Here is a 55,329-nt window from a genome sequence, read left to right on the forward strand (position 1 = left end):
ACTTCTGATGTTTGATACTATTGTTCATAAGGTGGTAGCATTCTACAGAAACCGTTGGCTCGGCCTCGACTACCTTCTCATTCAATCTTCGCTACATAAAATACCCAGCCGCTTGGCTGAATAAGCTCGTCAGCACACCAACAAACCTGAGCGCATGACAGGCAAAATTGACCATGCAGCATGGTAGCTTAGGCGCTTAGCTGTCAGCATCGCCGCCTTGTTCGTTCAGCCCCGTTCAGCCCCGTTCGCCTTGGTGCTTTCTCTCGTGTTGAACCAGCTCAGAAACCCGCGCCCAATGATTTCGAATCATCCACCACTGCAGCAGCGGAAGCCGGAACTTCGGTCGCTTGTTCAGGCGCGGCTCAATCGCTTCCCTAAGCCAAACAGGATCGAATCCAGCCCACTCTCCAGCTACACACCGAAGGTTCCATATCAGAACGGGATACAGCTCATACCTGAGGAACTTTTCGGTTTCTTGAACCGAATACGGAGATGAAGCCACGACTCGAGCAATCCGTTGATAGTCGGCCTCGTCCAAATCAGTATCGAGAAAGAATTCGGAAAGCGCCTCCCACACTGGCAATCGCTCCTCCACCACTGATGCAGGCCTAGAGATGTTCAACTTTTTTTTGCCGAGCGTCCAAAGCCAGCCCAGTGCTGACCGACAGCGCGCCTTCGATTTGGGTCTAATGGTTATAAAATCTTTAAATTTACGACTCGGAGCGGGTCAGGAGTCAGCGTCGCCGCCTTGTTCGCTGCGTGTTATGTTAGGGGAACGACCTCGGGAATCAACTTCCGAAGTAGGTCGTAGTCTTCTCTACTTACACATCCAACGATGCAGTCTTGGCCACCGAGATCGAAATAGAAAAATATCTTCGCAGAATCCGTCTGAGCCAACAGATTAACGAAGTGGCCAAAAACCTTCGAATCCACCCAATCGTTGTCGACCTCGCAATCAAATCGGATGGGTTTACCATCTAGCTTGAACGAAAGCCACGCCTTCTTCTCCTCGATGTCTACGTAGTCCTCAATATCTGTGAGAGGGAGAGAGCCATCAGCCATCTCAACCATGCGCTTGGCGATATCGACGTAAGAGCCGTGATCCTCAATACATTCAGTATCGAAATGCCAGAGATTCTTCGATCTCGGTGTCCAGGGCGGCTCCTCTTGAGTCATTCCAACGCCGACTAGCGTCATGCTGAATCCGGGTTCTTCGTATTCGGCGCGCCCCCAACTACTCAGCAAATCATCTACCGAGAACTCGGGGCGAAGCTTGATCCCGCAAGATGCCAATGCCTCAAGCTTTTCCTCGAGCGTCTTTGGTGATGGGGAGGAATCACCCCCGGTGTTGTTGGATGGCTTGTTGCAGCCGAAGAGTGATGAGAAGAAGCCCATGGCGAGAATTGGCAGGATGCGATGCATTATTCTTCAGCGAACGTAAAATTCCATGGCCGCGTGTAGAACGCCCGCCAACCATTCATGAGTTGAACTGTAAAATGTCCTCGGACTGCGAACGGTTAATGGTCGATGGCAATGACTTGTTAGACGAAATTCTCAGGTATCAAGAGAAATATCTTCCCAGTCTAGATTAGCGTCACATACCCATTCAAGGGCCTTCCGTCGCTCCATAATAATACTCAAATTCACGCGTTCATCGGTTATGCCCGATAAGCTGTTGTTCCGCGCATACCAATGCACTCTATAGAACTTGTCTAACTCGATGAATATGGCCCTCTTAGAGAACAGCTTAAAATGGTTGATGCAATCATCCGCAGGCTCGTTTGTCTCGAAAGCAGGCAACATCGAAGCAAGTGAATCTTCAACACACGTGTTAAAGCTTAAATTGCTGTGTTTACCACCACACCACATTAATGCCCATATCGCATCCATAGACCAATCTAGATTAATCTTATCTTGTTGAGGCCATTCATCATAGCTGCGCGAAAGCCGTTCTCTCTCACAATCTGTTAAACCACCCAACAAGCTATTAGATTGAAGATAGTTCTCAATATATTCATTCGGAGCACCAAAATGTAATTGAAGTAATGCCGCAAGAATTACAGAGCGAGTAGCAACGTCTTTTGGCTCTCTGAAACGTGGTTTATCCAAATGAGGTAATGATTCCATTACTGGTATTTCCATTTCATTCAGTAATCGGGTGTTCTCCCCTTTGATTTTATGTGGATTCAGCAGCATATAATCATTGTCTAACTCATAATTAACCTCACACTTGAAAATACCCGCTAGGGATTATTTTCCGTGGTGAGATGAATCTCTTTATCTTCCCTACTCGGAAACCCCTGGGCCCATGGTGCCTTTGGTGGTTTCTGATTGGGGTTTGGAAGGTTCTGCTTTGGCGGTCGATTCGATTTCGATGCCTTCGGCGGCGGCGAAGTCGGCGAGGGCCATTTCGGCGAGGGCTTCTTCCTCGGCGGCTTTCATGTTGATGTCGCCCATGTCGAGGGAGTCCTTGGCGACGCGGGCGCGGCCTGCGGCTTTGGTGCGTTCTTCTTCGACCATGCCCTCGAGACGGTTCAAGGTATCGCCGGAGCCACCGATGGAGGTGACCATACCGGAGGCCATTTCGTTGAGTTCGGCCATGGCGGTTTTCACCTTCATATCGTCGATATCGCGTGAGAGTTCCTCGATCTTTTTCTTGGCGGTGCTGACGCTGACGTCGCGGGCTTTGACCAGCTCCTTGTAACGGACTTCAGCTTCTTCGAGCTGCACGGCCATTTCATCGTGCTCTTTATCGACGGCTTGCAGCTTCACAGCATACTGCCCGGCGAGCTCGCGGTTACCGGCTTTCAGGTTGGCGGCGGTTTTGGCGCGGAGTTCTGTTTCTTCCTTATCGAGCTTTTTCGTCTGCGACATCAACTTCTCGACCAGCCCTGCGTGGGTGGCGAGCCCCTTGTTAAACTCAGCGATCTGCTTGCGCAGGTTTTCCTTTTCGACATCCAGAAGAGCTTCCGGATTACGTTTTTCAAGGCCGCCGATGAACAGGCCCATAAAGCCTTTGATGAGGTTTCCGATTCGTTTAAACATGATAAGTTAGGTTGATTGCGTGGGATATTGCAGGAAAGCACTGCAGCACGCAAGTATAAGAGAGGGGAGGATTTGTAATCCGGCGCAGGATCAATCGCGGGTTACCAGGGCGCGGAGGTAAACGTCATCCCCAATTTTCTGATACTCGTGACCATGCAGGGGGACTTCGCGTGGCAAGCCAGCAAATCCAGCATCCGCACCACCGGTGACCATCGGCGCGTAGAACACCGCCACTTCGTCCACCAAACCGGCGTCGAGGAAGGCACCTAACAAAACACCGCCAGCTTCCACCATCACTTGGTTGCAACCACGGTCGGCGAGTTGTTTCAAGGCAGCTAACAGATCTCCATCCTCCTGCACCAGAGTGCGTTCGGCATAGGCATCGGTGAAGACCTTGGCGTGGGCCGGCAGGTTCGCCTGATAGCCACGGGTGATCACCATGCGCCAGGGTTGGGGCTTGGCTGGAAAATGGGGCGAGCGAATAGTCAGTGCGGGGTCATCGATACGCAGAGTGTTGCCACCGGTGATGATGGCATCGGATTCGAAGCGCAGCGCCTGGACCTGCTCGCGTGATGCCGCACTGGTGAGCCATTGACCCTCGCCGGGTGGTCGGGTGATCCGACCGTCCAAGCTGATGGCGGACTTTACCAGCACCCAGGGGAGGCCGGTGACCTGTTTCTTGGCAAAGGCACGGAGCAAGTGCTCGCAAGCCGCCAGCTCAACACCAGTGCAGACATCGACTCCGGCAGCGGTGAGCAGCTCACGAGCGCGGCCACGGTGCGCTGGGTTCGGGTCCTCAGCGCCGTAGACCACGCGGGTGATGCCAGCCTCCATGATGCCATCGGTGCAGGGTGGGGTGCGGCCGTGGCTGGAGCAGGGCTCGAGGGTGACATAAATCGTAGCGCCGCTGAGCTCGTGGTTCTGGCTTCGGGCATCGGCCAGCGCCTCGCGTTCGGCATGCGGCTGGCCGGCACGCTGGTGCCATCCTTTTCCAAGCAGCACCCCATCTTTCACGATGGCGGCACCGACAGCGGGGTTCGGTGAAGTCAGGCCGATACCGCGGCGGGCTTCGCGAAGTGCCAGCTGCATCCATTTGCAATCGTAGGCCGTGGGAATCATGGCGGATTTCTATCGGTCTCAGAGGCAAAACGCAAGCTGTGAACAAGCGGGATCAGAATGTGGATAACTTGTGGAATCATTGAGCCCAAATCGATCGACCCCATTCCAAGCACCCGCTGGCGAGTACCCACCCAGAGTTTTTCACCATGTTATTGATCCCGTGGAACACCAGTATCTATCGCATGGAACGGCCCAAATCTGAAGTTATTCACATGTAGAAGAAGAAGAAATGATTTAGGTTTAAAATAATCTCTTAATAGAAACGTGAATAAATAACTTTGGGGAACAAGTCTGGGAAAGAGAAATGGAGAGAAGGATTTCATGACTTGACCGAGATCGGGGAAAAGGGGAGCATCACACGTGGAAAGAAAGCAAAGTAAGATGAAGAGAGACGATTTATTACATACGGAGAAAATCCTGGCCGACCGGAAGACCTTCTACCTGGACCTGAAACAGAACGCACGCGGTAAGGTGGTCAAGATCACCGAGGAGTGCTCAGGCAACCGTGACACCATCATGCTGCCCACAGAGGTGCTCGGAGACTTCATAGACGCTCTGACGGACATTAAAAGCACTGCTGACAGCTCGGACTAAGCGCACAGGCATTTTCAATGCCTATTGCTTGACCACAGGTGCTGTGGCATTGAGCCGCTTCACGACGTTGAAACCGTCGCCGAGGTGATAGAAATCGAGCACCAGGAAGTTGGGCTTCCGCTGGAATGTCTTCACTGCGAGATCGACTCGCTGCTGGAGGAAAGGAGCGGCATTGGCCACCTTGGCGTGCTCGATCTTGGGTAACCCGGTGGTGATGAAGTGGTTCAAGATGAATAAGCGGTTGCTGCGTTTACCTCGTCGGGCTTTGGCCGCTAACAAATCCGCGGTATTTTTTGCCTGCCAGTTGGTTTCCCATGCGTGATCCCAGACAGGCATGTACCATTTCGGCACGGCCTTGCCTCTGGCCACGCGGTCTGAGAACACCACCAGGCGTTTTCCAGAGGCTCGCATCGCTGTGAGGGTGGGCCATGGCTTGGTGGGGTCTTGGAAGTGGCAGAAGCGTGCCAGACCGGCCTGACTGATCTCACGCGCTACCTCAGCGGCTGGCACCTTGGATTCGAGAATCAGGGTGATGACGCTGTCTGGATGTTTGGTGAGGAAATCGTGCAGCGTTTTGAGCTCGATGCTGAATTTCTTGGAGCCGAGAAAGCGTGCCATCTCCGGTCCGTGGCGCAGCACCAATTGACCGTCCTGTTTCCAGATATCAAGCATCAGAGCATGGACACCGTTGTCCAGCTGCGCGGCGATGGTGTGTTTCTGATTGGCAAACCGCCAACCGTCATCACTGGAGTTCATCGCATTGTGGCTACACAGCCAAGTGATCTGATCATAGCGGGGCTCTGCTGAGACCGCGGAGCTGAGCATCAAGATGGCAATGAAAGCTTTGATCATGGTCTAGGACTTCCACTGGTTCTGCCACTCGGCCGGGAGACGCTGGGGCCGACCAGCTGGCATCTGGACCATGGCGAGTGCTTGGCGACAGGTGATCAGGTTTTCACTTTCGCCTTTGCGTCTGACAGTGAACTCGCACCAGAATTTCGCACGGTTGAACTCGGCGAGCCAGCCGTGGATTTCCAACTCATCGCCTAACTTGGCGGGGCGGCGGTAGTCGATCTCGGTGCGGACCACCACGGGAAACAATCCGGTTTCGGCCATGTCCTTGAGGCGCATGCCCATGGAGGTGGCCAGCTTGGTGCGGCAGGTTTCGATCATCCGCAGGTAGGCGATGTTGTGCACCACGCCGCCGACATCGGTATCAAAGAACATGACCTCCTCCTCGGTGGTGAATTCTGGTTTCTTGGCCGGCGCGTCAGACATGCCATCATCATTCTCTGGATTTTCTAACAATCAAGGGTTCTCTTGCCGGTCTAGCAGATGACCATGGTTTGACTTGCGATGAGTCGCCGGATGCGCCATGCTGCGCGCATGTTGAAAAAACCGGCCATGCGATCTGTGAACACCGCCCGACTGGTGTATCTGCTTGTGTGTGAGCTGGCGGGCGCAGGTATCGCGAACTTTGCGGGTGGCCCGGATATGATCTGGGTAGGCATCGTCATCGGCCTGGTGGTGGCTGCCTTTTTCATCCTGGTGGAATCGCTGATGAAGCAGTTCACCCTGCGCGGATTTTCTAACGCAACAGTCGGCCTGCTGATTGGTCTGTTCTGCGCCTGGCTGCTCTCGCGAGTGGGGGTGCTGGATTTGTTAGAGACAATGATGTCGGTCAATGAAAAAGGCCGAACGACCGCACTGAAGCCGGAGCATATCGATGCCATCATCCTTGGAATGAATGTCACCCTTTTTTCCAGCCTCGGCTTCCTCGGAGCGGTGCTGGCGCTGCGCAGTGGCGGTGATGACTTCTCCCTGTTGATCCCCTACGTCCGCTTCCATCGCGAATCGACTCCTGGGCCGCCCTTGCTGCTGGATGCCCACGTGATCGCCGACAGCCGCCTCTACGGTGTGCTCAATGCCGGCTTTCTGGAAGGCAACCTGATCATCCCGCGCTTCATTCTGGAGGAGCTGCACATCATGGCGAACTCGCCCTCATCGAGTCGGCGCGCGCGCGGGTTGCGTGGGCTGGAAACGCTGGAGCGACTGCAGAAAAACGACCATTTCCGGATCAATATCCACGATTCCGAGGCCGGTTCCAACTCGGACACCCACGATGCCCGGCTGATGCACACCTGCCGCCTGCTCACGGCACGCCTGCTCACCACCGATGAAAACCTCACCAAAGCCGCGCGCCTGCAAGGTGTCACGGTGCTCAACATCAACGACCTGAACCAGGCGCTGAAACCGAAGATTGCCGTTGGCGAGCGCATCCGTCTGCCCCTGGTCCGTGCTGGAAAAGACGAACACCAGGCCGTGGGCTACCTGCCGGATGGCTCGATGATTGTGGTCAACAATGCGGTCAACAAAATCAACACCACTCAGGACGTGACGGTGATCAGCACGCTGGAAACGGAGGCCGGGCTGATGGTCTTTGCCGAGCTGTTTGAGCTCGATAACTAGCTAAGTCGCTCACTGGAGCGAGGGGCCTCAGAGGCTTTTCTTGGTCGGTAGCACCGCATTGGCGAACAACAGGCCGATCACCAGCGAGATGAAAATCAGAAAGGCTTGGGTGCCATTGGTGTAGTGGTCCGCGATTTGTTCGCCGGTGATCCACGAGTTCAGCAGCAGGTAAGTTTTACTACCCGGCACCAGCACCACCAGTCCGCCCGAGAGGATGATCGAGCTGGGGATGCGGCTGAGGTTGGCGTAGAAATTGGCGAAAATTCCTACGCAAAAGGCGCCGAGAAACATCCCCGAGGCGACGCCGAAGTGCTGCTCACCGCTGCGCGCCACGTAGAACCCGATCAGAGCCGCAACCGCGCACCAGAGCATGCGCTGGGGGCGGATATTGAAACAGACCGTCAGGGAAATCGACAACAGCGCGATGGCGGGCAGCGTTTTCCACTGGGGCATGTTGTGGATCCCGTGGAGATCATCACCGGCTCCCGCGCCCCAGAGCAGCACCCCGATACCGACACCGAGGATGGAGCCGAAGTAGAGCTTGAACAGGGTCATCACCGCATGCACCAGCTTCGAGGTGCCGGAGATCAAAATCCGACACGCAATCTCACTAAGTGAGGTGGTTAGCGCCAGTCCGGGAATGAAGATAACGATGGTGGATAGGATCACGAAGGGCACGTTGATCTTCACCCCGATGGCGGCAATGCCGGTGGCCATGATGCCCGCTAGCATGGCTGAGACGATCTCGATGGTGTCCGAGAGTCGATCGACCTTTCCCCCTAACTTATTGAGGTAGAAAATCACGATCGTAGCGAGCGCGGCGACGATGACGTTGTTGTAGTTGAACGACATCAGCGCGGCAAAACTCGCGCTCAGCACCACTGCGCCAATCAGGCTGGTGAAGTGGCCGTAACTGGGGCCCATGCGGAAAATCTGCTGCAGCTCGTCCCTGGCCTGGCTGAAATTGCACTCGCCGCTTTCCACCTGGTCGACCAAGGCATCGATGAGTTCCAGTTTTCCCAGATCACCATCGGCTGGGTGCACCCGTTCGATGTGGATGTGCTGATCGGTCTTATCGTGTAGCCAGAAACAGGACGTGATGCTGGTGGCATTGATCAAAAAGCTACCATTGATGCCCAGCACCCCACAGAGGTTGGTGAGGTGCTTCTCGATGCGATGACTGGTGGCACCACACTCGTGCAGAGCCAGCCCCAGCTCGGAAACAAAGGCGGCTTTCTTGAGATATTCTTCCTCGGTCATGACAGGTTGTTGTTAGATCGAGGCAAAAAAATTCCCCGCGCCCCCGCGAGTGCATTCGCGGGCATTCGCGGGGATGGGAAAATTAGCCTCCGGTTTTAGGATTGCGCTTTTTCTTTTTGGTTTCTGGGGTGGCATCGCGCATCGGTTTCTTGGCATCGCCTTGACCCATTTTTTGAGCGCGCTGCTGTTCTTCCATGCGTTCGGCCATGCGTTCCATGAAGGTTTTCTTGCCGTTTTTCTTCGGTGTGCGTTTCACCAGCTCAGCTTCCGGCATGCGGTTGGTGAGCCAGGTCTGGCCGATGGAGAAGATGTTCTGCGTGGTCCAGTAGAGCGCCAGTGCGGAGGCGAAGTTGTAACAGAAGAAGAAGAACATCAGAGGCATCAGCATGAAGATCCGCTGCTGCATTTTGTCGCCAGTTTTCGGCGTCATTTTCATCTGCAGGACCATGGTCACCGCCATCAGAATGGGCAGCAGGTTGATCGGTAAGGCATCGCCGAGGAAGGGCAGGCTGAAGGGGAGCTCGAGGGTGGTGAGGGTATCGGGCATCGACAGATCGTCCACCCAGAGGAAGCTTTCGCCGCGGAGTTCCACCGCGAACTGGAGCATCTTGTAGTAGCCGAAGAAGATAGGAATCTGCAGGAACATCGGCAGGCAGCCGCCCATCGGGTTGATCTGATACTCCTTGTAGAGCTTCATCGTTTCCTGATTCAGCTTGGTCGGGTTATCGGCGTATTTCTCACGCAGGTCCTTCATGATCGGCTGCAGCTTGCTCATGCGCTTCATGGTGCGCGTGGACTTGTTGTGCAGCGGCCAGATGGCACAGCGGATGAGAATGGTCAGGGCGATGATGGAAAGCCCCCAGGCCCAGGTGTCGGCAGTCTTGGAAAAGGCAACGTCGTGCAGCCAGTTCAGAACGCTGTAGAGGAAGACCGAGATGGGAGTGAACCATCCGTAGTTCATGACTTCCTTGGCATCGCCATCGAGCTTCTTCAGCACGCTGTAGCTCTTGGGGCCGAGGTAGACCGAGTAGCTCAGGGTTTCCGCTTCTTCGGAGGCGAGCTTGGTGACCGGCAGGGAGAAGCCGGAGCGGACGGAATACTTCGGCTTTTCAGGATCGGCACCGGGCAGATCGATCTTGGACGCCTTGGCCCAGTAAGTGGAAGGTTGTTTGACCTTCGGCTGAATCATGGAGGTGAAGAACTGGTTGGAAACACCGGCATACTCGAGCTCTTCCACGCTTTCCTGGAACAGCGGGCGGGCATCGCGCCAGAAGCCTTTTTTGAACCAGTTGCTGTCCTTGATGGTGAAGCTGCCGTCATCGAGGAAGTAGGCACCTCCTTGGTTTTCCCACTCGCGCGGGTGCAGCGGGGAGACGCTACCGCAGAACATGGAGTAGTTGCCGATGTTGATTGAGTTCTTGCCGGTGTTGGTCAGGGTGACTTTGAGGTTCAGACGCCAGGCTGCGCCGGGAGCATCGGCATCTTCCTCCAGCGACCAGCGCTTGGTGATCTTCAGGCCGCCGGGTGTGGTGGCTTCGCAGAAGATAACGCCGTCTTTTTCCACCAGCTGGTAGTGCAGCGCGAGGTAGTCATCGACTCCTTCGGTGAAGGCGCCGATGGGGGCTGGGGAGTGCTCGTTGATGGTGACGAACTCGCTCTCCGCGTGGATTTTCTTCTGGTCGAGCAGGCGGGCGAAGGCGATGCCGCCTCCGTTTGAAGTAAAGTGGAATTCCACCTGGGGCCCACCCTCTTTTCCGGAGGTGAGCACGGCGGTTTTCTCACCGACCTTGGGGATATTCGGCTCGCGCACCATCTCGCCAACCTCAGGCTTGGCCTCACTTTCAGGGACCTCGGTGAGATCGGTCTCTTCGAGAGTTGGTTTGTTTTCCTCCGGTGCCTGCTTGGGCATGAAGTAGTAGTTCGCTGCGAGCAGAATGCCGCAGATGGTAAGTATGATCCAGCCTTTGCGATCCATGATGTTTGTTGGTTATTAGGAAATTGGGATTAGGAAATGAGAGATGGGTTGGCTCAGGCGAGCCGAGAGAGATTACTTTTTGGGTGGCACCGGGTCCTCGCCGCAGCCGCCCCACGGATGGCAGCGGAAAATACGACAAATGCCAAGCCATGATCCGCGATACGGGCCATGAATTTTGACCGCTTGGAGGAAATAGTTCGAGCAGGTCGGGTGAAAGCGGCAGCCACTGTTCGGCCCACCGATGACTTTGAGCACCGGATTGAGGAATTTCTGGTAAAATCGAATGCCAAAATAAATGAAGCGGCTGATGCAGTGAGTGATGAGTTTCACGGCGTGGTGTCGAGGATTCCGAGACGATTCGCCTGCTTCAACCAATCGGCCTCGAGCTGGTCGAAGCTGGCCTCCGGTGCGCGCCAGCGGATCACGGTGACGATGTAGCGGCGGCCTTGGATGCGGTGCAGGTGCTTGGCCAGGATCGCTTGCACCCGGCGGCGTAGATGATTACGGGTGACGGCATTGCCGACTTTCTTGGTAATGATGACACCCGCCTTGTGGTGCGGCAGTTGCTCATCGGCCAATGTGCTGAGCACGAGGTAGGCGCCGCCTTTGGCCTGTCCTTTCTGGCGCGTCAGCGAGAACTCCGCGTGGCGCGTCATGCTGTATTTCCTACGCAGACGCATGCTGAGTGAGGGGAAAGGGGGCGGCTTGGCCGTTGAGCCACTGGGCTAAACGCAGAAACGGCCACCGAGGGGTGGCCGTCTCAAATTATACGTTAATGTCTGTGGCGAGACGCAAGTGTGCACCGTCAACCACAGCCAGACACGCCTAATTAAGCAGCCTTGGTGTGCTGCTTGACGTGGCGCTTGAAGTGGATCTCGGCACCTTTTGGAAGGAGACGCTTACGTCCCTTTTGGCGGCGACGGCGGAGGCAGTCACGGCCTGCTTTGGTGCTCATGCGGGCGCGGAACCCGTGTTGACGTTTGCGGGTGCGCTTGGAAGGCTGGAAGGTGCGTTTCATGATGAAAGACGGTTGGGACGGTTAGGTCTGGTTAGTGATGGTTCGTTGCTCGGAGTCTGTGTAGGACGTTGCCCATCAGACGTTCGCCGGTTGGCGGAATTACCCTAGCCAGCGATTCTGCCAGCGGACGGGGCGGGCAACCTAGGGAAATTTTGACCGTTGTCAACCCGGCATTGTCCGGAAAGGCAAAATTCTTAAAAAAAACTACCCAGAGGGGCAAATCCTGATAATTTGTCGCCATCCATGGCCGCCAACAACATCCCAGCCAGCGATTTAGCTGAAATGTCCGCCGATCTCTCCGATCGGGCCGAACGCACAATGGACAGCAATCCCAGCGTGCGCGTGGAACCTGCTACCATCGAGGACCTGCCGGAGCTGGTGGAGCTGCTGACCGATCTGATGGAACTGCAGGGCGACTTCATCCCGGACCGCAACGCCCACGAACGTGGCCTGGCGCTGATTCTCGAGCAGCCGAACCGCGGCCGCATCTTTGTCCTGCGCAACGACGAGCAGATTTTCGGCATGGTCAACCTGCTGTTCACCATCTCCACCGCGCTCGGTGGCTTGGTGATTCTGATGGAGGACTTTATCATCCACCCCAACCACCGTGGCCAGGGCTACGGCGAGGTGCTGCTGGATTACGTGTTCGAGTTCGCCGATAAAAAGGACTTCAAGCGGATCACCCTGCTGACCGATAAAATTGGCTCCGAAGCGCAGAATTTCTTCAGTAAGGTCGGCTTTGAATACTCGAGTATGATTCCCATGCGCCGATTGACCAAGCCGGGGCAAGAAGATCAAGCAATCTAAACTAATAGATTAAAAACTTTTACTCGTCCGGCACGAAAAAGGCATCAAACAGCGAGGGAGTGATGTATTTTTCCTCCGCAGGCGCGCTTGAGCTTTTTGGCTGAGGTTGCGGCGGCGATGCCGGCTCGGGCACTGATTTGACTTCGGGTGCTGGCTCGGTGATGGCTTCGATCTCCGGCTCGCTGACGACTTCGGGCGCAAATTCCACCCAGGCGGTGGGTTCGTGCTGTTCGGCGCAGTGGACTTGCACCTTGGCGAGTCCGGCCGACTGCAAACCGCGCGTGATCGTGCGGGTGGCGATGTTCGGACAATTGCAGTCGGAGCTCAGGTGACAGAGCATCACGGTGCTGAGTTTCTCGCAGGCGACATCGCGCAGCAGGCTGGCGGTTTGATCGTTGGAAAGGTGGCCGTGACGGGAGGCGATGCGTTGTTTGGTGGCCCAGGGGCGTTTGGTATCGAGCTCCAGCAAGTTTTCATCGTAGTTCGCCTCCACATAGATCGCGTGGCTGCCTTTGAGCTGCTCGCGCATCAGGTGGGTGACGTGACCGACATCACTGACCATGCCGAGTCGGGTGCCTTGGCCGTTGAGAACGAAACCGACCGGTTCGGCGGCGTCGTGCGGAATGCGGAAGGCGCGCACCGAGAGCTCGCCTAGTTCGAAATCCTGATCGCTGTGGAACACCCGCCAGGGGATCTGGCTCTTCATCTTGTAGCTGAGGGCCTCGCGTGTGAGGGCATTGGCATAGACCGAGATCTCGCGTTGGCGCAGCAGCACATCCACCCCGCGGGCGTGATCGCTGTGCTCGTGAGTCAGTAGAATGGCGTCCAGCTGGTCAGGTTCCACCCCCAGGCGTTGCATGCGCAGCACCAGTTGTTTGGCGCTCAGCCCGGCATCGACCAAGACGGTGGTGGATCCGCACTGGACCAAGGTGGCATTTCCACCACTTCCACTCCCGAGAACCGCCATGCGCATCATGGCCGTGAGTGTGCCCTCGTCGATGCGTAGAATCAAGTGTGGAGTCGTGCCACGCCGTGGCAGCTGGGATAAATACTTGTTAATGCCGAATTTCTCAGACAGATTCCCGCCATGAACATCACCCAGATCTTACTCGGCTCTACCGCCGCGATGTTACTCGCCGCCTTGATTCTTTCCTACAGCGCCATGCGCGATGGCGAGGTGGAAGATGGATATCGCCAGACCGCCAAAGAATTGATGGACGAAAACTCACGGCTGCAGGCCGAGCTCGAGCGCCTTCGTGGTGCCGCCCCGACCGCAGCCCCCACACCGGCCGAAAAACCTGACTCCATGACCGCCGCTGAACTCGACGCGCTGAAGAAGGAGAACAAACGCCTCCAGGAAGAAAAAATCGCCGCCGAGGAAAAACGCAAACAAGCCGAGGCCGAAACTCTGGCGATGAATGAACGCAGCGTCGGCCAGCGCGACAAGGAAGCTCGCCGCGCCCGCCTGATCGCCAATGCCATGGTGATGGCCCAGGTCACTGAGGTGCCGGAGGACAACGGCGTCATTCCTTTCGTGGTCATTAATGTGAAACACACGAACGTCCGCGTGGGAACTCGACTTGCGATCAGAAGAAACACCGGTATCGTCGGCGAAGTCATTGTCACTCGCATCGATGACGAAGCCCAGATCGCCGATCCACTGCCGAACCCAGTGGGCAAGATTGACATCAAAGTGGGTGACGAACTCATCGTCGCTCCTTTATAGACTATAGTAGACTACCGCCGAGCGCTCACAGGTCGCTACGTCGATTCAAACCTCCACTTTTCCCCAGTATGAAGCTACGTCCCATGATCCAGCCCGCCGCCGCGGGAGTTCTCGCCTTGCTCAGCCAACCACTGCTCGCGCAGAGTGAATCGGTATCGACCACCACTGGTGAGATCATCGAGCCGGTGTCGGCGGATTTGATCGGCGGCATCGACCCGCATTTTCAGCTGGAAGGACCCATTGCGACGGCTGATGCCGGCTACCTGACGTTTTTCCTGGATAACGATTTGTTTGGCGGCACGGATGAGAACTACACCAACGGCGCCCGACTATCATGGATCACCGAGGGCAAGCCGGCGATCGATATTCCCTTCGTTCAGGACAACCTGCACCGCTTCAGTGGTGGCAGTGAGAGCTTGAACTGGATGCGCAAGATTTGGGGTTTCCGCCACCCGGCGCAGATCGAATACAGCTACGGCTTCGCGCTCAGTCAGCTGATGTTCACCCCGGCCACGCGCGAAGCGCTGGTGCCTCCCGAGGGCGAGCGTCCCTATGCCGGCTGGGCGGGTCTCGGGTTTTCCCTGCACGCCCGCGATGCCCACGCACAGAACTCGGTGGAAATTGCCATCGGTGTGGTCGGTCCGGCGTCCTACGCGCAGGAAACGCAGGATTTCATTCACGACCTGCGGGATTTTGACAAGTTCCAAGGCTGGGACAGCCAGATCCCCAACGAGATCACGCTGAACCTCTACTTTAACCAACGCCGCCGGATCGAAAGCCTGCACAAGATTCAGCTGCCAATGGATCTGAAAGTGGACGGTTTTACCGAAACCGGATACGCGCTCGGCAACTTCCGCACCGATGCCCGGATTGGCTTTCTCGTGCGTGCCGGGTGGAACTTGCCGGTGGAGTTTGCCGATCCCCGCTTATCTGCCACCGCTCACACCCAGCGCCTCTACAGTGGCGCGGGCAATAGCAACAAGTGGTCGCTCTACGGCTTGCTCGGTGCCCAGGCCACCGGCGTGCTGCATGACATCACCTTGGACGGCCCCTTGTTCCGCAACTACGATACCAATGTCGACCGCGAACCTTTTGTCGCCGAGCTCTATGCCGGCTTTGGCGTGCGCTACTCGGATCTCGAGTTCAGCTACGTGCACACCTACCGCACCAAGACCTTCGAAACGCAGGATAAAAACCAATCGTTTGGCTCGCTGGCCATCCGTCTTCGTTTCTAAGTGAGGCCGATGACTGGACTAGTCCGATGGCGTGCATGGGCAGGTGTGGTTCTGCTGGGACTGACGTTCGGCCAGAGTGCCGTGGCTGATCCCACCAGCTACCTTGAAAATGGCAAAACCTACTACCGTCCGGCAACCCTGCAGACCTCCCAACTGCGCGGCTGGGAACAGCTTAGCGATGAGCGGAAGGCGCTGATCCGTCACGCGCTCACGATCCCCAAGCAGCACGGGTGGTTGAAATACCGCTTTGGCGGTGCTACGCCCCAGGCGGGTGGTTTTGATTGCTCCGGCGCGATGTATTTTGTCCTGCGCGGACTCGGGTTCAAGATTCCGCGAAGCTCGGCGCAGCAGTATCTCTGGTTGAAGGATGCCGGGAACATCCACCCGATCCCAGCCGGTGTCAGTCGCCTGGATCACAGCTCCTTTTCCCTACTCACCCCCGGCGATCTGCTGTTCTGGAGCGGCACCTACCGCCCCACCGACGGCCGCAAGGTGAACATCAGCCATGTCTCGATCTACCTCGGTCAGGAAAAAGACGGCCGTCACGTGATGATCGGCGCCACCAAAGGCCGCAGCTACCGAGGAAAGCGCGGCGATGGCTACGGGGTATACGATTTTAAACTGCCGGCGAAAACGAGTCGGGCGAAATTCATCGGCTACGGGCCACCGGTCGGGCTGAAGAAATGACGAAATTAGACGATAGATAAAAATCTCCTCACCAGTAAACTAAGCAGCCTATGAAACGGATTTACCAACTAGCCGCCGCCGTGGTCGCCTCGACCGCGCTGGCCCAAGCCGCCGAAAAACCCAACGTCGTGATTATCTACGGAGATGACATCGGCTGGGGAGATGTCGGTGCCTACGGGGCGAAACTCATCCCCACACCGAACCTTGACAAGATGGCCGGACAGTCGCTGCGCTTCACCGATGGCCACTGCTCCGCAGCCACCTGCACCCCATCACGATTTTCCATGCTCACCGGAATCCACGGATTCCGCCACAACGTCCGGATTCTGGCACCCAATGCGCCGATGAAGATTCAGCCGGACATGCTGACCCTGCCTCAGCTGTTCAAGAAAGCGGGCTACAAAACCGCGGTGATCGGCAAGTGGCACCTTGGCATTGGCGATGGCAAGAATGAGGTCGATTGGAATGGCGCGGTGAAGCCGGGCCCCTTGGAGATCGGTTTCGACTACTCCTTCCTGCTGCCGTCCACCAACGATCGCGTGCCCTGCGTCTATTTGGAAAACCACCACGTTGTGGGACTCGATCCCGCCGACCCTCTCTATGTCGGAAAACGTCCACCGGAAGGGTTCACCGGCACCGTTTACCCGGACGCCCGCAAGAGCCCGGAGGCGATGACCTACTACAAAAGCACCCACGGGCACAATAACAGCGTGATCAACGGCATCGGCCGGATCGGCAAAATGTGGGGTGGCAAGTCGGCGCTCTGGGACGATGAAACCATCGCAGACGAGTTCGTGAAACAGGCCCGCAAATACATCTCGGCGCAGAAAAAAGGGGAGCCGTTTTTCCTCTACTGGGCCGCGGCTGACATCCACGTGCCACGCGCACCGAATCCTCGCTTCAAAGGCAAATCCGGACTGTCCTACCGCGGCGATGCCATGGTGCAGTTCGATTGGTGCGCCGGCGAAATCATGAAGGTGCTGGAAGAACAAGGACTGGCGGAGAACACCATCGTGATCTTCTCCAGCGACAACGGACCGGTCTACGACGACGGTTACGACGATGGCACCACGGTGAAAACCTCCAGCAAAGAAGTCGACCGCGGTCACGACGGCTCCGGCCCCTACCGCGGTGGCAAATACCAGATTTACGAAGGTGGCACCCGCGTGCCGCTGATGGTGCGCTGGCCGGCAAAAATCAAACCCGGCGTGTCCAAGGCGATGATTAACCAGATCGACTTCATGGCGAGCTTTGCCGAGCTGCTGGACATCGAGCTGGCTGCTGACGAAGCGATTGATAGTCGGAACGTCCTGCCGGCCTTGTTAGGCGAAGATCAGGTGGGCACCCGCCTGCTGATCGAAGAAGCCCGCGGCAAGGCGCTGCGCGATGGCGATTGGAAATACATCGCCCCCAGCGGGAAAAAAGGGAAAGGCGAACTCTACAACCTGGCCACTGATGTCGGTGAGAGACGCAACCTGATCGGCAAGGAGAAAGAACGCGCCGCCGAGATGAGCGCGACCTTGCAGAAGCTGGTGCAGTCGAAACAAGGCGTCCGTGCCGAGCTGGCCCAATAAGCCAGAGCGACCACCACAAAACCATCATCCAAACGCCGGGGCAGATCGCTCCGGCGTTTTTTTGTGACCCTCATCACGGCGACCTGTGTCCACTATAACAGATTTATTGTTTTGATCAGCAGGCGCAGATCGTCTAATGATCAGGATAACGGATCCTGTTCTACAAGATTCAATCTAGCAATACACACAACCCAACCAACCCAAATACAATGTTAAAAGACTTTAAAAATTTCATCATCAAAGGCAACGCCTTCGATATGGCTGTAGGTATCATTCTCGGCGGCGCTTTCGGCCTCGTAGTCAAGTCACTGGTCGATAACGTCATGATGCCCATCATCGGTGGTGCCTTCAAATTGCCTGATTTCAGCCAGATGTACTATGCGATGGATGGTGGCAGCTACGAAAACCTCAAGGCAGCCCAAGAAGCCGGCCCAACCGTGGCATACGGCCTATTCATCAATAACACAATCAACCTGTTGATCGTTGGTTTTGCCCTCTTCGTGATGGTGAAATACATCGAGAAGGCCACTAAGAAGAAGGAGGAAGAAAAGCCAGCCCCAGCGCCACCAAAACAAGAGGTGCTGCTGGAAGAAATCCGCGACCTGCTGAAGAAGTAAGCGAGTTCTATCACCCAATCTCCCAACGGCTCACCCTCACGGTGGGCCGTTTTTTTGTGACCTCAGACGGAGGAAGGTCTTTTCATGCGCTTCGCGAGACATTAGTTTGCAGCCATGCCTGTGAGACCTTGGTATTGGCCCGAGCGCGGCCAACCTGAACGCACCGAACCCTTCACCTGGATTGTGGAGGATGTCATCGCCGCCTCGTGGTGGCCAGACCCCTACGTGTTTGATCTTTTCGATGAGAAAGGGATCAAGGCGGTGGTCAATGTCTGCGAGTTCGATAATCGCAACGATGTGCCCAAGCACCTCGATTACCACTTCTTCAATGTGCCCGATTTCGGCGTGCCCACGGAAAAGCAAATCGAGGATTTCATTGCGGTGATGGATCGGCACCACGCCGCCAAGGAACCGGCGGTGATCCACTGCGTGGCAGGCTGCGGCCGCACCGGTCAGTTCATCATCGCTTGGTGCGCCAAGGCCGGCTTCATCCCGAAGGGGACCGATCCGGTGCAGTGGATCCGCCAACGCCGCAAGTGCTGCCTGGAAACCGGCCAGCAGATCGAGTGCGCCAAACGGCTGACCAAAAAATACCGCACCTAACGGGTCCGATCTCATGTCCGCCGATCTCATTCTATCCGCCCTGCGCAGCAGCCCGGTGCTGGTGGGTGATTGTCCGGAGGCGGCTGTCTTCGATCGATCGGGGCTAGCGCTGCCGGACGAGGCGGGTGCGATCTCGCTGGATCAAAAGCTCGGCCACATTTATGAAGATGGCTTGGCAGCGCTGCTGGAGAAGTCGGAGTGCTACGATTTGTTAGAAAAAAGCCTGCAGATTCAGAGCGACAAACATCGCACCCTTGGCGAGCTGGATTTCCTGCTGCGCGATCGGACGAGCGGAGCCATCATCCACCTCGAGCTGGCGGTGAAGTTCTACCTCGCGGTGGAATCGGCCGATGGTCATCAGCTTCCCGGGCCGGACGCCCGAGACAATTACGACAAAAAACTCAAGCGTCTCCGCAGCCACCAGCTCACTCTGGTGCAGCAGTTCCGCGAGCATTTGCCAGTCGCCTACCGTGACCAGCCGATCACTACCCGTCAGCTGGTCATCGGCTGCCTGTTCGATCACATCAGCGCCGCCCAGCCGGCCCAGGCAGCCTACCTCAGCCCCAACGCCCGCCGCGGCAAGTGGCTGCACCAACACGAGCTGATCCAACATTTCCCCGCTCAAAGCCCACGCATCATCCCCAAGCACCTCTGGCCGGTGGAGGTCAACAAGCTCCCCTCCAGCAGCCTCGAGCCGCTCGATACCACCGAGCTCTTGGACCGCTGCGTCATGGTCCACCTGGAAAGCGAGCCCATGCCCCTCTTCATCGCCCCCGATGCTTACCCTGGGGTTTAGCGAGGAATGAAATCCGATGGCAGGCGCTGGCGGTTGCGGCGGTAGTTGAGCACGATCAAGGCGAGGAAGGCGATCAGGATCAGGGAAACCGAGATCAGGCCGCCTTCGATGAGGGTGACGAAGTAGGTGGAGATGCCATCGAGCTCTTCGATGCCTTGGCGCAGCGGCATGATGCCGAGTAGCTGTGAGATCAGGGAGAACAGTAGAAGCGCGACGAGGCCGAACCACATGTCGGGCACAAACATGAGCTCCTCCGCGGGATCCGATCGGCCGACGGTGGTGAGTAGCAGGGGCAGGGAGAGGATGGAGATCCACATGCGGATGCGAGCACCCATTTTGATCGCTTTACCAATCAGTCCGACGTGGACTTTACCGTAAAAACTGGCCGAGGTGAGCCAGGCGTAGCCGATGATGAAGGTGAGAATCCCGCCGAGCATGCCGGCGATGGCCGAGGGGCTGTTAAAGCGAGTTAGTGCGATGCAGAAGCTGGGGATGGCCGTGACGCCGCAGTGCAACGACCAGAAACCAAGCTGCCGGGCAAAGCTGTTGGGAGGGGGGCTGGGGCTTCCGCTGTCCATCGCTTAGGGTTGGTTCGGGTTGCCGATCTGGCGTAGCAGCTGGATCGATGGCTGGTGGTTGCGATCGGCTCCGAGGGCGCTTCGGCAGGCTTCAAAGGCGGCGGCTTTGTCGCCCTTGCGCATATGCAGGGTGGCCCGTGCGTAGGGGTAGTCCGGCACGCTCGGGTTGATTCTTTCCGCCATGCGGATGCTGGCGATGGCTTCATCCAGCTTGTTCTGACCGGCGAGCAGCAGCCCGAGGTTGTAGTGGGCGCGGTCGTATCCGGGGTTGATCTGGATCGCTTTCTTGAGCAGCTCCTCGGTCTTGTCCTTGCGGCCTAACTCGGAGTAGGTCAGCGCCATGAGGTAGGCGTAGCGGGGGTTTCCGGGGGCTAATTGGTCGGCTGTTTGCAGCTGCTTCAGTGCCTCGTTGGGTTTGCCCATGCGGCCTAGCAGCACGGCATAGGATTCGTGCGCGGCGGCGGATGTTTCATCGAGGGTGACCGCCCGCTGCATCCATCGCTCGGCTTTTTCCAGCTGGTTGGCATCGATGGCTAACTGCGCGGTGCGCATCGCTCCGGCTGGCTGGTCGGCGGTGAAGGCGAGCGAGTGCTCGAGCTCGTTTCTGACCTCGGAGCGGAGTGACAGGCGGGTGCGCATCGCCCAGGCGGCAGCCATGCGGACTTCTTTGACCGGGTCGTTGAGCATCGGTTCCAGCCATGGTCCGTTATCGGTGCTGAACTCGAGCACCATGCAGGCGGAGGCACGCAGCAGGGAGTCCTTACTGTGCACACCTTCGCGACCGAGCTGCTGCACCCGGGGGTCGGTGGCCCAGGATTGCATGATCTGTAAAAGCGTGGCTTTCCAGGCGGTGTTCTCCTCCTTGGCGTAGGCGGCGAGCAGGGCGTCGATGCTTTCTTGCTGACCGTTGAAGGCGGCGCCGATGGCGCGGGTGCGGGCGCGCTGGCGCTGGCGCTCAGGGGAGTTCATCTTGTCGCCAAACCAGGTGTTGGTCCACTTGATGGCCCAGTCGGTGTCCTGGTCCTCGTGGCACTTGTTGCAGGCGTTGGGGATGCCGAGTTCCTTGGTCATCTGCGGATCAGGGACGTGGAACCCGTGGTCGCGGCGGGGGTCGCGACCCATGTAGGTGGTGTGAGTCATGTGGCAATCGACGCAGGAGTGGCCAGAGCCAACACCGTTGTGTTTTCCTACCCCAAAGTGCTTGGTGTGGGTGGAGGGATCGATGACGATGGCTCCTTCGATGCGACCGTTGCTGCCCCCGGCGTGGCAGGACATGCAGAGGGTGTTGTTGGCCACCGGCATCTTGAGTTTGGTGGTGTGGGGATCGTGGCAGTCCATGCAGTTGACGCCTTTGTGACCCATGTTCGAGAGCTTCAGCGAGGTCCAGACGTAGTCCTCGTCCTTGATCTGGCCGTCCGGGTAGTAGAGGTGCGGCTGGGTGGGGAGCTGCAGCTGATAGTGATCGCCAAATTTCTCACCGTGCTTGAATTTACCATCGAGCTCGCCGCGGCGCGAGTGGCAGGACGCGCAGTTGTCCATGGTGAGAGCTGGGTGGTTTTTCTTGATGCTGTGGTGTTTCGCCAGGTCGATCAGGCAGCCCGTTTTGGCATCGGCCTTCTCCGCCATGTCGCCGTGGCACTGGGTGCAGCCGATCCCCATTTCCTTCCACTTCGAGTCGTAGCTATCGGTGGCGATATCGTAGTTTTTATCAAAATCGGTCATGTGGCAGAAGGCACACTGGGTGTTCCAGGTCATGCCGCGGCCACTCCAGTGACCCCAGTCGGCGGAGGTGCGCAAGTCGCCGTTGAAGACATCGAACCATTCCTTCTTCTCCGGATCCCAAGCGGCGTTGGGGGTCTGCCAGCGTCCACCTTCGGACGATACCAGATACTGGACCAGCGGCTCGACACCGATCGCCATGCCGGCGTGGTAGCTCTTGCCATTGGCGGTGACCACCGGTTGGCCGTCGTCGAGGGTGAAGGTCCACTTCTCCGAGGGGGTGTCGAGTTTCTGATCGGAGAACGGTTCGCTATCGAGCGCCAGGTTGAGCAGTCGGTTCGCCTGACCGTGCTGGGACGATTGCCAATGGTGGTGGATGTCTTGGTGGCATTCCATGCACTGACTGGAAACCGCATTTTGGCCGGGCTGCTGGGCCAGCTGCTGGTGCAGGGCGGTGTTGTTGCTGTTCTCCTTGGAGACGCCGCCGGTGGGATCGCTTTCCTTTTTCTCCACAGCTTCGCCCTGTTCCTTGCCGCAGGAGGCGAAGAAAACGGCGGACAGGCTGAGCAGCGCAGTGCGGCAGACAGGGAACGAGGAAGGGAAGGTCATGGCGTGGTTTGAAGTTCCTGAACGATCAGGGTGAAAGCATTGAAGCAGGCGTGAATGCTGATGGGCACCCAGAGCGAGCCACTCAATTCGTAAGCGATGGTGAGAATGATGGCGAGAATGAACAGCGGCAACAGAGCGGGGATGTTGAAGTGCACGGCGGAAAAGAACAAGGAGGCAAAAAACGTCGCGATGATGCGCCCGGTGTAACGTTTGCACACTGGGTAGATGTAACCTCGGAAGACCACCTCCTCGACTACCGGAGCGATGATGACGGCCGCAAAGGCGAGCATGATCCGGATCGAGACCGCGCTGGTTTCCTGGTAGATTTTGACGATCTCCTGCTGCTTCGCCTCACCGAAAACCGACTCGATTATACGCGAATACCCGGCCATTTCCATCAGCACAAAGACGACGTGCACGAAGACAGCGGCAAAGGGGCCAATGAGCACCAGCAGGTAGGCCTTGCGCCATTTCAGCCCGAAGAAATCGATCACGCTGATGTGTCTGAAAACGAGGAACACGAGCACGATCATGCCCGGCACCGATTGGCTGATCATGCCGGCTAAGAGCACTTCGGGGGTGAGCTGGATGGTCTCCGGCTGTTCGGCGGCCGAGCTGCTGAGCCAGCCGATGGAGATGAAGAAATCGATCACCTGCGGCAGCTTCAGCAACGACTGCAGACAGAAGAGTGCGATCAGTAATCCAAGGCCTAACAAGTCGACCCGACGCAGCGGTTCGATCTGCACCAGTCCATCATAATTCCACCCCAGTGTGGGAGTTCTGCGCCGGAGGTAGGCGGCCAGTGGTAGCGCCCCCAGCAGTGACAGCAGGCATAGCGCAAATGATGCGAGGAGAACGGTTTGGGTAAGGTCAAACATGAATGGCGGCGGGAGTGTAGGAGCAGAATACGCAATTACCAGAGCTGAGTTTGCAGGATTGCACGACTTCTTAACGGGGTTATAAAAGGGTATGCCTGACGCCACCGCGATCATCGATGCCGCCACGGCATTGACTCAAAAATTGAAACCCCTGCGCTTCGCCGAACCGGTGAGCCACGTGTATCTGCCCACCGAGTATGCCTGGGAAACCCACCGGCAGTATCTCGAGCAATACGGTGCCGGAAAAAAGCGGGTGCTGATGCTCGGCATGAACCCCGGACCGTGGGGCATGGCGCAGACCGGTGTCCCCTTCGGTGAAATCCCCGCCGTGCGCGACTGGATGGGTATTTCCGGAGAGGTGCGGAAACCGGAGCCGGAGCACCCGAAGCGGGAGGTGGTCGGTTTCGCCTGCCAGCGATCCGAGGTCAGTGGCCAGCGACTCTGGGGGCTGTTCTCGGAAAAGTTCCCCCAGGCGAAGGACTTCTTTGCCGAGCACTTTGTGGTCAACTACTGCCCGCTGGTGTGGATGGGAGAGACCGGCAAAAACATCACCCCGGACAAGCTGCCGAAGGCTGAGATGGAGCCGGTGGAAAACGCCTGCCGCGAGCATCTCGCCACCGTCATCGCCGCCCAGCAGCCGGAATGGCTGATCGGTGTGGGGGCCTACGCAGAGAAGAAACTGATCGAGACGGTGAAGCAGTATTTCCCCGAGCAGGCATTCAAGACCGGCAAGATTCTCCATCCCTCGCCAGCCTCACCAATCGCGAACCGTGGCTGGGCGCCGCAGGCTGAGAAGCAGTTGCTCGATCTGGAAGTTTGGTCGTCATGAGTCGTGCCGCCGCCCCCATCCTCGCAGCGGTGCTGTCCTGCCTGCTGCTCTGCCACTGCAGCGACTTCGCCGTGAAGCGGTTGAGCGATCCTGTGCGCGTGGTATCGAAGAATTTGCCGGAACCGGACGGTAATCGCTCCCGTGTCTACCACCGCGCCTATCAGCTGGTGAAGCAGGCGCAATCGATGGAGTCGTCCGCCCCGGCGGCGGCATTGGGACGCTATTTGGAGGCGGCCGAGATGCTCACCGAAGCAGGCGATGATCAACTGCTGCCACTGACGAACTTTGCCACCGGTCAGGCGGCCGAGCTGCTGGTTAGTCAGCCGGACCTACGTGTCGGCCACGGCCGCGAGCGGCGCTATCGGGTGGAGATCCCTCGGGTCACGCGGGCGGACTCGTTGCGGGGTAAGATTGCCCTCAGTGAGTTCACGAAAGTCGTCGCCGCCGAGACCTTGGAGCTGAAAGGGTGGAAACATCGTGTGATGCGCGGCGGAGTTGGTGCCGCGATGGTGGCGCACTATCAACCGGCGAAAACTGGGCGGGCAAAGGAAGATCAATTTCTCCATGAATCTGGGATCTTTCTGCCGGTCACCGTGGTGGTGGATTTCCCCCGCCGGGGCGTGGCTCGGTTTCAGACTCACGACAGCACGGTGGAGAGTCGAGTGCGGGTCAACGGTCGGCAGCGACTGCTTTCGGCCGACCTCACCGCCCCGATAGCGCTCAGTCTGGAAAAGGCGAGGTCGCGCGGGCTGCTGGAGGACCTCAGGGGCGTGTTCTACCCGGTGCGCTACGTCAAAAACCTCGGGCTCTACTCGGTGCAGAAGTTCGATCGGCGCAAGACCCCGCTGATCCTGGTGCACGGACTGGCATCAGACCCCTCAACCTGGTCGACCACCCTGAACGGCCTGTTCACCGATGCCGAGGTGCTGGCGAAGTACCAAATCTACTTTTTCTACTACCCCACCGGATTTCCGATCCGCCGAACGGGCAGTGCCTTGAAAAAAGAGCTGCTCGAGCTGCAAGGATTCTACCACAAGATGGGGATCACGCCCGACCAAGCAGTCATCGTCGGCCACAGCATGGGTGGGCTGCTGACCAGCATGCAGGTGCGCAATTTCGGACCCAAAACCTGGCGCAAGATCGCCACCATTCCGCTGCAAAAGGCGCAGCTGGCGGAGCAGGTGAAAAAGGATTACCGCACCCTGATGCAGTTGCCGCGCCCGACGATGATCGATCGCGCGGTGTTCATCGCCACGCCGCACCGAGGCAGTCAGATGGCGAACGATTGGATTGGCCGCGTGGTCATCTCCCTGATCAAAATCCCGCAGCAAGCACTGACCTTGGACCCGGTGAAGGCAAGCCGATCGCTCACCGAGCTCGGCCGGACGATTCTACTCAACGACGACATGACCAATGGCGTGCAGGCGCTCAAGCATAACAATCCGGCGCTGAAACTGGTGGCGTCCACGCCCGTGGCCGACGCGGTGAGCTACCACAGCATCATTGGCGATCGGGGCCTGGGCGACAGTCCACACAGCTCGGACGGCGTGGTGGCATACCGCAGCGCCCACCTTCAGGGAGCACAGTCGGAGGTCATTGTGCCGGCAGGTCACAGCGCCCACACCCACCCGCAGGCGATCCGCGAGCTGCGCCGGATTCTGCGGCTGAATTTGAAGTCAAACTAAGGAGAGAAATGGATGGAAACGATAAGCAACGAGGAAGAGAACCACGAGGCCGGTGAGGCCACTGAGGCCTGCGAGCGACCGATGTGGCAGCAATGGCTGCTGCGACTGGGCAAGGGCTTGCTGATCGGTCTGGTGAGTCTGCTGCTGCTCTACTTCTGGGGCATGATCTGGTTCGACGGCCCATTTTCCTCGGGTGGCTTTGGCAATGCGCTGCTGGCCACGCTGTGGCTGGCTCTGCTGGTGGTGGCTTGGCGGAAGTTTGCATCGAAAAAACATCGCTGCATCGTCTGCCTGCTGGCCTGGTCGGTGATCGTCGTCCCGAGGTCGTTTGTGCAGCCCTCGAACGATCGCGACTGGGCGCCGGAATTTGCCAAAACCGGGTCGTCAGAAATCGACGGTGACGTGGTGACCTTAAAGCAGGTGCGCAACTTCGACTACACCCGCGACGGCGAGCAGACCGAGCGCTGGGAAACGCGGCAGGTGAAGCTCTCCAACCTTCGCGGCATGGACCTGTTCCACTCGACCTTTGGAGGCGATCGGATTGGCCACCCGCTGCTGTCCTTCGATTTCGGCCCGGACGGTCGGATCTGCCTGTCGGTGGAAACCCGGCGAGAGAAAAACGAGGAGTTCTCGGTCGTGGGCGGGCTCTACAAGATGTTTGAGCTGCAGTATATCTTCGCCACGGAAGAAGACTGCGTGCGGCTGCGAGCCAGCGTGCGTGACGAGCCTTGTTACCTGTATCGGATCGATATGCCTGCCGAGGATGTCCGTGCGTTTTTTCTCAGTGCCCTGGAAGTGCAGAACGACCTCGCGCAGAAGCCGCGTTTTTACCACATCATTTACTCAAACTGCACCACCAGCCTGCGCAATCGCCTGCCAGCCGACCAGCGGGGCGAGTTCGATCTCCGCATGCTGGTCAATGGACTGCTCGATGAATACCTCTACGGTCACGGTCACTTCCATGACGAAGGACTGCCATTTCCTGAGCTGCGGCAAAAAGCCTACATCAACCCCGCCGCCAAAGAGGCGCACGATAGCTCGGAGTTTAGTGAGAAAATCCGCGCAGACCGCCCAGGCTGGTAGCTTTGGAGTGCGGTGAGTGATCACCGCTTTGGATGCTGCTGGGTGGTGATTTGGCTGGGGGAGGTGTTGGGTTGGTGAGGGTGATTTGGGATGGTCGGCCACAGGGTGTTCGAAAGCGGCGATTTGGGATCACCGCACTCCGAAAGGGGTCCCCGGCGGGATCTACCATACCGCTTTCCTCCTAACGCAAAAAAGCGCCAGGGCGGGTGACCCTGGCGCTTTTTTGGTGATCTGTGAACCGCCTGTTACGGTTGAAGGCCTTCGCTCTTCATGTAATCGGCCACCCACTCAATGCCGTAGTCGCCATTTTTGAAGTCGGGGTGATCGATGATTTCCTGCTGGAAAGGAATGGTCGTCTTGATGCCCTCGATCTTGAACTCGGACAGCGCACGCTTCATGCGTGAGATGGCGATTTCACGGGTGGCACCGGTGACGATCAGCTTGGCGATCATGGAATCGTAGTATGGGGGCACGCTGTAGCCGGAATACACGTGGGTATCCAAGCGCACGCCCTTGCCACCCGGTGTGTACCAGAGGGTGATCTTTCCAGGGCTAGGGCAGAAATTGTTGTAGGGGTCTTCGGCATTGATCCGGCACTCGATCGAGTGTCCGCGCGGATTCGTCTGCAGCACGTGGCTCGACAGCGGTTCGCCAGCGGCGACGCGGATTTGCTCCTTGATCAGCTCGCAGCCCATGACTTCCTCGGTCACTGGGTGTTCCACCTGGATGCGGGTGTTCATTTCCATGAAGTAGAAGTTCTCCGCCTTTTCGTCCACGAGATACTCGATGGTGCCGGCGTTTTCGTAGCCGATGGATTTGATCAGATTGACTGATGCCTCGGCCATTTCCACACGCATCTTGTCGGAGATCAGAGGCGACGGGCACTCTTCGATGATCTTTTGGTTGCGGCGCTGCATCGAGCAATCGCGCTCGCCGAGCTGGATGAAGTTGCCATGGGTGTCGCCGATGATCTGCATCTCGATGTGGTGCGGTTTCATCACCAGTTTTTCGAGGTAGCAGTCGCCGTTGCCGAAACAAGCAATCGCTTCCTTGCTGGCGGCATCGTAGAGCGAGACGAAGTCTTTTTCATCGAAGCAAGGGCGCATGCCGCGACCACCACCACCGGCGGTGGCTTTGATCATCACGGGGAAGCCCATGTCCTTGGCCAGTTTCAGGCCGTGTTCGGCGGATTCGAGGATGCCATCGGAGCCGGGGGTGATGGGCACACCGAACTCGACGGCGGTGGCACGGGCGGTGTTTTTATCGCCCATGCGGCGGATCACCTCGGCAGAGGGTCCGATGAATTTGATATTGCAGCTCTCGCAGATTTCAACGAAGCGGGCATTCTCTGAGAGAAATCCGTAGCCGGGGTGGATGGCATCCGCACCGGTGATCTCAGCGGCGGCGATGATGCGGTCCGGTTTCAGGTAGCTGTCCTGACTGGGACCAGGCCCGATGCAGACGGCTTCATCGGCCAGTTGCACGTGCATGGAATCGACATCCGCCTCAGAGTAGACAGCCACAGAGGCGACGCCCAGCTCACGGCAGGCACGGATGATCCGCAGGGCAATTTCCCCACGGTTGGCGACAAGAACTTTGTTGAACATTGGGCAAAGATTACAGAATCAAAGAATCCAGCGAAAATTGATTTACTGAACGCGGAAAAGCGCATCGCCAAACTGCACAGGCTCACCGTCTTGGGCGACGATGGCGGTGATGGTGCCGGCGGTTTCAGCTTTGATTTCGTTCATCACCTTCATGGCCTCGATGATGCAGAGGGTCTGGCCGACGCTGACGGTATCGCCAACGCTGACGAAGGCCGGGCTATCAGGGGATGGGGCGGAATAGAAGGTGCCTACCATTGGGGCTGGAATTTCATTGCCGGCGGCTTCAGGGGTAGCGGCGGGTGCATCACCAGCGGCAGGTGCTGGTGCGGCGGCTGGAGCAGCGGGCATGGCGGCTTGAGCCACTTGCACGATGTCAGCTCCTTTTTTGAGCTTCAGGTTCACCCCCTCTTCTTCGAGGTGGAAATAGGACAGTTCATGCTCGTTCATGAGCTCCACGATTTTACGAATTTCCTTAAGGTCCACGGTATGTATTTGGCTAATGGTGTTTATGAAGAAGTGCGCGGCAGACAGAGAGTGCAGGCCGCAGAGGATAATCTGGCAAGAGACTAGGGGCTAGGCCTGCCAAGCGTCAAGCCCTCATGCGCTCTTGCCTTATCCGGTGACACTGTCAGAGTTCAGTGATTATGGCGATGATTTCCCGACGCAAGAACTTCTACCCGGTGAGTGCCTCTCTGGGCCAGTATCTCTACCACTTCGGCCGCTATTCGGAAATCCCCCTGGTTTACGATGATCTGCTGCGTTTCACCGGCTCGGTTCCCTACGAAGACCCCACCGGCAAGGAGACTTTGTGGCTCACTGTGATGTATCCGCACGAGGTGATGATGGAGCTTCGTCCCCAACTCACGAAGATCTACGCCGAGCTCAAGATCGGCGGTGGCACAACCTATCACGAGCACCTGATCGTCGATCGCATCGATTTTGGTGAGTTCGGAAACTCCCGCCCGTTCCGTATTCGAATCACCAATCAGTACAACGACAACTCCGATTACTACTACGTGAAAAACCTCGATGCCTCGCGGATCTACGGACTGGAGCTGGAGCATATTTTGTCGCCTAACCGCATCAACTACCTCGCCAGAGGCAACACCCTGATCGAGGAGCACATCGCCGGGCTGCCGGGGAATGTTTTTGCCGATGAGTATTTGCAGAAAAAAAATGTCAACCGGGTGCGGATTGCCAAGGAGTTTGTGAAGTTCAACGAGCGTTGTTTCATCCGCCTGTTAGGCGATATGCGATCGGTGAACTACGTCGTCGACGTCACCCCGGACTTCGAGGAGGTGCAATACCGCGTGCGCCCGATCGATTTCGACCAACAATCCTACCAGGGCAAGGGCAAGACCTACATGGCCTATCACTTCGACTCGAACAAGGACGTCACCCGGCTCAGTTTCCGCGAGATGAACCGCAAAACTATCGCCCAGTATGCCGAGGAAGAGCGGACCCAGATGGCGCGGCGTGCACAGGTGGAAAAACGTCGCCTGCAAGCGCTGCTGACCAGCATGGCGCGCGATGAGTTATCTCCGCAGCAACACGTGGAACAGCTCCGCGAAGACCTTTGCCGGATTCACGAGACCAACGAGTTCGAAACCTGCAACACGATGGGCGAGCTGACCCGCGCGCATATTGAATTTATGTTAGGGAACCGACAGTTTACCTACGCGAAGCGGAAGCGCTAGAATGGGTGGGATCGGGCTGCCGATTTCGACAGCCGAAACACACGGTTACCGCCCTATTGGCAGCGACCGAGAATTGTCAGCACGTAGCCGGTGCCGTAGGCGTAGTGGTAGTTGTAGAGTGGGAAGTCCCACCAGCTGCCGTTTTTCTCCTGCTTGGTAATCATCAGGGCGGCGAGTTTTTCTTTCCACTGGGCTTGCTCGTTTTCGGGCAGCATCTCGATGCACTCGGCGGCGTAGTAGTGGGCGTAGAAATAGAAATAGCCAGCGACTTGGGCAGGTGCTTCGTGGGGGATCGGACGTTTTCTGCCGATGTCGAGCCAGCCGTTGCGCTCGAACAAGCGATCGATCCAGGTGCGCAGGACCTCATCGGTGACTGCCTCATCGCCGAGCACGCGGGAGGCGGCATTGCAGGCCTGGGACCGACCCAGTGAGCCGGCAGGGCGGTTGATGGCGCTACGCGGACGGAAACGGTGGCCGCGGCCGTAGACGTAGGAAAAGTCAGTGGTGCGCATTTCCTGCAGTGATTCCAAGCTGCGCTTCATTAGCACGGGCGGGAGCTCGATGCCCATGGTGGTGGAGGCGTCGTGCAGGGCGAGCACCGCGGTGGCGGTGGTGAAGCTCATGATCTTGCCGCTGGGCTTGTAGGTTTTATCGTCGAAATCGTAGTAGCCCCAGCCTTTGTTGACGTCTTCGTAGGCTTGCAGCTTGGCGATCTGGATTTTCGCATGGCGCACGTATTCGGCGCGTTTGGCGGGGTCCGGGTAGCGGCGGTAGAGCGATGCCAGGGCGCGCAGCCCGTAGGAGTGGCCCCAGATGTTGTAGGTGGCGCTACGGTTGATACTGCGTTGGCTCGGCAGCACCGAGAGCAGCCACTTCTCACCCTTCTCGATGGCGGCAATGGTGGCGGGGCGCTGGTCGCCACACTCGAGCAGACCGTGCAGTGCCAGTGCGGAGCTGGCGGCGTGGTAGGACTGGTGCGCATCCGGCAGGGGGGCGTAAATATTCAGCCCCTTGGTGCGGTGCGCACTGCCCCACGAGCCATTTTTATTCTGATGGCTGACCAGATAATCCACGCCGCGCTTGATGGCGGCCTGGATGTTGGGCTTCGCAGCCACTTGGTCATCCTGTGCCGAGGCACTGACGACAAAGAGACCGAGGATGACAAGGGTGCGTAGCATAAGACGTGAGTGTTGAGTCGTTTACTTAACGATGACTTGAGCCTTATACAGACCTTCGGTGATCACCACGGTATCCTTGGTGGCATCGGCCACCACGACCTTGCGGGCTTCAGTTTTGCCGTCAGCGAGCTTGAGTTTCACGCTGTAGCTGCCGTCGTCTTCGCGAGTCAGGTAGTCGGCTGGCACGGTGATTGCCTGAGCGATTTTGGAAGTGACGAGTTTCACATTGGCTGTCATTCCGGTCACGGCTTGGGTGTCGGAATCAACGCTGAGCGAGACGTGGAAGCTGCCGTCGGTCTGCGGGTAGCGATCGATCCCGGTGATGGTGACGGGGATGTTCTGGTAGCGGTTCAGGTGAGTGATGGCGAAACCTTTGAGGCCTTTCTTGAGGGCGCTCAGCTTGTCCTCCTTGGCGAAGGCGGAGAGCATGAGAGATGTCTTGGCGGGGATGAAGGTCATCAGTGGGGTGCTGGCGGGCAGCTTGCCACCGACTTTGAGAACTTTCACCGCGGTGGTGGCGGACCAGCGACCGTTGCGGATGCTGCCGTAGTAAACCACACCGTCGCCGGGGGCTTGGATGTTCATCAGGGTGCGGTCGGCTTTCAGCTTGGCCAGTTTGGCATCGGCTTCAGCGTCGGCTTTTTCAGCCTTGGCGACTTCTTTGCGTTTCAGTTCGAGTGCGCGTGGCAGGGTGGCCTTGGCGTTCTCGTTGGCGATGCGGCTGTTCTCGGCGGCGAGCTCGTAGCTTTTCAACTGGCGTGGCAGCTCGGTCTCGAGCTTGCGGGCGGAGCTCAGCTTGCTGGACTTCAGGCCGAACTTGGCACGCTTCACTGAGTTGCGGGTGCGGGTCAGGATGATCTCTTCGGTTTCCTCGATCTTGTCGTCCTCCTTGTACATCTTCTCCAGCTGCTTGAGTTCTTCCAGCTGGTAAGCGAGGTTGAGCTCGTCGTTGATCACGCTGTTCTTGGTGGCTTCGATGCTCAGTGGCAGGCCGGTTTCCTTGAACCACTTCAGGTTCTCGGCGGCTTCTTTGGCGGCGCGGGCGTGGCTTTCGAGGCTGCGTGGAGTGGTGATCTCGAGGCTGGCGAGCTCTTGCTTCGCCTTGGCGAGGTTGAGTTTGCCAATCACGCGGTCTTTTTCCATCTTCTCGATTTGCTCATCGATCTTCTGGCTGTCGATGCCGATCAGGGTGTCGCCTTTTTTCACCACGGCACCTTGGGAAACCAGAGAGGTGATTTCGAAATCGGTCCACACGGCCGGATCAACGCTGATGGCGGTGGATTGAGTGGGAAGGAAGGTGGCGCTTAGGCTGACTTCTTTTTTAAAGGGCTTTTCCGTGACGGAGTATTCGTCAGCGGCGGTAGCAAGTGTGGGCAGCATCCCTGTGAGACAGAGTGCGGTGAGTGTGGAGCGAGTAATCATAAGGGTAAGACGGTGCAATATGGACTGGGTAACAAGTGTGAAAGCGACAAGATTGGGTCGCTTGTTTAATTAAAAATGCTTCTTTCTGGCGAGCCAGATGGTGTGGGTGCGGGTTTTTCTGCCTTTGTGGGCGGCGGCCACGGCGTTTTCGCTGACATCGAAACCGGCCTTGCGGAGGGTTTTGGTGAACGCTTTGTCTCCGCGTGCCGACCATACGGCGAGGATGCCTCCGCCTTTCAGTGCGTTCTGGATCTCGCGCAGACCTTTGAGGGTGTAGAGGCTGTCGTTGTTCTTGCCGTGGAAGGCGGACGGGCCGTTATCGACGTCTAACAAGATGGCGTGATACTCGCCAGACGCTTGGCGGATGACTTTCTGCACCGGCTGGATCTTCACGGTGATCCGCTCGTCATCGAGTAGTCCGGGGTTGAGGTGGGAGAGGTGGGATTTGTTCCACTCGACAATGGTCGCTGTGAGCTCGGAAACGATGAACTGGGCGCGCTTTTTTGTCACGGCGCGGGTGGCGGCGGCCAAGGTGTAGCCCATTCCCAGCCCTCCGATGAGAAACTTCGGCTGGTTCACCGGGCTGAAGGGGGCGCAGGCGAGCTCGGCGAGAGTTTCCTCGGACCCGTGGGAAAAGCTGGTCATGAGCTGCTCGCCATTGGAGCAAATCATGTAGGTGCCGTCGTGCTCGATGAGCTCGAGCGGTTCACCTTCCGGAGTTTTGGTTTCTGCGATTTTGATGTAGGGCTTCATGGACTGAAATAGAGGTCGGGCAGCGTGTGGGTGCAGGAGTTTCATTCCTCGCTTGCACCGAAAGCTGGCTGGGTGGTATAGGGTAGTTATGTCAGACGATCAACAACAACCACCTGCGGAAACCTCCGTGGAGCCGACTCCCCAACAGCCAGCTCCAGCGGCGCCTCTCGAAGGCAAGGCGGCCGCCGATAAGAAAATGCTAGCCGGTATCCTGGGTATCGTTCTAGGCGGATTCGGCATTCACAAATTCATCCTCGGTTACCAAAAAGAGGGCATCATCATGCTGGTCATTTCCGTGGCCACCTGCGGTTTCGGCTACACGGTCATTGGTATCATTGGCCTAATCGAGGGCATCATGTATCTCACGAAGTCGGACGAAGAGTTCGTGGAAACCTACATCACCAACAAAAAAGCCTGGTTCTAACGAGGCGACAGCAAGACTCTCAAAAAAGACCCCAACGGAGATTCCGTTGGGGTCTTTGCTTGGGAGGGGAAGGGGTCAAGAGCTAGCCTAACGCGCGAGGAAAACCGGCACGTTATCGGTCTCCCATTGCCAACCACGGAACTTGTTTAAATCGGCGATGTCTTCGGGCGACAGCGGCCCCATGGTGAACGGAGGCAGCACCGGCTGACCGGATTTCGTGTTGCGGTATTTGGCGCCTTTTTCCTCAAGCATCAGGATAAAACCGACCATGCCACCGGGACGCTCGCCGAGGGTTAGGCTGATGTCCAAGACCTCACCCTCGCGGACCGTGAACCAGTCGCCATAGGTCAGTGGGGTTTTGCCGAAGGGGCTGTGCTGGCCTGACTGACGAGTCGCATTCGCGCCGCGCACCTCGACGGTTTCGCTGATGTCCGGCCAGGCGGCGACCAGTCGGAATTTTTTATTCAGAGTGACGGCGAGGTAGTCATCGCCGGCGCCCACCAGTCTGAAGGTGCCACTCTTCGGTGCCACCACTTGGCCCTGGTAATGGGCGATCCAGCCGCTGGGTTTGATTTCCTTTTCCGCGTTGAAAAACTTCGGTCCCTGACTGGCGCTGGAGTTGGGGATGGCGATGTAGCGGATGAACAGGGGCTGCTGCGTCTGGTAGTGCCGGTTCAGTGAGCTCTGGCTGTAGCGGCTGCGCTGCAGGCGATTGATGCGATCGGTGAAGTGCGAGCGGTTCCTGATGTCGTAGCCGCTGATCGGTTTGCCGTTTGGGCTTTGTTTAAAATCGTAGAGTCGGCCGGCCAGGGTGCCCTCGAGTTTGCTGCTGGAGCCGAAGCCGCCACCGCTGCCGCCAGCTTCTCCCCAGGCATCGCCCCAGCCGTTGCCGAAATCATCGCCATCGCCGAGTTCCAGCGAGGGGGTGTCCACCACGCTGTCCGGCACAGGGATGGCGACGGTGGATGCGACCTTGGCCGCGATCGCTTTCGCGGCGGATGATGAAGGGGCCGATGGCTGCCGCTGCACTGCGCGGGTGAATTCCGGCTTATGGGTCGGCTTTTTTTCCTCCCCCCGGCTCTGGTAAGAAACAATCTCCGGCGTGAAGTGATCCACCTTCGGGAGCAGCAGGAAGAGCAAGATGATCCCGACCAAGGTGACCAAGAGAATGGAAATAATAATACTGGTGATGGTGGAGTTCCGTTGCTGGGCCTGTAGCCGTGCAACAGCTTCTGGACTGAGTTGAGCGTGAAGTGACATGGTAGCGGTGGTTTTACAGCGAGTTCAATGGTTCGCTGATAGAGTCCCAACGCAGCTGCGTGGATTTCTCTTAGTCACCGTTGTGTCATACAAGGATCAGGGCACAAAAAAAGGCGGGGTGCTGGACCCCGCCTTTTGAAATAAAGAGATGTGATCAGTTAGGAGATCGCCGCGATGCGCTTGCAGACTTCCTCGACGTTCTCGCGGGTGTTGAAGGAGGAAATACGGAAGTATCCTTCACCGGCAGCACCGAATCCGGCACCGGGGGTGATCACCACCTGGGCTTCCTCGAGCATCTTGTCGAACATGTCCCAGGAGCCGACACCTTCCGGGCACTGAACCCAGACGTAAGGTGCGTTCTCACCGCCAAAGACTTTCAGTCCGAGGTCTTGGCAGGCTTTTCTCAGCAGGGCGGCATTGCCCATGTAGTGCTCGATCAGTGCTGACACCTGCTCTTTTCCTTCGGGGGAGAAGACGGCGGCGGCACCGCGCTGGACCGGGTAGGAGGCGCCGTTGAACTTGGTTGACTGGCGGCGGTTCCACAGTGAGTGTAGGCTGACTTCCTCGCCGGTGGATGCTTTCACGGTGAGTGTCTTGGGGATCACGGTGTAGGCGCAGCGGACGCCGGTGAAGCCACCGTTCTTGGAGAACGAGCGGAACTCGATGGCGCATTCGTGGGCACCTTCGATTTCGAAAATGGAGCGTGGCACCGAGGAGTCACGGACGAAGGCTTCGTAGGCGGCATCGTAGAGGATGATGGCGCCGTGGTTCTTGGCGTAGGCAACCCAGGATTCCAGCTGCTCGCGGGTGGCGGTGGTGCCGGTGGGGTTGTTCGGGTAGCAGAGGTAGACGAGGTCGACTTTTTCCTCGGGGATGGCGGGGACGAAGTTGTTCTCGGCGGTGCAGGGGAGGTAAACGAGACCCTCGTAGGCGCCATTTTCATCGGCCTCACCGGTGTTACCGGCCATGACGTTGGTGTCGACGTAGACCGGGTAAACAGGATCGGTGATGGCGATCTTGTTGCCCTTGCCAAAGATGTCGAGAATGTTGCCGGTGTCGCATTTCGAGCCATCGGACACGAAGACTTCGTCGGCGGAGATGTTCAGGCCTTCGAACTGGTTTTCCACGATGGCGTCGCGCAGGAATCCGTAACCTTGCTCCGGGCCGTAGCCATGGAAGGTTTCAGCTACACCTTGCTCATCGATGGCGGCGTGCATGGCATCGCGCACCGCTTGTGGCAGGGGCTCGGTGACGTCGCCGATGCCGCAGCGGATCAGGCGGTCGGTCTTGTCAGGGTTGGCTTCGGTCCAAGCGGTGACGCGGCGGCCGATTTCCGGAAACAGGTAGCCGGCTTTCAGTTTGAGGAAGTTCTCGTTGATGTTCATAGTTACTATTGGGTGTTAGAATGGTTTCTTGGGGAAATGGGTGGGGGCGCAAGCGCTTAGGCTTCGTTGGCTTTCTTGCGCCGAGCGAGGTAGATGATGCCGCTGACGATGGCAAGGAAGATGACGGCGACCACAGCGAAGCCTTTCATCAGTCGATCAATGAGTGGCTGGCGATCTTCCGGCGGGGCGCTGGGTGCGCGGTAGCTGGGGTCGGTCTGCAGCAGCAGTTGCTTGCCTTCGATCTCGACCGCGGAGAGACGTTTGAAAATCGGCCCAATCTCATCGTCATTGCGCACCGGGTGCAGCAGTGTCTCCGAGATGAACTCTCTGAATTGCTCGGGGACTTCCTGGCCCTCGACGGTAGTGACGCTGATCACTCGGGGGAACACGGCGCCATCGACCAGTTCCGGGTGGATTACCAGTCGGGCATTGATGTAGCGCATCTCATCGCTGCCGATGCCGGGTTTCACCGGGAAGGAGATATCCGCCTCGATGTTGTCGTTGCGCACGGCGATGATTTTCAGGGCGCCGCGGTGGGGTTTGAGGATCTCAAAGGTGCCGATGGCGAGGTTCATTTCCTCGGCATCGAGGGAAATCTCATCCTGGTGCTCGGCTTCGATGTTGTGGCGGAAGCCGACGAGCTTGCTTTTCAGCGCCGTCTGTTCGGACTCCTTGCCGGTGACGTCGATGGTCAGTTCGGTGCGCGGTTTTTCCTCGGTGAAGCCGGTGATGGTGTCCTTCATCTGGAAATAGGTCCAAACGGTGAAGGCAATCATGCCCGCAGCGAGCACGCCCGCGATGATGAAAATCGAGCAGCCGGCGAAGGGAGAAAACTTCCTATCTTCCTGCTTGGAATCGGCTGGTGTGGCGTCGGACATGCGTGGGTCTTAAACGCTAAACCCCAAGTTCTAAACTCCAAAAACAGGAAAAATCACTCATCGTGGCCAGAAATGCAAAATTGGTATTTGGAGTTTAAAATTGAGGGTTTAAATAAAGCGCGTGTCGAAGATTCTCGTAGGACTTTCCGGAGGTGTTGATTCCGCCGTGGCCGCCGCCTTGCTTTTGGAGCAGGGGCATGAGGTCGCGGGTGGCTATATGAAAAACTGGATCAACGAAGATGGCATCGCCGGCGATTGCCCCTGGGAGCAGGATGTCGAGGACGCCCATGCCGTGGCCAAGACGCTGGGCATCGAGTTCAGGGTGGTGGATTTGATCGATCAATACCGTGACCGCATCGTCGACTACATGCTGGAAGGCTACCGCAACGGCATCACGCCGAACCCCGACGTCTACTGCAACCGCGAGATGAAGTTTGGCGTTTTTCTCGATTACGCCCTGTCGCAGGGGTTTGAGGCCGTCGGCACCGGCCACTACGCGCGTCGCCGTGAACGATCCGATGGCAGCGCCGACATCCTCCGTGGTGCCGATCCGAACAAGGATCAAAGTTATTTCCTCGCCCTGATGGAGCAAGAGCAGGCGGTCCGCGCCCGCTTCCCCTGCGGCGAAATGCTGAAACCCCAGGTCCGCGAAGTCGCCGAGCGATTCAATCTCCCGGTCGCGGGGAAAAAAGACAGTCAGGGCATCTGTTTCATCGGAAATGTCAAGATGAGCGACTTCCTGCGCCATTACGTGCCGGACAGCCCGGGCGACATTGTTGATCTCGATGGCAAGGTCTTAGGAAAGCACAAAGGCCTGCATCTCTACACGCTCGGCCAGCGCAAAGGACATGGTGTGGCATCGCCGCGCGAAGGAATGGCCTATGTGGTGGTGGGGAAAAATGCCGCTGAAAATCAACTGGTGGTCGGCTGGGACATGGAAAACACCCCCGGGCTTTACGTGAAAAAATGCACCGTCGGCACTGTCAGCTGGGTGAATAAACCGATCACCGCCACGCGAAAAGTCGAAGCCCAACCACGCTACCGCTCGAAAAGTGAACCGGTCACGGTAACCCCCACCGACGATGGTAAGCTGGCCTTGGAGTTCGTCCGGCCACAGCGGGCGGTGACTCCCGGCCAGATCTGCGCCTTCTACGATGGTGGCACCCTGTTAGGCGGCGGCGTCTTCGAGACCGTCGAGTAAGGTAGCCGAGATAGGAGCATGGACATTCTTGTCCATGGGCAACCCCAGCCCGCAACCTAAGAGCACTGTGCTTAGGTTGCCGGCGGACAAGAATGTCCACCCTCCGTTCGGAAAGCTGACAAACAAAACCCAAGCACTATTCGCGCATTGAAAAATTACTCCTCAACGGAAAAAATCCGCACCACCCCACCATCACTCAGCTCCCAGCGGCAATCCGCTTCTTCGCAAATCACATTGAGCGCCTCCGTGAATGTGACGTCTTCAAGATAGAGCGACACCGTAGTTTCAGCATCCGTGCTCACTGTATCTTGCGCTTTGCTGATCACGAACTGATAATTACGACCCGATCCTTCCATCTCGCGGACTTTCAGGTTGAGGAAATCCACCACCTCTTCAAGAGCCACCTCGCGGAAATCAAGCACCGGGATCACGAGGGTGTCCAGGCTAGCGGGGGTGTGCTCGGCCACCTCGCTGGGGACGTCTGCTGCGGTCGGCTCAGGCGTCTGGGCGCTGACCGACTTCTTGGCTGCGGGCGCATCGACGGAACTCACTGAGATACTCGCAGGCTCGCGGAACATCAGCCATCCGGTGATCGCCGAAAAACAGACAATGAATATGAGGCACGCATTTTGGACCGTCATGTGTGTCATTATAACGTATTGGGAAGGAAAAAATAGTCACAATGCTGAATCCTACTAAAATTCGGCGTTTGGTTTTGGGAAAATTAGTTTAGAATGCCTAAGTAATGAGCGATCCCCCGGACGATGTGGCTGCCTATCTCGAGTTTCTCCGGATCGAGCGCAACGCCTCGGTGCGCACGTTGAGAAACTACAGCCACGCGCTGAATGCCTACCTGGAATGGCGCGGCGACGGCTTCAAATCGTGGCGCGATTGCAGCGCCAACGACTTCCGCGAGTATCTGTTTGAGCTGATGAAGCAGGAGCTGGCGAGATCGACCATTCGCCTGCGCTTCGCCGCGCTGCGATCGTTTTACAAATTCCTCGTCCACCGTGGCGGTTTGGCGGCCAGTCCGCTGGTGGAAATCCAGCTGCCAAAGCCGGAGCGCAAGCTGCCGGTCGTCTTGACCTTGGCGCAGATGGAAGACCTGCTGGCGATGCCGCTGAAACTCGACCCCGACCCCCGTGCCCAGCCGTGGCAGCCGCTGCGCGACGTCGCGATCATGGAGCTGTTTTATTCCAGCGGCCTGCGGGTGTCCGAGCTGGTGGCGCTGGACGTGAAGGATGCCGATTTCCTCTCCGAAACCCTGCGCGTCTTCGGTAAGGGCAACAAGGAGCGCATGGTGCCGATCGGATCTCATGCCATGGCTGCGCTGCAAAAATACCGTCAAGCGGCAGCGGTGCATGAAGGCCCGCTGTTCATCAATAAAAACAAGGACCCGAACAAGCGTCGACTTTCCGTTCGCTCAGTGCAGCTACTTCTGAAGAAATACCTCGCCGCCACCGACATCGGCTTCGAGGTCACGCCGCACAAACTGCGCCACACCTTTGCCACCCACATGCTCGATTACGGTGCGGATTTACGCAGTGTCCAGACGCTGTTGGGTCACGCCTCGCTCTCGACCACCCAGATCTACACCCACGTCACCAAGGAGCGGATGCGCGAGGCCTACGATGCCGCCCACCCCCGGGCGGAGTGAGCTTACGAGGGGGAGAAATCACTCCTGCACGGTGCCGAAGATCCGGTCGCCGGCGTCGCCCAGGCCGGGTAAAATGTAGCCGTGTTCGTTCAGTCGGGAGTCGAGCGCCGGATAGTAAACCGGCACATCCGGGTGGTCGGAATTGAGTCGTTCGAGCCCTTCCGGGGCAGCGACAATGCAGGCGAAGCGCAGGTGCTTGGCGCCGTGTTTTTTTAGCTCGTCGATGGCGGCACTGGCGGAGCCGCCGGTGGCGAGCATTGGATCGAGCACCATGACATCAGCATCGGTCAGGCTGGTGGGGGCGTTGAAATAGTAGCTTTCGGGAGACAGCGTGTCCTCATTTCTGGCCATGCCGATATGCGCCACTGCCGATTCAGGAAGCAGCCGGAGAAATCCTTCCAGCATACCAAGTCCAGCTCTGAGAATGGGCACTAAGACAATTTCCCGTTCTAATTTCCGACCCGTAGTGATTTCCAAGGGCGTCTCGACCTGTGTCGGCAGCGTGAAAAGATCGGCAGTGACCGCAGGCACCATCATCTGGGAGATTTCCTGCACGTAGGCGCGGAACTGGGAAGTGGGGCAGTCGCGCTGGCGAAGGCGCGCCATGCGGTCGTCGATGACGGGGTGCTGGATAGGCTGGTTCACGATGTCCCACTCTGCCGCGATCGCTGGGCGGGATCAAGGTGGAAGTCGGTGGGCGGTCCGACTTAGTCCTCCAACGCTCCAAGTTCCTCGGCAATCCAGCTGGCGGCTTTTTTGCCTTTGGGCACCACCTTTTTCAGATGCTCCAGCGCCTGGCGGGTCGCTTGTTGAGTGTCGTCGGACTCGGTAAATGTCCGGGTGAACTGGATATCGGACGGCAGCAAGACCTCGTTCGATGCCAGGGCGCAGGCGCGGGCGATAGTGTTTTCCAGCTCGCGCACGTTGCCGGGCCAGCGGTGGGTTTGCAGGTGCTCCAGAGCTTCGGCACTGAACTTGATGGCGGGGATACCATTGCGCTTGATGGTCAGGCGCAGAAAGTGTTCGGCCAACAGGGGGATGTCCTCGGTCCGGGCACGCAACGGTGGCAGGTGCAGCTCCACCACATTGAGACGGTAGTAGAGGTCCTCGCGGAAATTCCCTAAGGCCACTTCCTCGGCGAGGTTTTTATTGGTGGCGCCAACGATACGGACATCGGACTTCTGAGTCTCGGTGCTGCCGACACGGCTGAAAGTTCCGTCCTGCAGCACCCGCAGAAGTTTCACCTGCACCGGTGGGGGCATGTCGCCAATTTCATCGAGGAAGAGAGTGCCGCCATCGCCCTGCTCAAACAGACCTGCGCGCTTGGCAATGGCCCCGGTGAAGGCGCCTTTCTCGTGACCGAAGAGCTCGCTTTCCAGCAAGTTTTCCGGAATGGCGCCACAGTTGATGGCGATGATTTTATTTTTCGACCTCGGTGAGTATTCGTGCACCGCGTGGGCTACGAGCTCCTTGCCGGTGCCGCTTTCTCCGGAGACGAGCACGGGAGCATCCGTGCGGGCGACACGGCCGACGATTTTGAAAACGTCCTGCAGCGCACTCGAGTTCCCGATGATTTTCACCCGGGCATCTTGTTTCTGCGGTGCGGTTTTGGTTTTGCCGGCGGTGCGGCGGTCTTCGATGGCCTGCAGCGCTGTTTCCACGACCCCTCGAAGCTCGAAGGTGAGGGATTCCTTTTTCAAGATATCCTGGGCCCCCAGCTGGGTGGCCTCGATCACTTGTGCTGTGGTGGGGAAGGCGGCGGTGAGCACCACCAGCACCGCTGGATGGGCGGCGCGAAGTCGGGTCAGCAAGGTGAGGCCGTCAAATGGCTGCAGCGAGAGATCTGCGATGACCAGATCTACGCGAGTGGTGTCGCAGACTTTGACGGCCTTTTCGGCGTGGTCACAACGTAGAATGCGAAGGTCCTCGGCGCCGAGGTGTTTGGTCGCCCAATCAAGATAATCAATATCCGGGTCGACGAGGAGAATAGTCTGAGGTTCGTCCAAAGTAGCGAGGTGTGTGGGGGGTTAGACGGTGCCGAAACGGCGGTGGCGGCGGGCGTATTCATCCACGGCGGCACGTAGGTCGGCATTGCGGAAATCGGGCCAATTTTTCGGACTGATCACGATTTCCGAGTAGGAGATTTGCCAGAGCAGGAAGTTGGAAATCCGCAGCTCCCCTGAAGTGCGAATCAGCAGATCCGGGTCGGGGATGCCTGCGGTGTAGAGGTGGTTGTCGATCATCGAGGGATCGATGTCGGAGGGTTCGATTTCGCCTGCCACTGCCTTGGCGGCGAGTCGGCGCGCGGCATCGGTGATTTCCTCGCGCGAGCCGTAGGACAGGGCGAGGATGAGATTCAGGCCGGTGTTGTCGCGCGTTTTCTCGATCGCTTGGTCGATTTCCTTGCGGCAGGACGCTGGCAGCATGTTGAGCCGACCGATCGCGTGCAGGCGGACGTTTTGTTTGAGCATTTCCGGCAACTTGTCGCGCAGGAAGCGCTCGAGAAGTTTCATCAGTGAGTCGATCTCCTTTTTTGGTCGGTTCCAGTTTTCCGAGGAGAAGGCGTAGAGGGTGAGGTAGCCGACGCCGAGCTGGCGGCAAGTTTCCACCGCTTCACGCACGGATTCCGCACCGGCACGGTGACCCTCGCCGCGCGGCAGTCCGCGGGCGTTGGCCCATCGGCCATTACCATCCATGATGATGGCGATGTGGTGGGGGAGATCGTTCTTCACTTCCATGCGTGGCAAGTGTTATAGGGTGCTATTTTCCTGTCAAGCTGGACGCATGTCAGGAGGGTAATTTATGAGAAGATGCGCCGCGCCTTGGGCGTTTTGATAATGGCGGCAATAACGAGGCCGGCCAGGGTGTAGGCGATGATGGGATCGAGGGCATTGGCCAGCAGGTGTTTGCCGGGAGTTTCAAACCAGTTCCACTGCGGCAGGACCACGCTGATGGCGGCGAAAACTCCCATGGTGATGCCCACGCTGGCTCTCGAAATGTAGCGAGTGGCACGGATCCGAAGGACGGAAATCGTGATGATTAGGCAGCCGAGGACGTTGATGGCAAAGGAGTAGATCAGTGGCTCGGTCATGCTCCATGGTTGCTCGAGACGACCGGGCCGGATGGTGGCGTAGACGAAGGGCCCCTGGGTGATGCGGGCCGCGTGATCGGCATCGTTGCTGGGAGTGGGGAGTAGGTAAACGCCGTGGGTGTCGGCATTGTCAGAGATCACTTGGCGTACAGCATCGTCATTCTTGAAGCTGGCGGGGCTGTGCCAATCAAGCACCGTCCATGAGACAAATCCCCAGAGAAAGGCGATGAGGGATCCAGTGATGATGGCGGTGATGACTCTCTTCATGTTGGCTGCTAGCTACGATGCCCCTTACCCATTAACAAAGCTGTGCCGCTTTGTCAGCACGTAATGTAAATACAGACTTGCACCATGTAAGGTCATCGCACCTACTGGCGCCATGTTGCACGTCGTTCTCGTCACACCCGAAATCCCTCATAACACCGGCGCGGCTGGTCGGCTCTGCCTGGCCACCGGTGCTCGATTGCATTTGATAAAGCCGCTGGGCTTCTCACTCGACGATCGGCAGGTGAAACGTGTGGGCTTGGATTATTGGAAGGATGTTGATCTCCAGGTGTGGGAAAGTTGGGATGAATTCCGTGCCGGCATCGATCCGGATGCGGGGGTGTATTTTCTCACCACCAAAACCCAACAGCCGCACTGGGACGTGGCGTTCAATGATGGTGATTACCTCGTTTTCGGCTGCGAGACCAAGGGGCTGCCCGAGAGCTTGCTGGAGGAGAACCCCGACCAGTGCCTGACCATCCCCATGGTCGAGGGATCGACCCGTAGCCTAAACCTTGCCACATCCGTAGGCATCGTGCTCTATGAGGCCGTGAGACAGATTAGGAGCTAATGGTGCCCGTTCAGGCGAGGCTGGGTCTTTGCGCGGTGGGTCGCCTTCTGTCGTCCCTCCGGGACTTGATCCACGCACTGCACGTTAGTCCCAGGGTTTCACCCCGCGCTAGTTTTTATCGACCCTTTCGGGTCTTGCGAATTGCGGGCGCTGGCTGCGGAGATCGACTCGTAGGTCGTGCCGTTTAGCCTCTGCAGCGAGAATGTGGAGCCGAGCAGGCGCACCCTGGCATGAGTAGAGGACAGTCAGGGCTCTTAGACTTCGAGCCATCGAGATTCCTCGACTTCCAATCTACTCCCCCCCAGCGGGTTCGAAGCGCATTTCTTGGCGCTCTTCCTGTTTTCCTCCGGGGAAGAAGGAGCCGACGTCTTTCGAGGTGATATACATGAAGAGACCGAAGATCACGAGGACGAAGCCGGTTTGCACGAACTCCAGAACGCGTGCCTTGACCGGGCGGCGCGCGATGATTTCGAGGATGGAAAGGGTGATGTGACCGCCGTCGAGCACGGGGAATGGCATCATGTTGAGGATCGCGAGGTTGATGTTGAACAGCACGGTGAATCCGAGTGCCAGCTTCCAGCCGTCAGGGGAGGAGGTGATCATCTCGTAGTAGCCTTTACCGATGCCCACCGGGCCGGCGAGTTGGTCGACGCCGATGCTGGAGGTCTTCGAAGCGACCAGTTGGATGGTCTTTTTCATCACCAGGGCGCTGTCGACAATTTGCTGCCAAGGTCCTGGGTGGACGATTTCTTCGCTGACCAGTGATTCATCGAATTTAAATCCGAGACCGTAAGCGGTGTATTTGTCGTTGGGTGGTTCCGGCTTGCGGGGCACCATGGTGACTTCGAACGATTCGTCACCGCGTTGCACGCTGAGCTCGGCCGTTTTGCCATCGCGGGCGGCGGTCAGAAGCTGCATGGACGAGGTGGCGGGGGCGCCGTTGAAGGTGAGAATGATGTCGTCCTCTTTCAGGCCTGCCTCAGCGGCCGGGCCGTGTTCGACGATCTGGCCGACGGTCACCTGCTCCTTATAGCCGATGCCGATCTTGCGCATGCCGGAGCGGTGATACCAGGATGAGCTGGGGATCTCGAAGCCGGACTGCAGTGTCAGTGGCTGTTCCACGCCGGGGCGCTGAACTACGATCTCGATCTTCTCGCCCTCGCTGGTGGCGATGCTTTCCACGATGCCGCTGTCCATGTTGCCCGCCCATGAATCGATCTCGTTGCCACCGATGGAAAGGATCTTGTCTCCGGCTTTCAGGCCGGCTTTATCGGCGGCGGAGTCGGCTTGCACGTAGCCGACCACCGTTTGGTTCAAGCGGGTGTCCGGTTTCCCGACACCCCACACCAGGAAGGCGGTGACCAGGGCGAGCAGGAAGGAGAAGAAGGGGCCGGCGAAGGCGACGATGATCTTGTCCAGCGGCTTCACCGGTGGCAGAGGTTTGTCGTTCATGTTATCGCCCTCGATGGCTTCCATGGTGACCATTTGAGGCAGGGCGACAAAGCCGCCGAAGGGGATCCAGCCAAGGCCGTATTGCACGCCATTGTAGGTTCTTTTCCAAATCGGCTTACCGAACCAGATCTGGAAGCGTTCCACCTCAAGCCCACGCCAACGTGCGGCGAGAAAGTGCCCGAGCTCATGCACGAAGATGATGATGTTGAAAATGACAACAACGAGAAGAATGACGAGGATGGGAGTGATGATGGTCATGATGGATGACAAGTTAGAAGGGCGATGGGTGGAGAATGTAATGGAATTTGAGATGCTGGCAAGTCTAGTCGGCGGGGGAGATGGACACCTAAGCGACCCCAGCTCCGAAAGGCGGGATTCCGGACCGTGTGGCGAGATCAGATCGGGCAACTCCACGGCGCCAAACGGGCGATGATTTCGTGCCGATAATCATTTCCAGTCTCAATTTCTGAGTTGCAAAGTCATGAGGATGCTCTTACCGGTTTGTCTATGAAACATTCCTGTTATTTGGCTGTCCTCACCGTTGCTACACTGGCCTTGGGTTCTTGTAACACATTCATCGGCATGGGCCGTGACCTTCAGGGCGCTGGAGCTGCTATGCAAAATCGCGGCACCACAGGCACTTGGGATGGCTCTGGAGCTAACCCCAATGCCGTGACCCCAACCGCGCAGAATCCTTACGGCGTTCCTGTTGCTCAGTAGGGGGCCAATGCAAAAAAGCTCCCCACCGACGAATTTCTCGAAGCTCTCTTCGGCTGAACCATCACTGGCTCAGCTGGAGGGAGCTTTTTGATTGGTGGAGAGATGGATGGTTGGGCAAGCGCTCGCTTTGCGCTCGCGAGGCTAGAAAATCAGCCGCTTACTGCGCCTTGACCACGGAGATGCGGATGCGGAAGCTTTGGCGACCACGGTGGATTTCCAGCTCGGTGTTCTGAACCGAGGCGGAGGCGGCGAGGCGGGTATTAAAATCTTCGACGCTTTGCACGGCCCGGCCATTGATGGCGTGGACCACATCGCCGATGTGCAGGCTGCCGCTGAGCTTGCTGCCGGCGAGGATCTGCTTGATCACCACGCCGGTGACCCCCAGCGATTGTTCCCTCTCGTTGGCCTCGCGCACCACCAGGCCGATGGTGGTTAGCACGGTTTTGGGATCGGGCCGTGAGGTGGTTTCGTCTTCCTCATCGCGGAGGATGCGCTGGCTGAAGTTATCCGCCTCACCCACGGTGGCGGTGATGGTGTGTTTCGCCCCCTCGCGCCAGATTACCATGTTGACCATGGAGCCGACTTCGCTTTGCTGGATCAGGCCGATTAGGCGGCGCATGTCGGCGATTTCGTTGCCGTCGTAGCTGATGATGATATCGTCCTCGCGCAGGCCGGCTTTTTCCGCCGGGGAATCGGGCACTAGACCGACGATGCGGATGCCATCGCGTCCTTGGTAGCCAAATTCGCGGCGCGTGTAGGGATCAAGATCTTCGAAGGCCATGCCGAGGAATCCACGGATCGGACGCCCGCGTGCGAGGATGTCCTTCATGGTTTTCAGCGCGGCATTGGAGGGGATGGCAAAGCTGATCCCTTGGAATCCCGGGTTCTTTTTATCGGTGGAGTAGATCCGTGAGTTAATGCCGACAATTTCGCCGAGGATGTTCACCAGCGGCCCGCCGGAGTTCCCTGGGTTGATCGCGGCGGAGGTCTGCAGCAGGTCGACGCGGCTATCGGAGAAGGTGCGTTTTTTCGCAGAGATCTTGCCATCGGTGACGGTTTCACCGAGACCGAAAGGGCTGCCGACGGCAAAGACGATGTTGCCCACCTCGATCTTGGACGAGTCACCGAATTTGAGTGGCGCGAAGGGGCCTTTGCCATCGATTTTGAGAACGGCGATGTCCACGGCGGGGTCTGAGCCGATGACCTTGGCCGAGTGCACTGTGCCATCGTGCATCGTCAGGCGGATTCGCGGGTTTCCTTGAATCACGTGGTGGTTGGTCAGGACGTGGCCTTCCTGGGTGACAATTACTCCGGACCCTTGACCTTGGACCGTGCGTGGCTGCACCCAGGTGCGCCCCCAGACGTCGCGGAAGCGATCGTGGCGCACGCCGGCGGTATCGATGCTGACCACAGAGGGCACCACAGTTTTCACCAGTGCGGCGCTTTCCGCATTGATGGCGGCCAGCACCTGGACGTCTTGCAGGTTCAGCGCCGGCTTGTCGCGCAGGGTGAACTGGCCGTCATTGGCGGCGGAGTCCCGCCCGGTGATGATATCCATCAGGCTGCTGCCGTCCTGCATTTTGCGGACCACAAAGACGGTGAGAAAGGCCATGACAAACACGACCAGTAAGGTGAGAAAACGGCGAAATCCAGGATTCATGGCAAGGGTGGAGGGGTGGGATGGTTCTTGCTGCCAGACTGGCCTCGGCCCGTAAGAGCTCTCGGCATCTCGCGGGTGTTCGGGCCGACAGCGAACCGCTGACTTGATGGCCACGAACACTTCCAATGAGTGTCGGCATGGGACACCCAACGAGTGGATTCGGAATCACCAAGTCGCAAGGATTATTCTCGCATGAGTGGCACTTGCAAAGGCTAAAAGCGAGTGCCTGGAATCGGTTGAGGGCTGCCGCGTGCTTACGGTTGCTGCTTTCCAGCGATGGAATCTACTTTTTTGTTCACCTTTGTTTCCAGGGCGATCACGTCTTTTCTGAGGCTCATGATCATCGATTTGATGCGGCTATCGCTGTTATTGGCATCGCGGATATTGCGTCTGATCAGGAGGTTCAGGCTGCGGATGTCATTGGCCAGCTCCATGGTATCGTGGTAGAGGCCCTCGTCACGGCGGGTCACCAGACGTTCCATGGGATCGAGGACTTTGCGGGCATCGACATGCAGCTTTTTCAGCGTCGCGGTGGACGGGTGATCGAGATCGACTGCATTTAGTAGAGTGTAGGTCATTTGGTTCACCAGTGGCTGGAGGTGGAAGGCCAGGCCTGTTTCGTTCAGGCGCATTGGGCGTTTGCCACTGCCTTGCAGGAGCAGGATTTTGGCGGATAGGTGGTTGGGTGCTAATGCGACAACGTCGGAGAGGCGCTTACGGACGGTGCTGTTCACCGCCAGCTTGACGACCTCGGCTTTATCGCTGAGCTGGTGCACGGGTTGGAACAGTTGGCTGGCTTCGGCGATTTTTTCATCGGTTTTTTTTGCCGCAACAGCGAGTGCTTCATCGATGGTGTTGCAGGTATAAATTTCCCAACGGGTGAAAAAGTCCGGCTCGTCAAACACGAGTAACTGGATGAGCGGGCGGATGGCGCTTTCCGGCACGATCAGGCGACCACGCTTGCTCTTTTCCGACCGCAGCGCGTTCAGCACTGTCCAGAAATTCGGCGGCAGGCGGAATTGGCCTTCGCTATCGAGCGAGGCGCAGAGGAAGATGTCATCACGCAGCGGAATGTTCCGGTGGCAAGCTTCCAGCATCAGCCGGACGGCAGCCATACCGGCTGCACCGTTCTTGTGGGAGTAGGTCAGAGGGCCGAATGTGATGTTTACTTGCGCGCCAGCCGCCGGGACTTTGTTTGTTTTCAGCGTGTTGAGTGCTTTTTTCAGTCCCGCGGCATCGGTATTCTTCGGGTTGATTTTACTGGCGATTTTGAGATCGAAGTAATTGGGGTCTTGGTTCGGCTGGATCTGGATGGTTATCGGGGAAATTCGATAGGTGGTGGTGATTTTGGGTTTTTCCTTAAGCGCATCCTTGGGGTCGCGAAACACGCTGTGCTGCTCCACGGTGAGAGGCATGTTGATCGTCATCGTGGAAATTGGATAACTCGGTTCCGTGTTTTGCGGTGTGCTGGGGGGGGCGACTGGGGTGCCGGGTGCTGTGGGAGTGTCGGAATTGGCAGCCGTTGGGGTGGTTGGCGGTGTTGGTGTTTCCGTGGGGGCTGCGGATCCTTGGTATTTTGCGAGCGGTGGGATGACGCCTGACCAGTCGGCCTGATCGGCTGCATTAGCGGTTTCCTGCTGCAGCACTTTGGTGGCATCGATGAGGTATTTTGAGAGCGCATTGGCATCGGTGCCGGCTTGCGGGTTCTCCAGCCAGCGGTGGTAGAAGCGGATCCGGGCTTTTGCTTTGAGCAGGGCGTCGTCGGAGGATGTCGACGGTCCGTCATCGCGCAGCAGCGCTTGATTGGCGTGGCGGGCGTGTTGGTTGGCGGGATCGAGTCGCATCGCGAGCGCCAGCATCTGACCGGTGGCGCGCTGGTTGATGGCTGAGCCGTCGTGCTCGCGTAGTGCGAGCACGGTGAGGTGCTTCGAGAGCTCCTTCATGCTGTCCACCTGCAGCGGAATTTTTTCCAATTTGAAGAGTTCCTTGAAGGGTTCTGGGCGCAAGTATTTTGCTGCCTGTGCCTGCTCGATTGAGGTGCAGGCCAGGCTGGCGCAGAGCGCCGAAATCATGGTGATTTGAAGGATCTTCATGGTGAATATTCAAGGTAACAAGCCGGATGTTTATTTCAAGGCGGCATTGTGACGGAATTTTATGCGTGCCGAGACGCGCTGGGTATGGTTTCTGTGGGGCGTGCCAGCCATCGCCCAGCCACTCATCGATTACCTCCGCCATCTGCAAGGGCAGGGGCAGACGCATGTCAGCATCGATGACGAAGCTCGCTTGATTCTGCGCGAGTTTTTCATTCGGGCGAAAACCGGGAAACCGAGCCAGCCGGCGGCGAAGCAAGCCGTCCCGGCGTCAGCCAGCGCACCCGCGCAGGCACCCGCCCAGCCGGCACCGGCTGCCCAGCCAACCAATGTCGATCTCACCGCGCTCGCCGCCCCGGCGCCGAAGGAGAAGTCCGACCGCATCACGGTTGCCGGTGGCAGCCAGGAGGAGAAATTGGCGCAGCTGAAGCATCAGGCCAGCCAGTGGGCCCCCGCCAAGGCGCTCGGCACCCTTCGTCAGACCATGGTGTTTTCCCACGGCAGCCCGAATGCCGATATCATGCTGGTCGGCGAGGCTCCGGGTTTTGACGAGGAGCGGATGCAGGAACCTTTCGTCGGCCTGGCCGGTCAAAAGCTCGATGGCATCCTCGGTGCCATGGGCCTGAGCCGCAGCAGCGTCTATCTCACCAACATCGTCAAATTCCGACCGTCGATGGTGAATCAAACCACCAACAACCGCAAACCTAGCCTCGAGGAGCGCGCAGCCTGCATGCCGATCTTTCAGGCGGAAATCGACATTGTTGCGCCGAAGGTGATCATCGCCCTCGGGGGCACAGCGGCTCAGTCGCTGCTCGATAGCACCGAGCCGGTGACCAAACTGCGCGGTGCCTTCCACGAGTTTTCCGGCGTTCCGGTGCGGGTGACCTACCATCCATCGTATATCCTGCACAACGAAGCCACCTCCGAGAAGCGCAAGCTCTGGGAAGATATGCTCAGCGTGATGGAGCTGTTGAACATGCCGATCAACGACAAACAACGTGGCTATTTCCTGCCGAAATCCTGACCTCTCAGGGTTGATATTTTTCTCATGTCTCTTCTCATTATCACCGTAGGTGGCACCATCGATAAGGTGTATTTCGACGCATCATCCGAGTATGAAGTGGGCGAGCCCACCGTGCCCCACGTTTACCAGGGGGCGCTAGTCACCCTCGATTACGAACTGCTGCCGCTGATGCGCAAGGACAGTCTGGAAATGACGGAGTCGGATCGCGTGCTCATCCGGGAAACCTGTGAGCAGGTGGAACAGGACAAGATTCTCATTACCCACGGCACCGATACCATGGCGGACACCGCCGAGGCGCTGGCGGGGCTGGAGGGCAAGACCATCGTGCTCACCGGCGCGATGGCACCGGCACGCTTCCGCGAGACTGATGCGGTGTTCAACATCGGCGTGGCCACCGGCGCGGTGCAGGCGCTGCCGCCCGGCGTTTACATCGCCATGAATGGCCAGATTTTCCCAGCCGGGCAGGTTCGGAAAAACCGTGAAGAGCGTCGCTTTGAAGCGGTTTGAGAGCAGGGAGAGAGGTGAATTTTTGATCTCCGCGCCGGCGAAATGCCGTTTCTTCCTCCTTGCAACTTAGCGCCGCCTTCCTAACTTCCGGACATGTCCGAAAGTCATCCATTCTTCTCCGCCGCGTATCACATTCCCTGGAACGAACTCACTGCCGACAAGGTGGAGGGCGATATCGCCGTTGCCTTGGAAAATGCCGAGGCCAACCTCGCCACCCTCCGTGCACTGGATGAAACGTCTCTGAGCTATGAGAACACCTTTGCCGCCCTTGAAGATGCGTCCATGGATCTCGACCGCGCCTGGGGCCGACTGAACCATCTCGACTCCGTCTCCAACAACGACGAGCAACGCGCCGCGCTGAATGCCGTGCTGCCCAAGGTCACCGCTTTCTACTCTGCCATCGCCCTGGATCCTGCCATCTGGAGTAAGCTCAAGGCCTTTTCCGAATCACCCGCCGCCGCTGAGCTGGATGCTACTCGCAAGCGCTACGTGGAAGAAACCTGCGCCAGCTTCATCCAGTCCGGTGCCGATCTGCCGGAGGAGAAGAAAACACGCGTGGCGGAAATCCAGTCCCGTCTCTCCGAAATCACCCAGAAGTTCAGTGAGAACGTCTTGGACTCGACCAATGCCTGGGAGCTGATCGTCGAAGATGAGGCCGAGCTCGCCGGACTGCCCGAGTCCGCTAAGGCCGCCGCCGCCGAGGACGCCAAGGGGAAAGGACACGAAGGAAAATGGCGCTTCACCCTGCAGCAGCCGTCGATGAGCCCCGTCATGCAGTTCGCTGAGAACGATGCGCTGCGCAAGAAAGTCTGGGAAGCTAGCTGCACCGTCGGACTGGCAGACGGCTTTGATAACACCGACCTCATCAAGGAAATCCTGAAATTGCGTCAGGAAAAAGCCGAGCTGCTGGGCTTCAAGAACTTTGCCGATCTCACCCTCGCTCGCCGCATGGCGAAGAATGGCGACACCGCCCTCAAGTTCACCGGCGATCTGCACGACCAGATTGTCGATAAATTCCAGAGCGAAACCAAGGCCCTGCAGCAGTGGAAAGCGGAGCAGACAGACAGCGAGATCTCGCTGATGGAGCCATGGGAAGTTGGTTACTGGGCGGAGAAGCGCCGCAAGGCCGAGTATGCCTTCGATGACGAAGAGCTGCGTCCTTATTTTCCTCTGCACAAGGTGATGGCCGGCATGTTTGGCATCGTCAGCAACCTTTACGACATCCGCATCGAAGAGCGCCCCACCACCACTGATGATGGCGATATCCAAACCTGGCACCCGGAAGTGAAGTTCTACGATCTCTTCGATAACCGGACCGAAGAGCTGCTGGGGTCATTTTACGCCGATTGGCACCCGCGCGAGTCGAAACGTGGCGGTGCCTGGATGAACTCGTTTGAAACCGGCCTGCCCGGCGACGACAAGAACCCGCGCGAGCCGCACCTCGGCCTGATGGTGGGGAACATGACGAAGCCGATCGGTGACAAACCTGCGCTGATGACGCACTACGAAGTGGAGACGATTTTCCACGAGTTCGGCCACCTGCTGCATCACCTGTTAGGAAACGTCACGGTCAAATCCCTCTCCGGCACCAACGTCGCCTGGGACTTTGTCGAGCTGCCATCGCAGATCATGGAGAACTACTGCTGGGATCGTGAGAGTCTGGATCTGTTCGCCCGTCACTTTGAGACGGACGAGCCCATTCCACAGGAGCTGTTTGATAAAATGATCGCCGCGCGGAACTACATGAGTGCCAGCGTCACCATGCGCCAGCTCGCCCTCGGCAAGCTGGACCTGGAGCTGCACACTCAAGTGGAGAAATACACCGCCATCGATCTGGACGACGCCGACCGCGAAATCCTTGCCGATTACAAAGCTAAACTGGCCACCGATTCGCCATCAATGGCGCGTCGCTTCAACCACCTCTTCAGCTCGCCCACCGGCTACGCTGCGGGCTACTACTCATACAAATGGGCCGAGGTTCTGGATGCGGATGCGTTCACCCGTTTCCAGAAAGAAGGCATCATGAATCAGGAAACCGGCCAAGCTTTCCGCGAAGCTATCCTCAGCAAAGGCAACTCGGTGCCCGCCGATGAGCTTTACCGCAACTTCATGGGTCGCGACCCGGATCAAGTGGCCTTCCTCGAGCGCAACGGCTTGGCCTAAGCGCACCGCATCGTATACGCCCTTGCTTCGGCAGGGTGCGTGCGAGCTGCAGGGCTTACGATCGCCTGCCTTCGCGGTAGCCGATCACAAAGCCCCAGACCAAACAGACGGCGCTGAATAACAGGCCGGTGGCGATCGCTGCCGTGCCTGCGACGACCAGCATCCCCGTGATCATCCCGCTATGTGGATCGCGGACGACGGCGACGACGATGCCCAGTCCGAAGAACACGAAGCCTGCGGTAAAGCACCACATGCGGAAGCGGTTCAGCTTGGCGTAGAGTTCCAGCCCCTCCGGATCAGGATCGGGCGGGAGTTCTTGCTGACTGCTGGGGGGCGCGTAGGGGTTATCGCTCATTGGGCACCTTGTTGTAGAGTTTTCACCGAGTAGAGCGACTTCCTGGCGGTGATGAACAGGGTGTCAAACTGCTCGCCGCCAAAGCAGACGTTGGCCGGCTTTTCCGGCACCGGGATGAGGGTGATCTTTTTGCCGCTGGGATCGTAGACGTGGATGCCTCCGCCGGCGGTGGTGTAGAGCCTGCCTTCGCGGTCGAGACACATGCCGTCGCAGCGTAGATCGATTTCAAAAAGTGGCTGCGGGTCGATGTTCTTGCCGCTCACCTTGAAGGCGCGGATCTTGCCGATTTTCCCTGAGTCCGCGATGTAGAGCACATTTTCATCGGGGGAAAAAGCGATGCCGTTTGGCATGTCGAAACCTTTGTAGACGACCTCCACCTGCTTGGTCTTGGGATCGAAGCGGTAGACCCATTTCCCTGGGGTTTCAGCGGCCCGACCACGCAGGCCGTAGCTGGGGTCGGTGAACCAGATCGAGCCATCCGAGTGCACTGCGAGGTCGTTGGGAGAGTTGAATTTCTTCCCCTGATACTTGTCCACCAGCACCATCTGGCTGCCGTCATTGTCGATACGAATGATATTCCGTCCGGCGTGCTGGCAGGAGAGCAAGCGGCCCTCGGCATCGAGCAGGTTGCCATTGCTTTGCTCGACTTTTCTGAACGGCTGCAGACCCTCTTTCTCCGACCACTGCATCAGCATGCTGTTGGGAATATCGCTGAAAATCAGTTTGTTCTCGGCACCGATCCAGACCGGGCCCTCGGTGAATTTCATCCCGGTGGCGAGGCGTTTGACCTCCGTGTCGGGAGCGACGATGGCGTCTGCGAGGCGCTCGCGTTTTTCAGCGAAGGCCGGCATGCAAGTGAGCCAGGCCAGTAGGAGGTGAATGGGGAGGGATTTCATGGGTCGAGCATGTCAAAACAGCTGAACTTTGTCACCCAAGATCTATCAGCATCAGTCGCTTGCGTGGACGAGGTGATAGCTGATTTGCTACCCCATGAGGAAAAAATTATATTGAGCCGCTCGGAGAACCACATTTTAATCTATTTCAACGCACTTACTCCGTCCATG

The 55,329-nt window shown here is 58.0% G+C and carries 56 protein-coding genes; 22 read left to right on the forward strand and 34 right to left on the reverse strand.

From position 1 onward, the window contains the following. Positions 1-235: 235 nt before the first annotated feature. The 5 genes from JO972_RS16835 to ribD all read right to left on the reverse strand — a co-directional run bounded on the left by JO972_RS16835 (position 236) and on the right by ribD (position 4,164). Positions 236-598, reverse strand: a complete 363-nt coding sequence (locus JO972_RS16835; protein WP_425498304.1) for a DUF7079 family protein — start codon at positions 596-598, stop codon at positions 236-238. 164 nt (positions 599-762) lie between these two features. Next, positions 763-1,395: a hypothetical protein gene (locus JO972_RS09760; RefSeq protein WP_309489854.1), complete on the reverse strand. Its 633-nt coding sequence runs from the start codon at positions 1,393-1,395 to the stop codon at positions 763-765. 159 nt (positions 1,396-1,554) lie between these two features. Further along, complete coding sequence (locus JO972_RS09765; RefSeq protein ID WP_309489855.1) at positions 1,555-2,196, reverse strand: DUF4272 domain-containing protein; 642 nt, start codon at positions 2,194-2,196, stop codon at positions 1,555-1,557. Between the two features lie 90 nt (positions 2,197-2,286). Further along, positions 2,287-3,045 carry a PspA/IM30 family protein gene (locus JO972_RS09770; RefSeq protein WP_309489856.1) on the reverse strand — a complete coding sequence of 253 codons (759 nt, stop codon included), beginning with the start codon at positions 3,043-3,045 and terminating at the stop codon, positions 2,287-2,289. Between the two features lie 90 nt (positions 3,046-3,135). After that, the gene (ribD, locus tag JO972_RS09775) at positions 3,136-4,164 is read right to left on the reverse strand and encodes a bifunctional diaminohydroxyphosphoribosylaminopyrimidine deaminase/5-amino-6-(5-phosphoribosylamino)uracil reductase RibD (RefSeq protein WP_309489857.1); all 1,029 of its coding nucleotides are present in this window, start codon (positions 4,162-4,164) and stop codon (positions 3,136-3,138) included. Between the two features lie 381 nt (positions 4,165-4,545). Between ribD and JO972_RS09780 the strand changes: the two genes are divergently transcribed. Further along, complete coding sequence (locus tag JO972_RS09780) at positions 4,546-4,758, forward strand: RNA-binding protein (RefSeq protein WP_309489858.1); 213 nt, start codon at positions 4,546-4,548, stop codon at positions 4,756-4,758. 21 nt (positions 4,759-4,779) lie between these two features. Here JO972_RS09780 and JO972_RS09785 read toward each other — a convergent pair whose 3' ends face one another. Both JO972_RS09785 and JO972_RS09790 read right to left on the reverse strand, forming a co-directional pair. After that, on the reverse strand, positions 4,780-5,610 hold the full coding sequence (locus JO972_RS09785; RefSeq protein ID WP_309489859.1) for a phosphoinositide-specific phospholipase C-related protein: 831 nt from the start codon (positions 5,608-5,610) through the stop codon (positions 4,780-4,782). A 3-nt stretch (positions 5,611-5,613) separates the two neighbouring features. After that, positions 5,614-6,036, reverse strand: a complete 423-nt coding sequence (locus JO972_RS09790) for an acyl-CoA thioesterase (protein ID WP_309489860.1) — start codon at positions 6,034-6,036, stop codon at positions 5,614-5,616. Positions 6,037-6,162: 126 nt separating this feature from the next. On the opposite strand from JO972_RS09790, the gene JO972_RS09795 reads away from it, so the two are divergent. Then, the gene (locus JO972_RS09795) at positions 6,163-7,227 is read left to right on the forward strand and encodes a PIN/TRAM domain-containing protein (RefSeq protein ID WP_309489861.1); all 1,065 of its coding nucleotides are present in this window, start codon (positions 6,163-6,165) and stop codon (positions 7,225-7,227) included. Between the two features lie 27 nt (positions 7,228-7,254). On the opposite strand, the gene JO972_RS09800 is transcribed toward JO972_RS09795, so the two are convergent. From JO972_RS09800 to rpmH, 5 genes are all read right to left on the reverse strand, one after another. Beyond that, on the reverse strand, positions 7,255-8,487 hold the full coding sequence (locus JO972_RS09800) for a threonine/serine exporter family protein (protein ID WP_309489862.1): 1,233 nt from the start codon (positions 8,485-8,487) through the stop codon (positions 7,255-7,257). 82 nt (positions 8,488-8,569) lie between these two features. Next, positions 8,570-10,462, reverse strand: coding sequence for a membrane protein insertase YidC (gene yidC, locus JO972_RS09805; protein ID WP_309489863.1), 1,893 nt, complete (start codon positions 10,460-10,462; stop codon positions 8,570-8,572). A 72-nt stretch (positions 10,463-10,534) separates the two neighbouring features. Beyond that, the gene (yidD, locus tag JO972_RS09810) at positions 10,535-10,792 is read right to left on the reverse strand and encodes a membrane protein insertion efficiency factor YidD (protein WP_309489864.1); all 258 of its coding nucleotides are present in this window, start codon (positions 10,790-10,792) and stop codon (positions 10,535-10,537) included. Further along, complete coding sequence (gene rnpA / locus JO972_RS09815; protein WP_309489865.1) at positions 10,789-11,142, reverse strand: ribonuclease P protein component; 354 nt, start codon at positions 11,140-11,142, stop codon at positions 10,789-10,791. Before rnpA ends, yidD begins: the two co-directional genes overlap by 4 nt. A gap of 149 nt (positions 11,143-11,291) precedes the next feature. After that, positions 11,292-11,480: a 50S ribosomal protein L34 gene (gene rpmH / locus JO972_RS09820; RefSeq protein ID WP_343221574.1), complete on the reverse strand. Its 189-nt coding sequence runs from the start codon at positions 11,478-11,480 to the stop codon at positions 11,292-11,294. Between the two features lie 243 nt (positions 11,481-11,723). Here rpmH and JO972_RS09825 point away from each other — a divergent pair, with 243 nt between their 5' ends. After that, the gene (locus JO972_RS09825; protein ID WP_309489866.1) at positions 11,724-12,287 is read left to right on the forward strand and encodes a GNAT family N-acetyltransferase; all 564 of its coding nucleotides are present in this window, start codon (positions 11,724-11,726) and stop codon (positions 12,285-12,287) included. Between the two features lie 19 nt (positions 12,288-12,306). On the opposite strand, the gene JO972_RS09830 is transcribed toward JO972_RS09825, so the two are convergent. Further along, positions 12,307-13,299, reverse strand: coding sequence for an MBL fold metallo-hydrolase (locus JO972_RS09830; RefSeq protein ID WP_309489867.1), 993 nt, complete (start codon positions 13,297-13,299; stop codon positions 12,307-12,309). Between the two features lie 75 nt (positions 13,300-13,374). Between JO972_RS09830 and JO972_RS09835 the strand changes: the two genes are divergently transcribed. The 7 genes from JO972_RS09835 (at position 13,375) to JO972_RS09865 (ending at position 19,525) form a co-directional block, all read left to right on the forward strand. Beyond that, positions 13,375-14,013, forward strand: coding sequence for a hypothetical protein (locus tag JO972_RS09835; protein ID WP_309489868.1), 639 nt, complete (start codon positions 13,375-13,377; stop codon positions 14,011-14,013). 68 nt (positions 14,014-14,081) lie between these two features. Then, positions 14,082-15,248, forward strand: a complete 1,167-nt coding sequence (locus JO972_RS09840; RefSeq protein ID WP_309489869.1) for a lipid A deacylase LpxR family protein — start codon at positions 14,082-14,084, stop codon at positions 15,246-15,248. Positions 15,249-15,257: 9 nt separating this feature from the next. Then, positions 15,258-15,935 (forward strand): C40 family peptidase, encoded by a 678-nt coding sequence (locus JO972_RS09845; RefSeq protein ID WP_309489870.1) that lies wholly within the window; start codon positions 15,258-15,260, stop codon positions 15,933-15,935. A 50-nt stretch (positions 15,936-15,985) separates the two neighbouring features. Then, positions 15,986-17,509 (forward strand): sulfatase family protein, encoded by a 1,524-nt coding sequence (locus tag JO972_RS09850; RefSeq protein ID WP_309489871.1) that lies wholly within the window; start codon positions 15,986-15,988, stop codon positions 17,507-17,509. Positions 17,510-17,718: 209 nt separating this feature from the next. Continuing rightward, complete coding sequence (mscL, locus tag JO972_RS09855; protein ID WP_309489872.1) at positions 17,719-18,126, forward strand: large conductance mechanosensitive channel protein MscL; 408 nt, start codon at positions 17,719-17,721, stop codon at positions 18,124-18,126. Between the two features lie 114 nt (positions 18,127-18,240). Then, a complete protein-coding gene (locus tag JO972_RS09860; protein WP_309489873.1) occupies positions 18,241-18,729 on the forward strand; it encodes a protein-tyrosine phosphatase family protein in 489 nt (162 codons plus the stop codon). 13 nt (positions 18,730-18,742) lie between these two features. Continuing rightward, positions 18,743-19,525, forward strand: a complete 783-nt coding sequence (locus JO972_RS09865; RefSeq protein ID WP_309489874.1) for a DUF1853 family protein — start codon at positions 18,743-18,745, stop codon at positions 19,523-19,525. Here JO972_RS09865 and JO972_RS09870 read toward each other — a convergent pair. The 3 genes from JO972_RS09870 to JO972_RS09880 are packed head-to-tail and all read right to left on the reverse strand — an operon-like array spanning position 19,522 to position 23,309. Next, complete coding sequence (locus JO972_RS09870) at positions 19,522-20,103, reverse strand: hypothetical protein (protein WP_309489875.1); 582 nt, start codon at positions 20,101-20,103, stop codon at positions 19,522-19,524. The genes JO972_RS09865 and JO972_RS09870 overlap by 4 nt on opposite strands. Before the next feature lie 3 nt (positions 20,104-20,106). Further along, the gene (locus tag JO972_RS09875) at positions 20,107-22,431 is read right to left on the reverse strand and encodes a tetratricopeptide repeat protein (protein WP_309489876.1); all 2,325 of its coding nucleotides are present in this window, start codon (positions 22,429-22,431) and stop codon (positions 20,107-20,109) included. Further along, positions 22,428-23,309 carry a CPBP family intramembrane glutamic endopeptidase gene (locus tag JO972_RS09880; protein WP_309489877.1) on the reverse strand — a complete coding sequence of 294 codons (882 nt, stop codon included), beginning with the start codon at positions 23,307-23,309 and terminating at the stop codon, positions 22,428-22,430. Before JO972_RS09880 ends, JO972_RS09875 begins: the two co-directional genes overlap by 4 nt. Before the next feature lie 91 nt (positions 23,310-23,400). Between JO972_RS09880 and JO972_RS09885 the strand changes: the two genes are divergently transcribed. Genes JO972_RS09885 through JO972_RS09895 form a run of 3 tightly spaced genes read left to right on the forward strand, consistent with a single transcriptional unit; the run spans position 23,401 to position 26,906 of the window. Beyond that, a complete protein-coding gene (locus JO972_RS09885; protein WP_309489878.1) occupies positions 23,401-24,138 on the forward strand; it encodes a uracil-DNA glycosylase family protein in 738 nt (245 codons plus the stop codon). After that, complete coding sequence (locus tag JO972_RS09890) at positions 24,135-25,823, forward strand: esterase/lipase family protein (RefSeq protein ID WP_309489879.1); 1,689 nt, start codon at positions 24,135-24,137, stop codon at positions 25,821-25,823. Before JO972_RS09885 ends, JO972_RS09890 begins: the two co-directional genes overlap by 4 nt. Positions 25,824-25,835: 12 nt before the next feature. Further along, positions 25,836-26,906 (forward strand): Lnb N-terminal periplasmic domain-containing protein, encoded by a 1,071-nt coding sequence (locus tag JO972_RS09895; protein ID WP_309489880.1) that lies wholly within the window; start codon positions 25,836-25,838, stop codon positions 26,904-26,906. 245 nt (positions 26,907-27,151) lie between these two features. Here the strand turns inward: JO972_RS09895 and accC are convergent, their stop codons facing one another. Then, complete coding sequence (accC, locus tag JO972_RS09900) at positions 27,152-28,513, reverse strand: acetyl-CoA carboxylase biotin carboxylase subunit (RefSeq protein ID WP_309489881.1); 1,362 nt, start codon at positions 28,511-28,513, stop codon at positions 27,152-27,154. A gap of 42 nt (positions 28,514-28,555) precedes the next feature. Next, positions 28,556-28,996: an acetyl-CoA carboxylase biotin carboxyl carrier protein gene (accB, locus tag JO972_RS09905; RefSeq protein ID WP_309489882.1), complete on the reverse strand. Its 441-nt coding sequence runs from the start codon at positions 28,994-28,996 to the stop codon at positions 28,556-28,558. Between the two features lie 161 nt (positions 28,997-29,157). Between accB and JO972_RS09910 the strand changes: the two genes are divergently transcribed. Further along, complete coding sequence (locus JO972_RS09910; RefSeq protein WP_309489883.1) at positions 29,158-30,210, forward strand: hypothetical protein; 1,053 nt, start codon at positions 29,158-29,160, stop codon at positions 30,208-30,210. A gap of 53 nt (positions 30,211-30,263) precedes the next feature. On the opposite strand, the gene JO972_RS09915 is transcribed toward JO972_RS09910, so the two are convergent. The 3 genes from JO972_RS09915 to JO972_RS09925 all read right to left on the reverse strand — a co-directional run bounded on the left by JO972_RS09915 (position 30,264) and on the right by JO972_RS09925 (position 33,563). Beyond that, positions 30,264-31,388 (reverse strand): prenyltransferase/squalene oxidase repeat-containing protein, encoded by a 1,125-nt coding sequence (locus tag JO972_RS09915; protein WP_309489884.1) that lies wholly within the window; start codon positions 31,386-31,388, stop codon positions 30,264-30,266. Between the two features lie 21 nt (positions 31,389-31,409). Next, positions 31,410-32,810, reverse strand: coding sequence for a permuted SH3 domain-containing protein (locus JO972_RS09920; protein WP_309489885.1), 1,401 nt, complete (start codon positions 32,808-32,810; stop codon positions 31,410-31,412). Positions 32,811-32,879: 69 nt separating this feature from the next. Continuing rightward, on the reverse strand, positions 32,880-33,563 hold the full coding sequence (locus tag JO972_RS09925; protein ID WP_309489886.1) for an MnmC family methyltransferase: 684 nt from the start codon (positions 33,561-33,563) through the stop codon (positions 32,880-32,882). Between the two features lie 196 nt (positions 33,564-33,759). On the opposite strand from JO972_RS09925, the gene JO972_RS09930 reads away from it, so the two are divergent. Then, positions 33,760-33,987 carry a TM2 domain-containing protein gene (locus JO972_RS09930; protein WP_343221579.1) on the forward strand — a complete coding sequence of 76 codons (228 nt, stop codon included), beginning with the start codon at positions 33,760-33,762 and terminating at the stop codon, positions 33,985-33,987. Between the two features lie 87 nt (positions 33,988-34,074). Here JO972_RS09930 and JO972_RS09935 read toward each other — a convergent pair whose 3' ends face one another. The 3 genes from JO972_RS09935 to JO972_RS09945 all read right to left on the reverse strand — a co-directional run bounded on the left by JO972_RS09935 (position 34,075) and on the right by JO972_RS09945 (position 37,510). Next, positions 34,075-35,247: a hypothetical protein gene (locus tag JO972_RS09935; protein ID WP_309489888.1), complete on the reverse strand. Its 1,173-nt coding sequence runs from the start codon at positions 35,245-35,247 to the stop codon at positions 34,075-34,077. A gap of 158 nt (positions 35,248-35,405) precedes the next feature. Further along, positions 35,406-36,632 carry an LL-diaminopimelate aminotransferase gene (locus tag JO972_RS09940; protein WP_309489889.1) on the reverse strand — a complete coding sequence of 409 codons (1,227 nt, stop codon included), beginning with the start codon at positions 36,630-36,632 and terminating at the stop codon, positions 35,406-35,408. A 56-nt stretch (positions 36,633-36,688) separates the two neighbouring features. Continuing rightward, the gene (locus tag JO972_RS09945) at positions 36,689-37,510 is read right to left on the reverse strand and encodes a hypothetical protein (protein ID WP_309489890.1); all 822 of its coding nucleotides are present in this window, start codon (positions 37,508-37,510) and stop codon (positions 36,689-36,691) included. 121 nt (positions 37,511-37,631) lie between these two features. On the opposite strand from JO972_RS09945, the gene mnmA reads away from it, so the two are divergent. Continuing rightward, entirely contained in the window at positions 37,632-38,711 is a 1,080-nt protein-coding gene (gene mnmA / locus JO972_RS09950; protein WP_309489891.1) for a tRNA 2-thiouridine(34) synthase MnmA, read from the forward strand. 155 nt (positions 38,712-38,866) lie between these two features. Here mnmA and JO972_RS09955 read toward each other — a convergent pair whose 3' ends face one another. Continuing rightward, complete coding sequence (locus tag JO972_RS09955) at positions 38,867-39,289, reverse strand: hypothetical protein (RefSeq protein ID WP_309489892.1); 423 nt, start codon at positions 39,287-39,289, stop codon at positions 38,867-38,869. 167 nt (positions 39,290-39,456) lie between these two features. On the opposite strand from JO972_RS09955, the gene xerA reads away from it, so the two are divergent. Next, a complete protein-coding gene (gene xerA, locus JO972_RS09960) occupies positions 39,457-40,368 on the forward strand; it encodes a site-specific tyrosine recombinase/integron integrase (protein WP_309489893.1) in 912 nt (303 codons plus the stop codon). An 18-nt stretch (positions 40,369-40,386) separates the two neighbouring features. Here xerA and upp read toward each other — a convergent pair whose 3' ends face one another. The 4 genes from upp to JO972_RS09980 all read right to left on the reverse strand — a co-directional run bounded on the left by upp (position 40,387) and on the right by JO972_RS09980 (position 43,726). Beyond that, positions 40,387-41,013 (reverse strand): uracil phosphoribosyltransferase, encoded by a 627-nt coding sequence (gene upp / locus JO972_RS09965; protein WP_309489894.1) that lies wholly within the window; start codon positions 41,011-41,013, stop codon positions 40,387-40,389. 62 nt (positions 41,014-41,075) lie between these two features. Then, the gene (locus tag JO972_RS09970) at positions 41,076-42,374 is read right to left on the reverse strand and encodes a sigma-54-dependent transcriptional regulator (RefSeq protein WP_309489895.1); all 1,299 of its coding nucleotides are present in this window, start codon (positions 42,372-42,374) and stop codon (positions 41,076-41,078) included. 21 nt (positions 42,375-42,395) lie between these two features. After that, positions 42,396-43,106 carry an undecaprenyl pyrophosphate synthase gene (uppS, locus tag JO972_RS09975; protein ID WP_309489896.1) on the reverse strand — a complete coding sequence of 237 codons (711 nt, stop codon included), beginning with the start codon at positions 43,104-43,106 and terminating at the stop codon, positions 42,396-42,398. 62 nt (positions 43,107-43,168) lie between these two features. Then, positions 43,169-43,726 carry a hypothetical protein gene (locus JO972_RS09980; protein ID WP_309489897.1) on the reverse strand — a complete coding sequence of 186 codons (558 nt, stop codon included), beginning with the start codon at positions 43,724-43,726 and terminating at the stop codon, positions 43,169-43,171. Positions 43,727-43,838: 112 nt separating this feature from the next. Between JO972_RS09980 and JO972_RS09985 the strand changes: the two genes are divergently transcribed. Continuing rightward, positions 43,839-44,294, forward strand: a complete 456-nt coding sequence (locus JO972_RS09985; protein ID WP_309489898.1) for a tRNA (cytidine(34)-2'-O)-methyltransferase — start codon at positions 43,839-43,841, stop codon at positions 44,292-44,294. Positions 44,295-44,585: 291 nt separating this feature from the next. Here JO972_RS09985 and rseP read toward each other — a convergent pair whose 3' ends face one another. After that, a complete protein-coding gene (gene rseP / locus JO972_RS09990; protein WP_309489899.1) occupies positions 44,586-46,004 on the reverse strand; it encodes an RIP metalloprotease RseP in 1,419 nt (472 codons plus the stop codon). Positions 46,005-46,253: 249 nt separating this feature from the next. Between rseP and JO972_RS09995 the strand changes: the two genes are divergently transcribed. After that, on the forward strand, positions 46,254-46,466 hold the full coding sequence (locus tag JO972_RS09995) for a hypothetical protein (protein WP_309489900.1): 213 nt from the start codon (positions 46,254-46,256) through the stop codon (positions 46,464-46,466). Positions 46,467-46,623: 157 nt separating this feature from the next. Here the strand turns inward: JO972_RS09995 and JO972_RS10000 are convergent, their stop codons facing one another. Together JO972_RS10000 and JO972_RS10005 are read right to left on the reverse strand one after the other, a co-directional pair. Then, positions 46,624-48,126, reverse strand: a complete 1,503-nt coding sequence (locus JO972_RS10000) for a trypsin-like peptidase domain-containing protein (protein WP_309489901.1) — start codon at positions 48,124-48,126, stop codon at positions 46,624-46,626. A gap of 254 nt (positions 48,127-48,380) precedes the next feature. Continuing rightward, positions 48,381-50,219: a hypothetical protein gene (locus JO972_RS10005; RefSeq protein WP_309489902.1), complete on the reverse strand. Its 1,839-nt coding sequence runs from the start codon at positions 50,217-50,219 to the stop codon at positions 48,381-48,383. A gap of 61 nt (positions 50,220-50,280) precedes the next feature. Between JO972_RS10005 and JO972_RS10010 the strand changes: the two genes are divergently transcribed. The 3 genes from JO972_RS10010 to JO972_RS10020 all read left to right on the forward strand — a co-directional run bounded on the left by JO972_RS10010 (position 50,281) and on the right by JO972_RS10020 (position 53,910). Then, positions 50,281-51,240 (forward strand): uracil-DNA glycosylase, encoded by a 960-nt coding sequence (locus JO972_RS10010; RefSeq protein WP_309489903.1) that lies wholly within the window; start codon positions 50,281-50,283, stop codon positions 51,238-51,240. A gap of 24 nt (positions 51,241-51,264) precedes the next feature. Beyond that, positions 51,265-51,747 (forward strand): asparaginase domain-containing protein, encoded by a 483-nt coding sequence (locus JO972_RS10015; RefSeq protein ID WP_309489904.1) that lies wholly within the window; start codon positions 51,265-51,267, stop codon positions 51,745-51,747. 93 nt (positions 51,748-51,840) lie between these two features. Continuing rightward, positions 51,841-53,910: a M3 family metallopeptidase gene (locus JO972_RS10020; protein WP_309489905.1), complete on the forward strand. Its 2,070-nt coding sequence runs from the start codon at positions 51,841-51,843 to the stop codon at positions 53,908-53,910. 55 nt (positions 53,911-53,965) lie between these two features. On the opposite strand, the gene JO972_RS10025 is transcribed toward JO972_RS10020, so the two are convergent. Together JO972_RS10025 and JO972_RS10030 are read right to left on the reverse strand one after the other, a co-directional pair. Beyond that, complete coding sequence (locus JO972_RS10025; protein ID WP_309489906.1) at positions 53,966-54,265, reverse strand: hypothetical protein; 300 nt, start codon at positions 54,263-54,265, stop codon at positions 53,966-53,968. Further along, a complete protein-coding gene (locus JO972_RS10030) occupies positions 54,262-55,161 on the reverse strand; it encodes an SMP-30/gluconolactonase/LRE family protein (RefSeq protein ID WP_309489907.1) in 900 nt (299 codons plus the stop codon). Before JO972_RS10030 ends, JO972_RS10025 begins: the two co-directional genes overlap by 4 nt. Positions 55,162-55,329 lie beyond the last annotated feature (168 nt).

This window comes from Oceaniferula flava, from assembly GCF_016811075.1.
Lineage (GTDB): Bacteria > Verrucomicrobiota > Verrucomicrobiia > Verrucomicrobiales > Akkermansiaceae > Oceaniferula > Oceaniferula flava.

Excerpts from the sequence above, each read along its gene's own strand:
- JO972_RS09760 (WP_309489854.1), bottom strand. The coding sequence starts at position 1,395 with ATGGGCTTCTTCTCATCACTCTTCGGCTGCAACAAGCCATCCAACAAC.
- JO972_RS09765 (WP_309489855.1), bottom strand. The coding sequence starts at position 2,196 with ATGCTGCTGAATCCACATAAAATCAAAGGGGAGAACACCCGATTACTG.
- JO972_RS09770 (WP_309489856.1), bottom strand. The coding sequence starts at position 3,045 with ATGTTTAAACGAATCGGAAACCTCATCAAAGGCTTTATGGGCCTGTTC.
- ribD (WP_309489857.1), bottom strand. The coding sequence starts at position 4,164 with ATGATTCCCACGGCCTACGATTGCAAATGGATGCAGCTGGCACTTCGC.
- JO972_RS09780 (WP_309489858.1), top strand. The coding sequence starts at position 4,546 with ATGAAGAGAGACGATTTATTACATACGGAGAAAATCCTGGCCGACCGG.
- JO972_RS09785 (WP_309489859.1), bottom strand. The coding sequence starts at position 5,610 with ATGATCAAAGCTTTCATTGCCATCTTGATGCTCAGCTCCGCGGTCTCA.
- JO972_RS09790 (WP_309489860.1), bottom strand. The coding sequence starts at position 6,036 with ATGTCTGACGCGCCGGCCAAGAAACCAGAATTCACCACCGAGGAGGAG.
- JO972_RS09795 (WP_309489861.1), top strand. The coding sequence starts at position 6,163 with ATGCGATCTGTGAACACCGCCCGACTGGTGTATCTGCTTGTGTGTGAG.
- JO972_RS09800 (WP_309489862.1), bottom strand. The coding sequence starts at position 8,487 with ATGACCGAGGAAGAATATCTCAAGAAAGCCGCCTTTGTTTCCGAGCTG.
- yidC (WP_309489863.1), bottom strand. The coding sequence starts at position 10,462 with ATGGATCGCAAAGGCTGGATCATACTTACCATCTGCGGCATTCTGCTC.
- rnpA (WP_309489865.1), bottom strand. The coding sequence starts at position 11,142 with ATGCGTCTGCGTAGGAAATACAGCATGACGCGCCACGCGGAGTTCTCG.
- rpmH (WP_343221574.1), bottom strand. The coding sequence starts at position 11,480 with ATGAAACGCACCTTCCAGCCTTCCAAGCGCACCCGCAAACGTCAACAC.
- JO972_RS09825 (WP_309489866.1), top strand. The coding sequence starts at position 11,724 with ATGGCCGCCAACAACATCCCAGCCAGCGATTTAGCTGAAATGTCCGCC.
- JO972_RS09835 (WP_309489868.1), top strand. The coding sequence starts at position 13,375 with ATGAACATCACCCAGATCTTACTCGGCTCTACCGCCGCGATGTTACTC.
- JO972_RS09840 (WP_309489869.1), top strand. The coding sequence starts at position 14,082 with ATGAAGCTACGTCCCATGATCCAGCCCGCCGCCGCGGGAGTTCTCGCC.
- JO972_RS09845 (WP_309489870.1), top strand. The coding sequence starts at position 15,258 with ATGACTGGACTAGTCCGATGGCGTGCATGGGCAGGTGTGGTTCTGCTG.
- JO972_RS09850 (WP_309489871.1), top strand. The coding sequence starts at position 15,986 with ATGAAACGGATTTACCAACTAGCCGCCGCCGTGGTCGCCTCGACCGCG.
- mscL (WP_309489872.1), top strand. The coding sequence starts at position 17,719 with ATGTTAAAAGACTTTAAAAATTTCATCATCAAAGGCAACGCCTTCGAT.
- JO972_RS09860 (WP_309489873.1), top strand. The coding sequence starts at position 18,241 with ATGCCTGTGAGACCTTGGTATTGGCCCGAGCGCGGCCAACCTGAACGC.
- JO972_RS09865 (WP_309489874.1), top strand. The coding sequence starts at position 18,743 with ATGTCCGCCGATCTCATTCTATCCGCCCTGCGCAGCAGCCCGGTGCTG.
- JO972_RS09870 (WP_309489875.1), bottom strand. The coding sequence starts at position 20,103 with ATGGACAGCGGAAGCCCCAGCCCCCCTCCCAACAGCTTTGCCCGGCAG.
- JO972_RS09875 (WP_309489876.1), bottom strand. The coding sequence starts at position 22,431 with ATGACCTTCCCTTCCTCGTTCCCTGTCTGCCGCACTGCGCTGCTCAGC.
- JO972_RS09880 (WP_309489877.1), bottom strand. The coding sequence starts at position 23,309 with ATGTTTGACCTTACCCAAACCGTTCTCCTCGCATCATTTGCGCTATGC.
- JO972_RS09885 (WP_309489878.1), top strand. The coding sequence starts at position 23,401 with ATGCCTGACGCCACCGCGATCATCGATGCCGCCACGGCATTGACTCAA.
- JO972_RS09890 (WP_309489879.1), top strand. The coding sequence starts at position 24,135 with ATGAGTCGTGCCGCCGCCCCCATCCTCGCAGCGGTGCTGTCCTGCCTG.
- JO972_RS09895 (WP_309489880.1), top strand. The coding sequence starts at position 25,836 with ATGGAAACGATAAGCAACGAGGAAGAGAACCACGAGGCCGGTGAGGCC.
- accC (WP_309489881.1), bottom strand. The coding sequence starts at position 28,513 with ATGTTCAACAAAGTTCTTGTCGCCAACCGTGGGGAAATTGCCCTGCGG.
- JO972_RS09910 (WP_309489883.1), top strand. The coding sequence starts at position 29,158 with ATGGCGATGATTTCCCGACGCAAGAACTTCTACCCGGTGAGTGCCTCT.
- JO972_RS09915 (WP_309489884.1), bottom strand. The coding sequence starts at position 31,388 with ATGCTACGCACCCTTGTCATCCTCGGTCTCTTTGTCGTCAGTGCCTCG.
- JO972_RS09920 (WP_309489885.1), bottom strand. The coding sequence starts at position 32,810 with ATGATTACTCGCTCCACACTCACCGCACTCTGTCTCACAGGGATGCTG.
- JO972_RS09925 (WP_309489886.1), bottom strand. The coding sequence starts at position 33,563 with ATGAAGCCCTACATCAAAATCGCAGAAACCAAAACTCCGGAAGGTGAA.
- JO972_RS09930 (WP_343221579.1), top strand. The coding sequence starts at position 33,760 with ATGCTAGCCGGTATCCTGGGTATCGTTCTAGGCGGATTCGGCATTCAC.
- JO972_RS09935 (WP_309489888.1), bottom strand. The coding sequence starts at position 35,247 with ATGTCACTTCACGCTCAACTCAGTCCAGAAGCTGTTGCACGGCTACAG.
- JO972_RS09940 (WP_309489889.1), bottom strand. The coding sequence starts at position 36,632 with ATGAACATCAACGAGAACTTCCTCAAACTGAAAGCCGGCTACCTGTTT.
- JO972_RS09945 (WP_309489890.1), bottom strand. The coding sequence starts at position 37,510 with ATGTCCGACGCCACACCAGCCGATTCCAAGCAGGAAGATAGGAAGTTT.
- JO972_RS09955 (WP_309489892.1), bottom strand. The coding sequence starts at position 39,289 with ATGTTCCGCGAGCCTGCGAGTATCTCAGTGAGTTCCGTCGATGCGCCC.
- xerA (WP_309489893.1), top strand. The coding sequence starts at position 39,457 with ATGAGCGATCCCCCGGACGATGTGGCTGCCTATCTCGAGTTTCTCCGG.
- uppS (WP_309489896.1), bottom strand. The coding sequence starts at position 43,106 with ATGGAAGTGAAGAACGATCTCCCCCACCACATCGCCATCATCATGGAT.
- JO972_RS09980 (WP_309489897.1), bottom strand. The coding sequence starts at position 43,726 with ATGAAGAGAGTCATCACCGCCATCATCACTGGATCCCTCATCGCCTTT.
- JO972_RS09985 (WP_309489898.1), top strand. The coding sequence starts at position 43,839 with ATGTTGCACGTCGTTCTCGTCACACCCGAAATCCCTCATAACACCGGC.
- rseP (WP_309489899.1), bottom strand. The coding sequence starts at position 46,004 with ATGACCATCATCACTCCCATCCTCGTCATTCTTCTCGTTGTTGTCATT.
- JO972_RS09995 (WP_309489900.1), top strand. The coding sequence starts at position 46,254 with ATGAAACATTCCTGTTATTTGGCTGTCCTCACCGTTGCTACACTGGCC.
- JO972_RS10000 (WP_309489901.1), bottom strand. The coding sequence starts at position 48,126 with ATGAATCCTGGATTTCGCCGTTTTCTCACCTTACTGGTCGTGTTTGTC.
- JO972_RS10005 (WP_309489902.1), bottom strand. The coding sequence starts at position 50,219 with ATGAAGATCCTTCAAATCACCATGATTTCGGCGCTCTGCGCCAGCCTG.
- JO972_RS10010 (WP_309489903.1), top strand. The coding sequence starts at position 50,281 with ATGCGTGCCGAGACGCGCTGGGTATGGTTTCTGTGGGGCGTGCCAGCC.
- JO972_RS10015 (WP_309489904.1), top strand. The coding sequence starts at position 51,265 with ATGTCTCTTCTCATTATCACCGTAGGTGGCACCATCGATAAGGTGTAT.
- JO972_RS10020 (WP_309489905.1), top strand. The coding sequence starts at position 51,841 with ATGTCCGAAAGTCATCCATTCTTCTCCGCCGCGTATCACATTCCCTGG.
- JO972_RS10025 (WP_309489906.1), bottom strand. The coding sequence starts at position 54,265 with ATGAGCGATAACCCCTACGCGCCCCCCAGCAGTCAGCAAGAACTCCCG.
- JO972_RS10030 (WP_309489907.1), bottom strand. The coding sequence starts at position 55,161 with ATGAAATCCCTCCCCATTCACCTCCTACTGGCCTGGCTCACTTGCATG.